The organism is Rhizobium zaerense (assembly GCF_051810725.1).
Taxonomy (GTDB): Bacteria; Pseudomonadota; Alphaproteobacteria; order Rhizobiales; family Rhizobiaceae; genus Rhizobium; species Rhizobium leguminosarum_I.
Window position 1 is genome coordinate 280,985 of record NZ_JBPWQY020000003.1, and the last position, 45,766, is coordinate 326,750.

A 45,766-nucleotide genomic window follows, 5' to 3' on the forward strand; every position below is an offset into this window, starting at 1 on the left:
CGGCAATCACTTTCAGTGAACGGCGTCTGGCCGCCGAAGGCGTTATCGTGAGAATATTGGCAAACGGAGGGAGAAGACATCTACCATTCAGCTCAGTTCATGGGCGAACGGGCCGGCGCGCCGTAAGTCCCAATCTCTTAGCAGCGCAACAATTTCGGCAAATGATTTCGGCAAATGGATTTACGGGTGGAAAAGACCGCCGAGCGCATCTGGCAGGTCGTTGCTACTTCGGAGCGCGGCATGAATTGGCTAAAGGCGAATTTTGCCGAAACGACAAACGCAGATGAGGATGCCTTCACAACAGACCTGATGGGCACAAACAGCTTCATGGGAAAAGCGCATGGCCACGGCTATCGAATTGAATACATTGGTCCAAATCGGGTCGTTCATTTTTGGTCCGCATTCATTGGAGAAGTAAGCACGCTCAGCGGATAGAGTCGGCGAAGGAGTTATCACCCGCCACGCCCGATCCAGAACGGGCGATTGCCGAAGCAGGACGAGATTATTGCCACGCTGGTTTGCAGATCGCGGCTGCCGCTGCAGCAAGTGGTGCCGATCCGGACGATCGCTTCGAAGACATGGTAGAATGTCGATCTCGTCCTTCACACGATCGCTGCTGAGAACCAAGAAGGTTCCCGCATCCTCAAGTAAGCGACGCCATAATTCTCCGCGCGCTCAGAGCCATCTCCGAGAAATGCACACTATATCGGGACCTACTACAGCGCAGTCGAACTTGCCGGGCCGCGACTTTTCCAGCCGCACATCAAACTTCATACGACGCAGAAGGCGGCCTGCGACACGAGCGAGACGGCATGTTCCGACCCGGCCGCAGGCTAGGAGGAAACCTGAACCCCAAGGTCTTCCACCTTTGCATCGAACTCATCCTCGATGTCGTTGATGGTCGGCAGGTGCAGTGCCTTGAGATCTGCATGAACTTTCTCGGCGGCAGGTGAATTAAGGTCGCGCCGAAAGTTGACGACGACCTCCTGCGCAGAACCGTAGCCGCGATAGCGCTCGATCTCCGATCGGGTCGCGTCCTGGACATGTTCCAACGTGCGTTTCTCAGCCTCCGGTCGACCGTCCGGCTTTGCCTTCATGACCGGATCGAGCGCACGCCTGACAACGAAATTCACCAGTTCCTGTTTTGCATTCCTGGCCATCATCATTCTCCCTTTCGGTTCCAACGAGGCCGCTCGTTGGTCGTCTATCGCCGTGCTAGCCCACGTAGGCACCGCGGCACGGCTTCTCACAGGTTATTGTTCGCTGGCTACGGTAGCCTTAGCGCCGCGGCAGCTTAGGTCGAAACTCCGCAAACACGCGACCGTTCCAAAAGCTCAGCAATATGCGTGCTTTCGCCGCCATACGGCGCCCGTTCGGCAAGAGGAAAGCGGAGTTTGACCCTGATGGACGCGCTGTTCAGGCTGGCTTCCGCCGGAGCCGGTCGCATCGGGCAAAAGCGGGCCTGGCGCTCGCCACTACAGATTTGTTTCCTGTGCGGCTGGCTCAATGGCCGCGGCGCTGCGGAAATAATGCTCTGCATGCTGATAGTAGTTTTCGGCTTCGATCCGATCACCGGATAAAGCTTTTTCGCGGGCAAGAGCGAGATAATGCTCATGACGCTGTTTTGCGTTTCCGGCCATACGGGAAGATCTTCGAGAGCCGGTGTTTGCAGATATCTTTTTCAAGCCAATGTTAGGCGATTGCGGTCTGTTCATTGTGTGTTTTCAAGCCAGCGACGTGGCTTGCTCCTTGGTTATGGATATGGGCGAGACAGTAGAAAACGTTGAGAGCGCGGCCGTTGGCTGCGACAATCCCGGGCGACTTTTCGCGGCTGAAACCGATGATGATCAGTTTCCCTAAAAGCTCGAGCCGGAAAGCGCCTGGTTCGGCCGATGATCAGGAAGCATCTTAGTGCAATTACCGTTTCAGTTCAGAAACCTTGCACATGCCCACAAGCGACAAGACCAAACTTGGCTGCTTTGTTTCGGACTGAAATGGTCAGCGGCCCGGAGAATGGCGATGAATAAAAGCCACACAGCAAACATGTGCCTCTTCTGGCACACGACGCCTCAACCCTCGAATGCATGTTATATAAAACTGCATTATAGCCGTTTCAACCTGGAAGGAGCTGATCCCGGACTGACCGCCAAGCTGATCGACGGCCTGCCCGCGCTGCGGTCTTTCTAACCCGGCATCGCAGGCCGCTAGCGGGCAGGCAGGACCCGCGCCCGACTCAGGCGGACAGGTACTTCTCGTTTTCGTTGGGCGGCAGGTTGACGAAGTTTTTGTCATGTCCCGCCACGATCCGCTGCCTGATTCCTTATCAAAGGCTCTTTGAACAAGGCCGTGAGCCCACGGCTAATCTCACTGGTGTCTGCGCAGGCGGCCAAATCGAAAACCGTCTGATACCGCGGCGCGGACCATCATCATTTCTCCGATCGTCTCATGCGTCATGAGGCCGATGAGATGATCAGCACCGTCTACAACGGCGATGGCTGGCACATTTCCCTGCTGCATCAATCGTAGGCTCTCTTCCAGGCTCTTGCGATGATGGATTTTTGGAATATCGACGCGCATCGCGCTTGCGACCGGCATGTTGGGGCCTTTGTCCTTCAAGCCACGGATCATGTCGTCACGCGTCAGGAGACCTTCAAAATGGCCGGCAGAATCAACCACTGGAAATTCGCGTTGCGTTGTCGCAAGCAGCATCTCGATTGCCTCGTCGATACTCGCCGAACGATCGAGCCTTGCGAATTTGGTGACCATGACATCGCTGATCAGAACGCTGCCGGAGATCTCACGGATCTGCGCATTCTGCGCCTCTGCCGCCGCGGCGAGATAGACGAAAATACCGATAAAGATCAGCAGCGGGTTATAATAGAGACCGATGAAACCAAAGACGAACGCAAGCCCCTGGCCGATCACAGCGGCAATCTGCGTCGCACGCGACCAGGTAAGATGCGAAGCGAGAGCGGCACGCAGCACCCGTCCCCCGTCCATCGGAAAGGCGGGGATCATGTTGAAGAATACCAGAAAGATGTTGACGCCGGCGAGCCTCGTGAAGAAGCCGATCTTCGGGTCGTCGACTTCGATGATCTGCTCCACGCCCACCGATGCGCCGAGCACGAGAACGATCAGCCCGGCAATCGCCAGATTGACCAGCGGACCGGCGATGGCAATCAGCAGTTCCTGATGTGGTTCTTCGGGCATGCGCTCAAGACGGGCGACACCTCCTATTGGCAGCAAGGTAATATCCGGCGTTTTGATCCCGAAGTAGCGTGCAGCGACAATATGGCCGAACTCATGTAATACGACGCAGGCAAAGACGGATAGGATAAAGGCAATGCCCTCCCACGCCGCCGGCGCGCCGCCGACCCGATAATGCGCAAGCCATATCCAGACGAGCAGGAGCGCGAAGGTGATATGAACGCGTATCATCGTGCCGCCGACCGTCCCGATCTTGAAGGACCAACCCATCAGGCACTTCCTTCCGTTCTCACCCGCTGCCGGCAGCCTCGCGCGGCCATTCAAAGCCGCGAATACGCGTCCGCAGCGATGCAAGCGCCGAGATATCGCAATGTATACGAAAGTCGTTGTCAGACATCTGCAGGAAACACGCAGCGGCAGTTGAAGTTCCGCATGAAGGACATATACGACAGTCAGGCATGCCCAGTCTGGCCAGCGCAAACAGCCACATGGAGAGATAATGGAAATACTGGCCATCGCTATCTGGCGCCTCGCACATGCGATAGCCGCGTGGCCCCCCTCTCCGGACCTTAATCCCATCGAGATGGCCTTCTCCAAACTCAAGACGCTGCTGCGAAAGAAAAGGCCAGAACTTACGACGACTTGTGGAAAGCCGTCGGAAGTCTGCGGACCTGTTCACACGGAACGACTGCTGGATCTATTTCAAAGAAGCAGGGTGCGTTGCTTGTTAATCGCCCGATGCTCTAGTTGGTGTGTCCGTCCTGGCGGCCAGGAGATGAGCTAGTTCCATCGGGAAGGGGAATATAATCGTTGAGTTCCCTTCTGCGGCAATGACGTTCAATGCGCTTAAATAGCGCAACTGCATGGCCAGAGGCTGCCGGGCCAGGATTTCGGCCGCTTCCACCAGCTTCGCCGCGGCCTGCTGCTCGCCCTCGGCATTTATGACTTTCGCACGCCGCTCGCGTTCGGCCTCTGCCTGGCGGGCAATCGCACGGATCATGGACTCGTTGATGTCGACATGTTTGATCTCGACGTTGGCGACTTTGATACCCCACGCGTCAGTTTGAGTGTCGAGCATTCTCTGGATATCTTCGTTGAGCCTGTCGCGCTCCGCGAGCATCTCATCGAGATCGTGCTTGCCGAGCACCGAGCGCAACGTCGTCTGGGCAAGCTGGCTCGTGGCTGTCATGAAATCCTCGACCTGAATCGCCGACTTTTCAGGATCGATGACCCTGAAATAAATCACCGCACTGACGCGGACAGAGACGTTGTCATGAGAGATGACGTCCTGGCTGGGTACATCGAGCACGCGTGTCCGCAAATCGACCCGCACCATCTGCTGCACGTAGGGAACGAGCAGTATCAATCCGGGGCCCTTTACGCCGGTGAATCGGCCAAGTGTGAAAACAACGGCACGCTCATACTCGCGCAGGATCTTGACCGCACTCGCGATGATAACCAGCAACAGGATGATCCCGACGACATAGAAGATAAAATCTCCAAACATGGTCATGCGCTTTTCTCCCTGCCTTCCAGCGGCCGTTGATCTCCGAGCGGCTTGCGGGCAACCTCCAGCGTTAGCCCCTCTCGAGCGATGACCGTCACATCCACTCCAACTGTGAGCCGTTCGGCGGAGACCGCCCTCCAGCGCTCTCCATGGGCGACGATGTAGCCAGTGGTGTCCGTCCAATCGGAAACTTTGCCGGAAATGCCGATCATCTGCTCCGCACCCGTCACGACGGCGTGCCGGCGGGCGGTGAACGCAAGCCGAGCGACAATGAAGCTGAACGCAAGGCCTGAAATGCCGACGCCAACCAGGACTGGCCAGCTCACTTCCAAATCCGGCGCATCCGTATCGAAGAGAATTGTTGCGCCAAGAACGAGCGCGACCGCACCGCCGAGGCCGAGGATGCCGAACGTCGGCGTATGCGCTTCCGCACCGAACAGCGCGACAGCAAGAACGACGAGGCCGACTCCTGCGTAACTTACCGGCAGCATGGCCAAAGCATAAAGACCGAGTAAAAGACAGATGCCGCCGACTGTTCCAGGGATCACCGCACCGGGCGTAAGAAACTCGAAGATCAGGCCGTAGATACCAATGATCATCAGGATGAGTGCCACGTTCGGATCGGCAATGACCGAGAGCAGGCGCGTCCTCCAATCGGGCTCGACGTTTTGGACGATGAGACCGGTTGTATCGAGCTGTATGTCCGCCTCTCCCACGCGCACCGTATAACCATTGGCTTGCGCCAACAGATCATCAACTGTGGTTGCGGTGAAATCGATGACTTTTGCACGTTGGGCAGCAATCGATGAAAGGCTTGCGGCGTCGCGCACCGCCCGTTCTGCCCAGTCGGCATTGCGATTGCGAAGCTCAGCCAGCCCTCGAAGATAGGCAGCCGCGTCGTTCACTGCTTTTGCCTCTGGGGCGTTGCGCGGCTGTTGCTGCTTGCGGTCACGGTCGTCGTCACCGTCGAACCCGCTCCCACCGAAGGCAATGGGCGTTGCCGCACCCAAATTGGTGCCTGGCGCCATGGCAGCGATATGGCTGGCATATAAAATGTAAGTGCCAGCGCTGGCCGCACGTGCGCCACTCGGGGCTACGAAACTCGCGACAGGCACGGACGAGGCAAGGATTGCGCGAATGATTTCCCGCATTGACGTATCGAGGCCGCCGGGTGTGTCCATTTGCAGAACGACCAGCGTCACTCCGCGTTCGTTGGCAAGCTCAAGGCTGCGTTTCACATAGTCGGCCGACGCCGGGCTGACGGCGCCATTCAACCGCAATAACAGGGCGACGCGCTCCGAACCCGCTGTCGGTGCGGCGGAAAATAGGGATGCCGAACCCAAAATGAGTGCCAGAGCGAAGATTCGAATTGCTTGTCGGCAAAACCTCCAGGATCGCACCATCGCGCGATAACTATTCATAGTTTCAAGTATACGCCAGAATCACCAAAAGATAAGCGGAAGCGTCTTGGCCACCCGCGGCTATCGCAACGCGCGCATGAGACTTTGGAGGCCCGTCGGTCGCCACCAAAGTCTCACGCGCGTCTCGAGACCTCAGCGTGATCTTCATGTCTTCGCAATATTGATTTGAAACATCAATAAGGAGGGCGTAGACTTCGAATATCAGAGCCTGAGTAATAAAAGCGATGGTTGAATCGTGATTACTGCCGCTCAGCTGCGGGCCGCCAGGGCCCTTCTCGGTATCGACCAGCGGCAGTTGGCCGGACTGGCCGGGATTTCGGTGCCGACCATCCAGCGCATGGAGTCAAGCGCCCATGTGGTTCGCGGCAATGTGGACTCGCTCATGCGGCTGCTCGAAGCCTTGGATACCGCTGGCATCGAGGTAATCAACGAGGGCGCGGTCAGCGAAGGTGGTGGGCGCGGGGTCCGGCTGAAGGCAACCGCCAGCGTCGAGCCCATGCAGCGGAAATCCTCCAAAATACCGGGAACCGTGCGCGCACCGAGGCCCCACCCATGACGCCGGCGGTCGTCATGCTGTTATGTGCGACGGCTTTTTTGGGAACGGCGATCCTGGCGATCCTGGCTGCGCGGTCCGGCCGCACGACACAGGTGATCTATGGCGCAAGCCTTGTTGTTTCGAGTATCGCCTTTGCGACCGCGCTCGTCCAACTTGCTGCGGCGATCTCTCCCACCTCGACGTCAACGCTCACCCTCCCCATTGGCTTGCCGTGGCTGGGAGCCCATTTCCGGCTCGACGCGATTGCCGCCTTCTTCCTTGTGGTCGTCAATCTCGGGGGCGCCCTCGCCAGTCTCTACGGGCTCGGCTACGGCCGTCACGAACGTGCGCCGCAACGGGTACTGCCGTTTTTCCCGGCCTTTCTCGCTGGCATGAACCTCGTAGTTCTGGCGGACGACGCCTTTACCTTCCTGCTCTCCTGGGAATTTATGTCGTTGGCCTCCTGGGCACTGGTGATGGCGTACCATCGCGACGCCGGCAACCGGAAGGCAGGTTACCTCTATATCGTCATGGCGAGCTTCGGTACCTTGGCCCTGCTCCTCGCTTTCGGCCTGCTCGCCGGCCCCGAAGGCAGTTACGATTTCGCCGCTATGCGCGCTGCCGAGCACACGTCATCTACAGCCGGCATTGTGCTCATTCTCCTGTTGCTCGGCGCCGGCTCGAAGGCAGGGCTCGTGCCATTGCATGTCTGGCTACCGCTGGCACACCCGGCCGCGCCGAGCCATGTTTCGGCACTCATGAGCGGTGTCATGACCAAGGTCGCAGTCTACGGCTTCATCCGGGTTGTCTTCGACCTGCTCGGCACACCGACGGCGTGGTCAAGCGTTGTCGTGCTGGTTCTCGGCGGCGGGACCGCGGTGCTGGGCATCCTGCACGCACTGATGGAGAAGGACCTCAAGCGCCTTCTTGCCTACAGCACAATCGAGAATATCGGCGTTATCTTTGTCAGCCTCGGGCTTGCACTCGCCTTTGAGGCGAATGGCATGGGATTGGCGGCGGCATTGGCGCTCACCGCCGCCCTGTTTCACGTTCTCAACCACTCGTTCTTCAAGAGCCTACTCTTCTTCGGCGCCGGCGCCGTGCTGGTGGCGACGGCCGAATCGGATATGGAGAAACTGGGCGGGCTCATCCATCGGATGCCGTTTACCAGTTTTGCGTTTCTCGTCGGCTGTATGGCAATCTCAGCGTTGCCGCCATTTAACGGCTTTGTCTCGGAATGGCTGGCCTTCCAGGCCGTTCTTCAAAGCCCCGAGCTGCCGCAATGGGGGCTGAAGATCATCATCCCGGCTATCGGTGGCTTGCTGGCATTTTCGGCAGCACTCGCAGCTGCCTGTTTCGTCAAGGCATTCGGCGTGACCTTCCTTGGACGTCCAAGAACGCTGGTGGCCGGGCAAGCACGGGAGGTCGACCGCTTGTCGCTTGCCGCCATGTTCGTGCCGGCCGCATTGTGCCTTCTCGCCGGCATTCTGCCTGGGGTCGTCATGGACAGTCTCGCCCCCGTGACGCTCGCCCTGATCGGCACCAGCATGCCGGTACAGATGGGGGTCCCATGGTTGTCGATCGTACCGATCACTGAGACCCGCAGTTCCTATAATGGCCTGCTCGTTTTCCTGTTCACCGCGTTCTCGGCGTCGCTTACGGCCTATCTCGTCCACCGCTTCGCCTCGCGGGCTCTGCGGCGGGCACCCGCCTGGGACTGCGGCTTTCCCGAGGCCGATCCTGCAACGCAATATACTGCCGGCAGCTTCGCCCAGCCCATCAGGCGGGTTTTCGGGACGCTCGCCTTCCGGGCGCGCGAACAGGTTGATATGCCAGCGCCGGGCGATCTGCGGCCGGCGCGTCTTACCGTCGTATCGCGTGATCTGATTTGGGATGGGCTTTACGTGCCTATCGTAGGCGCCGTTGCGTCTATCGCAGAAAAGCTCAATCACCTGCAATTCCTCACCATCAGGCGCTATCTGAGCCTGGTCTTCCTGGCGCTCGTCTTCCTGCTCCTTGTGCTGGCGCTATGGTCGTGATCTCCGCCCTCCTCGTCCAGGCAGTCCAGATGGCAGCGGTCGTGTTGCTGGCACCGCTGCTGACCGGCTTCATCCGCAAGGTCAAGGCGCGATTGCTGCGCAGGCAGGGGCCATCCGTTGTCCAGCCCTACCGCGACATCCTGCGGCTTCTGCGCAAGGAAGTGGTACTGGCAGAGAATGCGTCCTGGCTGTTCCGGGTAGCCCCTTATCTGATTTTCGCTGTCACCTGGGTTGCTGCGGCGATCATTCCGACCTTCGCGACAGGGCTCATGTTCAGCTGGACCGCAGACCTGGTCGCCATCATTTCCCTGCTTGGCAGCGGGCGCTTCTTGCTGGCACTTGCCGGCATGGATGTCGGCACCAGCTTCGGCGGCCTCGGATCGAGCCGCGAGGTTATGATCGCGACGCTTGCCGAGCCGGCGATGCTGCTCATCATCTTTACGCTTGCGCTTGTCGCCGGCTCGAGCCAGCTTTCTACCATCGCCGCCTTCATGACCTCTCCACAGGTGGGGTTACGGGTTTCGCTTGGCATCGCGCTGATCGCTCTGATCATGGTGGCGATTGCCGAAAATGCCCGCATCCCAGTCGACAACCCGGCAACACACCTTGAACTCACCATGGTGCATGAGGCCATGGTGCTAGAATACTCCGGCCGTCATCTCGCGATGATCGAACTGGCCGCCTCTCTCAAGCTGCTGCTCTACATCTCCCTGATCGCCTGCATGTTTGTCCCCTGGAAACTCGCGGTCCCAGGGGCGGGCCCCGCCGCATATCCGGTCGGCCTGCTCGCCTACCTCGCCAAGCTTGCGGTCGGCGGCATGCTGCTTGCCCTGTTCGAAACCGCCACCGCCAAGATGAGGATCTTCCGGGTGCCGGAGTTTCTGGGTGCGGCACTCATGCTTGGCCTGCTCGCCACCCTCCTGCTGTTTGTCTCGAGGAGCCTGTGATGAGCGGTCTTGTTTTCGATATTGCCCACATGCTTGCCGGTGGTCTGGTGCTGGTCAGCATGATGATGCTGTATCAGGATCGCCTTTACGCGCTGCTCAACGTCTTTGCGCTGCATTCGCTTGTGCTGACGCTGTCGGTGGCCTGGCAAGCTTTCGTCCAGGATGCTCCACATCTCTACCTGACGGCGGCGATTGCGCTTGTCTTCAAGGCCGTCATCATCCCCGTGGCGCTCCACCGCATGATCCGGCAACTCGGCATCCACCGTGAGATCGAGACCGTCGTCGGCATCGGCCCGACAATGCTGGCCGGTATCGGACTTGTCGCACTGGCGATGGTGGTCATGCTGCGCGTCACGCCTGAAGCCAATCCTTTGGCGCGCGAAGATCTTGCCTTCGCGTTGTCAGTTCTGCTGCTCGGGCTGCTGGTGATGGTCACGCGCCGCAATGCCGTCAGCCAGGTCGTCGGGTTCATGTCGCTCGAGAACGGACTGGTGCTCGCTGCGACCGGCGCAAAGGGCATGCCGCTGGTCGTCGAGATCAGCGTCGCCTTCTCGATCCTGATCGCCTTCATCGTCATCGGCGTCTTCCTGTTTCGCATCCGCGAACGGTTCGACACCGTCGATGTCCGTGCGCTCGATGATTTCAAGGGAAGAAGGCGGAAATGAACGCTTTCTTCCCCGTTCTGGCCTTCGATGCTGTCACGGCCGTTCTTCTGATACCGGTCGTTGCGGCGGCCATGCTGGCGCTCCTGCCCGGCTATCGGCTGACGGCCCGGCTGAACGTCGTCGCGAGCCTGCTGACCCTGCTTGCTGCTCTTTCGCTGCTCGTGACCACAAGGCCGATACCGGGACTGTATCTCCTCGTCGACGATCTCAATATCGTCTTCATCGTCCTCAACGCCTTCGTCGGTTTCACCACCAGTATCTTCAGCGCCAGCTACATCGCACATGAACTGGAAACCGGCCGGCTAACGCCCGCGAACCTTCGCTTCTATCACGCCATGTATCAGACCATGATGTTCGGCATGAACCTCGCCTTCGTGTCGAACAATATCGGTCTGATGTGGGTCGCCGTCGAGCTTGCGACGCTGACGACCGTGCTGATGGTTGGCATCTACCGCACGCACGAAGCGCTTGAGGCCGCATGGAAATATTTCATTCTGGGAAGCGTCGGCATCGCCTTTGCGCTGTTCGGCACCATTCTCGTCTATATGGCGGCACAGCCAGTCGTCGGCGAAGGCTATGACGCCATGGTCTGGACCTTCCTGATCGAGCACGCTGCCGCCTTCGACCCTGCTCTCCTCAATGTCGCCTTCGTGTTTCTGCTGCTCGGCTATGGCACCAAGGTCGGTCTTGCGCCGCTGCATGCCTGGCTGCCCGACGCGCACGCCGAGGGGCCGACGCCGATCTCGGCGGTGCTCTCCGGCCTCCTTCTGAATGTCGCGCTCTATGCCGTTCTGCGCTTCAAGATACTGCTTGCCGCCAGTCCCGAGGCGATCGCCCCCGGGCCGTTGATGATGACGATGGGGCTCATATCGCTCGTCTTCGCCGCGTTCATGCTCTATCGCCGCCGCGACATCAAACGCCTGTTCGCCTATTCCTCCATTGAGCATATGGGCATCATCGTCTTTGCCTTCGGCTTGGGCGGGCCGATCGCCAATTTCGCCGGGCTGCTGCACATGGTCATGCACTCGCTCACCAAATCGGCGATCTTCTTTGCCGTCGGCCACATCGCACAGATCAAGGGAACGCAAAGGCTTTCCGGCATTCGCGGCCTCACCGAAACGCATCCGGGACTCGGCTGGGGGCTGGTGATCGGCGTCGTTGCCATTGCCGGCCTGCCGCCGCTGGGAATTTTCATGAGCGAGTTCCTCGTCGTGAGCTCCACCTTTGCCCGTCAGCCCCTGCTCGCCCTTCCGCTCGTCTTCGGCCTTCTGATCGCCTTCGGTGCTTTGTTGCTGCGGCTCACCGGCGTTGCCTTCGGACAGCCGCGCGGCAGCACCGCGCCGGCCGAGGCTTCCTACATACCGATGTATTCCCATCTGGCGCTGGTGCTGGGCGCAGGCATTTACCTGCCGCCGCCGCTGGTCGCCTGGTTCCAGCATATAGCCAACCTTCTTCGATGATAGGGAGAGCCGTTCGATGCCAGCGCTGACCGATCTCATTCTGGAAGGCCATCCGGTTCAACACCATCGCCCCTGGCAACGCGCGACCGTCGATCCAAAGGTCTGGGCATCGGCAACGGCGGCACTCGCGCAAGGGCGCTGGACCTTGCTTGGGCTTTGGGGCGAAACCGCCGCAGTCCACATGGCGCTGCTGGAAGAGCCAACGGGCATGATCGGCGTCATCACTCTGGAAGGACTGGAAGGCGGCTATCCCTCTGTCGCGCAATACCATCCGCCGGCCCTCCGGCTAGAGCGCGCCATCCACGATTTGGTTGGGTTGGTCCCGCAGGGTTTGCCCGATCCGCGCCCATGGCTCGATCACGGCCGCTGGGGCCTGCAGTTTCCACTGGGCGACCGACTTCCCCCTCCACCCGAAACCGCTCCTTATGCGTTCCTCCGCGCAGAGGGTGACAGCCTGCACCAGATCCCGGTCGGGCCGGTGCATGCCGGCATCATCGAGCCGGGGCATTTCCGCTTCACGGCCAACGGCGAGACGATCGTCCGTCTCGAAGAGCGCCTCGGATATGTCCATAAGGGAATCGAGGCGCTCATGACGGGCGCAAGCCTCGACCGGGCGGTGCAACTTGCTGGACGAACGTCAGGAGACAGCACGGTCGCCTATGCCTACGCGTTTTCGCGGGCGGTCGAGGCCGCCGTGCAGCTTGAGGTGCCACCGCGCGCCATCTGGCTGCGCGCGCTGATGGCCGAGGTCGAACGGCTGGCCAATCATCTCGGCGACATTGGCGCCATCTGCAACGACGCGGCCTTTCCACTCATGCACACGCATTGCGGTGTGCTGCGCGAGCGCTTGCTGCGCGCGGCCGACATCGCGTTTGGCCATCGCCTGATGCGGGACCGCATCACGCCCGGCGGCGTTACCGCCGATCTGGAGCACAAGGGAGCGGCTGCTCTGCGGGCTGTGGCCACCGAGATCGGGCAGACCTTCCCGGCACTGGTCGAACTCTACGACAATACCGCCTCGCTTCAGGACCGAACGGTTGGCACCGGTATCCTCAGTCCGGAACTTGCCCACCAGTACGGTGCCGGCGGCTATATCGGGCGGGCCTCCGGGCGCGGATTCGACGCCCGGCGCGCGCTTGGCTACCCGCCCTATAACAGCCTCCTCTTTGAGGTCCCGGTCCTGGGCGAGGGCGATGTCAATGCCCGGGTCTGGATCCGCATTCGCGAGGTGGAACAGTGCCTGTCGCTGATCGCGCAGATCCTGGATCAACTGCCGGCTGGTCCGGTATGCATCGATATTCCGGACATTGCTGAAACACACGAAGGTCTGGCCCTTGTGGAAGGTTTTCGCGGCGATGTGCTGGTCTGGCTCCGCCTCGCCGAAAACGGCAGGATCGACCGATGCCATCTGCGCGACCCGTCCTGGTTCCAATGGCCGCTTTTGGAAGCTGCGATCGAGGACAATATCGTCGCCGATTTTCCACTCTGCAACAAATCGTTCAACTGTTCCTATTCCGGTCATGATCTCTGAAGGCAGGCACTCATGCGCAGACTCCTCTTCGAAAGCCTGATCCGCGCGCCCCTGACCGAACGCGCTCCTTCCCGCTCGGACGCTGCTATGGAAGAGCTTGCGTCCGCCATCGACAAGGCTGCTCGCCGGCATCTCGGCCGCAGCCTGTCGATCCGCGCCGTCGACGCCGGCTCCTGCAATGGCTGCGAACTGGAGATGCACGCTCTTAGCAATGCTTTCTACGACATCGAGCGCTTCGGGATTCGCTTCGTCGCCTCGCCGCGACATGCCGATGTGCTGCTGGTCACCGGGCCGGTAACCGGGAGCATGCGCGAGGCCTTGGAGCGGACATATAACGCCACGCCTGATCCAAAATGGGTTGTCGCTTTGGGTAGCTGCGCGCGCGACGGCGGCTGCTTTGCCGATAGCTATGCCGTTGTAGGCGGGGTTTCGGCAGTCATACCGGTAGATCTCCATCTTCCAGGCTGCCCGCCATCACCGACAGACATCCTCAAAGGTTTGCTCGCGCTGCTCGAACATGTGACTATGGGAACCCGCGCTTCGTGATGGCAATCTCCATTGGTTCGACTTTTCCAAGCTGGGCTTATCGCAATAGGGGCTCGGTTCGTCGCCGCGACAATAACGGTGCTTGTGGCTGTTCGATACCGGATCAATCCACCAACTTCACGACGTCGGTCGCGCAAGAGCAGGCTCAATACCTCCGAAGAAGATCTGACTACGCGCTGGGGCGTAGACGCCGAACCGACAGTTATATCCTCCAGATTTGGCCATCTGACATCGGCGCCTTCGACTACTGGGACTCCCCTCGCATTCGCCGCGGCCGGCTCCGTCAGCTCTTCGGAGCGGCGATGCTCTCCCTCGGGATAAGGCTGCTGCGGATGACGGTGCGCACCGCCGCCTCATTCTGCGTCTGGCCAATGGCGCCGAGCAGGAGATCCACCGCCGCGCGTCCCATCTCTTCCACCGGCTGCTTGATCGTCGAGAGCGGCGGAGAGCAGAATTCGCAGACCGGGGAGCCATCGAAGGAGACGACGGACAGATCACCGGGAATTCTCACGCCTCTCCGCTGGACACGGCTGACAAATGAAATGGCCATATCGTCGCTAGTCGCGATGACTGCCGTCGGCTTTTCGGTCAATTTGGCGAAATCGTCCGCCGCCTGGACGCCGATGTCGAAGCCGTGCTGATAATCGAGATGACCGCCCGAGCGACGCACCGAGCCCTCGGACAATCCAGCCGCCTTGAGCGCCTCGAGCACACCGCTATAACGCTCGACATCGTGATAATTGCCTTCAGGCCCTGCAAGATAGAAGAACCGTCTATGACCCAATCGGATCAGTTCGGCGGTGACGTCGCGCACAGCCTCGCGGTCGTTCGTGATGACGCTCTGCAGGCCTGCATCGCTCATGTCGAGCAGCATCGACACGATCGGCAGACCGGAATTTGCCAGCGAGCGCCCGTCGACCTCCGGAAGCTTCGATGACAGGATGATGGCCCCCCGCACGCTGCCGCCAAAGGCGAGGTCGAGAATATGCCGTTCGGAAATTTCGTCGCGATCGAGGTTGGCGATCATCAGGTTGTAGCCGCCCTGGATCAGCGACTTGTTGATGCTCTGCAGCACCTGCGGAATGATCTGGGAGGCGCCGTAGTAGAGCGATCCCGGCAGGATGATCATGATGATATTGGATTTGCCGACCCTGAGGCCGCGCGCCATAGCGTTCGGCGTGTAGCCCAGTTGCCTGGCTGCGGCATTGATCTTGGCGCGCGTCTTCTCGTTGACCCGTCCGGGATTGGCGAGCGCTCGGCTGACTGTCGATATCGCAACGCCGGCGAGCCGCGCGACATCGGCCATCAATGCACCCGATGGCTCCTCTCCCACCACATCCTTGTTTTTATTCATGTTTATTTCGGTCTCCCGGATGCTTCGGTTTGCAACTCTAAGGCAGGCGACGATTTATAGCAAACGTTTGCCAAAAACCGCTTGCTTAAACAACCGGCTTGGCTATTATCTAGACATGGCAAACGATTGCCATTCCTTAATGCGATGAAAATCCATGGCTTATTGGATGCGGAACGGCTCTTCCGCACGCGGGTAGGTCATGCCTCGATAAATGGACAGGTTATGGCTACTGACAGGCTGCGCTTCGGCGTCGATCTCGTGACATTCTTCCATCCCGGCTTCTGGGGCGTCGACAGCCATGATGCGATCGTCGGCTATGCCCGCGCCGAACCGCGTGCCTTCTGGGACAAGGTTCTCGACAGCGTCCAGGCCTCCGGCGTTACCGGTGTCGAGCTGACCTTCTCTCCCTTCAACTGGCAGGACGCGATCAAGACCTACGGTTCCGTCGACGCCTTCGCAGCCGAGCTGGCACGACGCGGCCTGACGCTATGCAGCGGCTTCTTCGCGGAACTGGAGGCGGCGGGCGACTTCGCTGAGCCCGAGGCGCAGCGCGCGCTGATCGACAAGGCGGAACGATATGCCGATTTCCTGAAAGCCTGCGGCAGCGACATCATGGTGATCGGCGCCCCCTTGCGCCAGACGCTCGGCGCCCAGCCAGTGCAATTCCACGATTTCGACCGCGCCAAGGTGATAGCCGATTTCCTGAACCGGCTCGGCGCAACCCTCCATGCCAAGGGCGTACGGCTGGCGCTGCACACCGAGGCGCACTCGATCTTTGCCGCCGCACGCGATGTCGATCTGATGATGCTGCTCACCGATCCGGCCTATGTGCACATGTGCCCGGACACGGCCCACATCATCGTTGCCGGCTCCGATCCCATCCAGCTCGTCGATCGTCATCACGAGCGCATGATCATCGCCCATTGGAAGGATGCGATCGGCCCCATGCCCTCGGACACGCCGATCGACAAACACATCCATGAACGCCACCAGCCCTATTTCTGCAGCTTCGGCCTCGGACGGGTCGATTGGCCGGCCTGGATCCGGCTGCTGCGCGACCGGGCCTATGAAGGCTGGGCCATCCTCGAACTCGATGCCGCGCCCGATCCCGTCCGCGACATCGCCAACGGGCTCACGCTCGTCCGGCAGGCGCTCCTGCCGATCTATCGCTGACAGTCATCGCAAAGACAACAAAACGCCCCGCAAAGAGGGCATTTTCAAGAGGTGGAACGATGAAGAATATGATGAAGCTTTTTCTTGCCGGCGCCGCATTCGCCGGCCTCTTCGCCTCGGCCTATGCCGAGGACAAGCCGACGATCGAGATCATGTCGTCCTGGACGTCGGGAGGCGAAGCGGCTGCCCTCAACGTCATCAAAACCGAGTTCGAAAAGCGTGGCGGCGTCTGGAAGGATTCCTCGATCGCCGGCTTCGGCGCGGCCGATGCCGCCTTCCAGAACCGTATCGTCGCCGGTGACGCGCCCGGCGCCAAGCAGGGCGTCATCGGTCTCGCTGCCGCAGATTTCATCAACCAGGGACTGTTCAATCCAATTGACGACGTGGCCGCCGCCGGCAAGTGGGCCGACGCCCTGCCGAAATCGATCCACGATCTGATCTCCTATGACGGTAAGGTCTACCTTGCGCCGACCGGCGCCCATGGTGAAAGTTGGATCTTCTATTCGAAGGAAGCTTTCGAGAAGGCCGGCATTTCGCAAGAGCCGAAGACCTGGGACGAGCTCTTTGCCGATTTCGACAAGATGAAGGCTGCCGGCATCGTTCCGGTTGCCTGGGGCGGCCAGCCCTGGCAGCAAACCAAGGTTTTCAACATGATCCTGCTCTCGCAGGTGGGGATCGACGGCTTCCTGAAGATCTATGTCGATAAGGACAACAGCCCGGCATCCGTCGAAGGCGTGAAGAAGACCCTTGAGATCCTCGGCAAGCTGCGTGGCTATGTCGATGCGGGTGCAGCCGGCCGCAACTGGAACGACGCAACCGCCATGCTGATCACCGCCAAGGCTGGCGTGCAGTTCATGGGCGACTGGGCCAAGGGCGAATTCACCGTTGCCGGCAAGGAGCCGGGCAAAGACTATGGCTGCATGATCGTGCCAGAGTCGAAGGGCATGGTCTACATCGCCGACGCCCTCTGGTTCCCGAAGACCGGCAAGGCCGAGACCGACAAGGCACAGAAACTTCTCGCCGAAGTCGTCATGGACCCGGCTATCCAGGTCGAATTCGCGCTCAAGAAGGGTTCGGTTCCGATGCGCTCCGACGTCGACAAGTCGAAACTGGACGTCTGCGCCCAGAAGGGTGTCGAGCTGATGGCCGCGGGTGCGATCGTGCCGGATCAGGCGATCGTGCTGACGCCCCAGCAGGTTGGCGCGCTCGACGACTACGTCGACGAATACTGGAGTGGCGGCTCGAAAGATACGGCCTCCGCAGCCGAGAATTTCTTCGCCATCTTCGAGTAGGATAGCGCCTGTGGCGTCGGCCTGATGTCGACGCCACAGCTGCCGGCCGCCGCCTCGCGCGGCGGTGCGAGCCCTGCTTTCCACCCGTCAACGAGCTGGCCGATGTCCATCAAACGCAAGCCCAATCTTTCCGCGACCATCGCCCTTTTGCCGACATGGTCCGTCGCGGTCGTGGTCTTCATCGGCACCATGGGCTGGTCGATCCGCCTGTCCTTCACCAATTCGACGCTTTTTCCGTCCTCGACCTATGTCGGCTTGGCGCAGTATTCGAAGCTCTTCTCTTCCGCCAAGTGGCTGGCATCGCTGCAAAACGTGTTGATCTTCGGCGTCCTATACGTCGCAGGCTGTTTGCTGCTCGGCTTCCTGTTGGCCGCGGCGCTGGACCGCAAGATCCGCTTCGAAAGCGCCTTCAGGACCATATTCCTCTATCCCTACGCCATGTCCTTCGTGGTGACCGGGCTGATCTGGCAATGGATGCTCAATCCGACGCTCGGCATCCAGGCAAGCGTGCGCTCGCTCGGCTGGGAAAGCTTCGTCCTCGACTGGGTGGTCAATCGCGACATGGCAATCTATGCGCTGGTGCTTGCCGGCGTGTGGCAGGGCGCGGGGCTCGTCATGGTCATTGCGCTCGCCGGCATGCGTGGCATCGAAGGCGAGCAATGGAAGGCGGCGCGGATCGACGGCATTCCCGTCTGGCGTATCTATATCTCGATTATCCTGCCCCAGCTCGGGCCGGCGCTGGCCGCGGCCGGCATGCTGCTCGCCATGGGCGTGATCAAGACCTACGACATCGTCGTCGCCATGACCAATGGCGGCCCCGGCAATGCGACGGAGGTGCCGGCGAAATTCATCATGGACAATCTGTTCGGGCGCCAGAACCTTGGCCTCGCCACGGCTGGCGCGACGGTGCTTGTCCTCGGCGTGATCATCGCAGTCGTCCCGTTCCGCTATGCAATGCACATGCGTGGCAAAGCAAAGGGGGCCGCGTGATGACCCGTTCTCATCCGAATGGCCCGAAGCCGGCACAGATCACCGCCGGGCGCATCGGCCTCTATGCCTTCCTTGTCGTCGCAGCACTTTTCTTCCTTCTGCCGCTCTACACCATGGTCGTCACCTCGCTGAAGTCCATGGACGAAATCCGGCTCGGGCAGATCTTTGCCCTGCCAGCCACGCTCGATTTCTCCGCCTGGGCTACCGCCTGGTCGGGCGCCTGCATGGGAACGGTATGCGTCGGCATTCGCAGCGGCTTCTGGAATTCGGTGGCGATCACCCTTCCCTCGGTGGCGCTCTCGGTCTTCATCGGCGCCGTCAACGGCTATGCGCTGTCGCTTTGGCGGCCGCGCGGGGCAAACCTGCTTTTTGGCCTGCTGATGGCCGGTGGCCTCATCCCCTACCAGATTTTCCTCTATCCGATGGTCCGAGCGATGGCGAATATCGACCTCTATAATTCGCTCGCCGGTATCATTCTCGTGCATATCATCTTCGGCCTGCCGCTGGTGACGCTGCTCTTCCGCAACTATTTCGTCAGTGTGCCGGAGGAACTGTGCAAAGCGGCGCGCGTCGACGGCGCGGGCTTCTGGCGCATCTTTTTCGAGATCATGCTGCCGATTGCCGTGCCGATGGTCGTCGTGGTCTCCATGCTGCAGTTCACCGGCATCTGGAACGACTTCCTGCTCGGTCTCGTCTTTGCCGGGCGCGACAACCTGCCGATGACCGTGCAGCTCAACAATATCGTCAACACCACCATGGGCGAGCGGACCTACAACGTGAACATGGCGGCGACGATCCTCACCGCCATCGTTCCGCTTGCCATCTATTTCCTGTCCGGCCGCTGGTTCGTGCGCGGCATCGCGGCCGGCGCAGTCAAGGGGTAACGCTTCCATGCAATCTGCCGTCTCCGTCAAGGATCTGAAGATCGCCTATGGCGACCATACGGTGATCGAGAAGATGTCGATCGATATCGCGCCGCGGGAGTTCCTGGTGCTGCTCGGCCCTTCCGGCTGTGGCAAGTCCACGCTTCTGAACGCCATTGCCGGTCTCCAGGACATTACATCAGGCGAGGTCTGGATTTCAGGCAAGAATGTCAGCTGGGAGGAGCCGAAGGACCGCGGCATTGGCATGGTCTTCCAGTCCTACGCGCTCTATCCGCGTATGTCGGTCCGCAAGAACCTCTCCTTCGGACTTCGGGTCGCCGGCCTGCCGAAGGCCGAAATCGAGGCTCGTGTTTCCCGTACCGCAGCGCTTCTTCAGCTCGACAAGCTGCTCGACCGGCGTCCGGCCGAGCTTTCCGGCGGCCAGCGCCAGCGTGTCGCCATCGGACGGGCGCTGGTGCGTGAAGTGGATGTCTTCCTGTTCGACGAACCACTGTCGAACCTCGATGCCAAGCTGCGCAACGAATTGCGCGTCGAGATCAAGAAGCTGCACCAGCGCCTCGGCAACACGATGATCTACGTCACCCACGACCAGGTCGAGGCCCTGACGCTGGCCGACCGCATCGCCATCATGCGCGACGGCGTCATTCAGCAGCTCGCCTCGCCGGCCGAGATCTACCGCCGTCCGGCCAATCTCTTCGTCGCCGGCTTCATCGGCGCTCCGGCAATGAATTTCGCCGAGGGCCGGATCGAGCGCGGCAACGGCGCGCTGGTCTTCCAGAGCAAGGAGCTCACTGTCGATCTCTCCGGTTACTCCTTTCGAGCGGACGCAGCGGAAGGACCCGCTACACTCGGCTTTCGCCCGGAAAACCTTGTGCTCGATGGCGCCACGAGCGGCCTGCCCACCATTCCGGGCCGTGTGTCCGTCGTCGAGCCGATGGGTTCGGACGCCGTCGTCTGGTTCGACTGGGCAGACCAGAGCCTGTCGCTCCGGCTGATGGGCGATATCACCCTTGAGCCCGGCGATGCTCTGGCTCCCGGGCTCGATATCGCCAAGGCATCCCTCTTCGGCGCTGACGGATCGCGGCTGTAACGCGTCATCCCTTTGTTTTCCCGCAATTCCCGACGCCCTTCGCGCCGTTTTGAGGATTGCTCCAGGACAGGATTTGAAAAGACATGTCTGAGATCGTCTATGATGCGCTGGTGATCGGCTCCGGCGCGGCGGGTTCTTTTGCGGTAAAGGAACTGACGGCACAGGGACTGTCGGTGCTGCTGCTCGAGGCCGGCCCGGCTGTCGGGCCGAAGGATTTCGATCCCGCCCGCAAGAAGGCGCCGGCAAGCAGCATCAATATCTGGGAGCGCGCGCGGGCCACCCTCAAGGGCCAGCCGATCCAGGCGCGCGTAGCCTTTTTCACCGAGCGCTTCAGCCACTTCTTCGTCAACGACCGCAAGAACCCCTATACGACGCCGAAGGGCGAACCCTTTCTCTGGATCCGCGGCCGCCAGGGCGGCGGGCGCCTCCACAGTTTCGGCCGGGTGCTGCTGCGCTGGACCGACGACGATTTCAAGATCCGCTCGCGCGCCGGAAAGGGCGTGGACTGGCCGGTCTCCTATGACGAGCTGGCGCCTTTCTACGACGAGGTCGAGGCCTATCTCGGGCTCTACGGCAACAAGGACAACGTGGCTACCCTGCCGGATGGCATCTATGCGAAGCCGGCAAGCCTGACGCCCGCCGAACAGATCTTCAAGGAGGCGGTCGAAAACCGCTGGCCGGAAAGGCACGTCGTCTCCTGGCGCTACATTGCGCCCGACGCCGACCGCATGCCGCGACCGCTGCGAGAAGCAAAGGCGACGGGTGAGCTGACCATCCGCTACGACGCCGTCGTTCGCCGCATCACCACGGATGAGAAGACCGGCCGCGCCACCGGCGCGGAATGCATCGATCGCAACACGGGCGCGGTATCGACGGCGCGCGCCGCGACGGTGGTGCTTTCGGCCTCGCCAATCGAGAGCGTGCGGCTGCTGTTGAATTCGGTTTCGGCGAAACATCCGGATGGGCTCGGCAACAGCTCGGGGGCTCTCGGTCGCTATTTCATGGACCAGCTGCCGTGCCTCGCCTTCGGCTCCTTTTCGAAGGCGAAGGGCTGGGCGCCCGACGACTCCGCGCCGACCGACCCGTTCTACAATCCGTCTGGCGGGATCTTCATTCCCCGCTTCGGCGAGGGCGACGCCGCCCGCGGCGATTTCGACTACCAGGGAAGCGTCGGCCGCGCGCCCGTCTCCGGGGACAGAGATGCACGTCTCGCCTTCTTCGGTTTCGGCCGCATGCTGCCCTATGCCGACAACCGCATCACGCTTGACGTCAGGCGCAGGGATGCCTGGAACATTCCCGTGCCGCATATCCGCTGCGTCATGCAGGAGGAGGAGCATGTACTGCTCAAAAGGCAGGAGGAGACGCTGATCGCCATGATCAGGGAGATTGGCGGCGACCTCGAATTCATCGGCTCGCCCACCGGCCTCAAGGAAATGGGCAAGGGCGCCTTTCCCGAAGCCGATGCCTTCAGCCGCTTCATGTTCCGCAAATGGTTCCGCAAGACCATGTGCATGGGCGCCGCAATCCATGAGACGGGCGGCGCGCGCATGGGCGAAAACCGGCAAGTTTCCGTGCTCAATCCCTACAACCAGGTCTGGGATGCCCCGAACCTCATCGTCACCGACGCCAGCGCCTTCCCCGGCAGCGGCATCGCCGGCACCACGCTCACCGTCATGGCCCTGACGATCCGCGCCTGCCGGAATCTTGTCGACCAGTACCGGACAGGACGGCTGTAGCCTCGCTTGGAACGAGGGACCCGGGTAAACCGTTTCAGTCTTCGATCAGTGGTCGTCATATAAACTTCGCACTGACATGCTCCTGTCAACAAAAGCAGGAAGGGAAACACATGTCGCAAACACATCAGGACCAGCTCAACCGTATAAAGGCCGAGATTGCCGATAGCTTCGATGAAGAGCTGGAAATGCAGATGGAGGAAGACCGGCTGGATGATCTGGTCGCCGAAGGAATGTCGGAATCGGCGGAGCAGACGATCGAGCGAAAGACCTACTTCCGCGAACTCTTCCGGCTGCAGCATGAACTGGTGCGATTGCAGGATTGGGTTCAGCATAAGAAGCTGAAGGTGGTGGTGCTGTTTGAAGGCCGGGATTCGGCTGGCAAGGGAGGCGCGATCAAGCGCGTAACCCAGCGGCTCAATCCGCGCGTTTGCCGGACGGTCGCGCTGCCCGCGCCTACCGAGCGGGAACGTCATCAATGGTATTTCCAGCGTTATGTCCCGCATCTTCCGACCGCCGGCGAAATGGTGCTCTTCGACCGAAGCTGGTACAATCGCGCCGGTGTCGAGCGCGTCATGGGGTTCTGCACCCCTGATGAACTCGAGGAGTTCTTCCGCTCGGTGCCTGAATTCGAACGGATGCTGGTCCGTTCCGGCATCGTGCTGATCAAGTACTGGTTTTCGATCACCGACGAGGAGCAGGAATTCCGCTTCAAGATGCGCATCCACGATCCGCTGAAGCAATGGAAGCTCTCACCGATGGATATGGAAAGCCGTGTCCATTGGGAGGAATACACCAAAGCCAAAGAAGAAATGCTGGTACGGACACACACGGAGGACGCACCCTGGTGGGTGGTACAGGCGGTGGACAAGAAACGCGCGCGTTTGAACTGCATTGCCCATCTTCTCGATCAGATCCCTTACGAGGACGTTCCGAAACCGGAGATCCAGTTGCCGGACCGCATCCGTCACGCTGATTACAACAGGGCGCCGGTTCCGCCTGAAATGCTCGTGCCGGAGCGCTATTGACAGCATAGCCGCCAACGCGGCCCTAAATCGGAATCGATTCAGGGGTTGCTACGCTACGCCATGGAAGAGCGTGGCGTAGCGTTGGAACGCCGGCGGCCTTCAGGCGGCGACATCAGGCATGCGGTTCAATTCCGAGACGGCGTCATCCGGCAGCACGAGCCCGGCGGCGGCGAGGTTCTCCCTGAGATGGCCGACCGACGAAGTGCCGGGGATCAGCAGGATGTTTTCCGCGCGACGCAGCAGCCAGGCGAGTGCCACCTGCATAGGCGTGGCATTAAGGCGTGCGGCGACATCGGACAGGGTGGAAGATTGCAGCGGACTGAACCCGCCGAGCGGGAAGAACGGTACATAGGCAATGCCGTCGCGCGCGAGATCGTCGATCAGGGCATCGTCGGCCCGACGCGCCAGATTGTACTGGTTCTGCACGCAGACGATCTCGGTGATCCCACGCCCTTCGGTGATTTGCTTGGATGTGACGTTGCTCAGTCCGACGTGACGCACCAGGCCTTGCTGCTGGAGATCGGCCAGCACCGTCAGCGGCGCTTCGATCGACCCTTCGGCCGGGCCGTGCACGTCGAACATGATCCTCAGATTGACGACATCAAGCACATCGAGGCCGAGATTGCGGAGGTTGTCGTGTACTGCCTCTGTCAGCTCTTCGCGCGAGAACGCCGGAATCCACGATCCATCCGCGCCACGTCGGGCGCCGATCTTGGTGACGATAACGAGATCGTCGCGATAGGGATGCAGCGCCTCGCGGATGATCTGGTTGGTGACGTGCGGGCCATAGAAGTCGCTGGTATCGATGTGATTTACGCCGCTCGCGACCGCCTCTCGCAGCACAGCCAAGGCCGCGCCATGATCTTTGGGCGGGCCAAACACGCCGGGCCCGGCAAGCTGCATGGCGCCATAGCCGAGCCGCTTCACGCTGCGGCCGCCGAGGTTGAACGTACCGGACTGATCGATGGTGGACATGATCTAACTCCTTTCAAGAGATGACACCAAGATAGGCCCCAAGATAAGCCCAAGATAAGCATTGTCGGCCCGTGTGAAAATTGGCTACAATCCGCACGGGCTGTGCGGAGTGGCGAACAGTGAAAGCAGATCTGGGTGACCTTAATGCCTTCGTTGCCGTGGCGCGTGCCGGGGGTTTTCGCGAGGGCGCGCGCATAAGCGGCAGCAGCGCCTCCTTCCTCAGCGAAGCGGTGCGTCGCCTGGAGGCGCAGCTCGGCGTCAGGCTGCTCAACCGGACGACCCGCAGCGTTGTCCCGACCGAAGCGGGCAAGGGCTTGCTCGCGCGGCTCGGCCCTGCTTTGAGCGAGGTGGAGTCTGCCCTCGACGTCGTCAACGGATTTCGCGACAGGCCGGCCGGTGCGTTGCGCCTCAATGTGCCGGTCAGCGCGGCGCGGCTGGTGCTGCCGGCCATCGTTCCACCGTTCCTCGCCGCCTATCCCGATATTCGGCTGGAGGTGGTCACCGACGAGAGCTTTGTCGACGTGATCGCGGCCGGCTGCGACGCCGGCATCCGCTATGATGAGCGGCTGGAGCAGGACATGATCGCGATACCGATCGGGCCACGCTTCCAACGCTTTGCCATCGCAGCCTCCCCCGATTACCTCGATCGCCGTGGCCGGCCGCAACATCCGAGCGAGCTGCTTGGCCATGCCTGTCTGTTGGGTCGCTTTTCCAGCGGTGCGATGACGGCTCCGTGGGAGTTCGAGCGCGATGGTGAGATCGTGCGGGTCGATCCGACGGGCCCGCTGATCGTGCGGGTCGGCGGAGCGACCGACTTGGCCGTCGATGCAGCGATATCGGGAACAGGGATCGTCTGCCTCTTCGAGGACTGGTTGCGCCCGCATCTCAACAGCGGCGTGCTCGAGCCCATCCTCGAACCGTGGTGGCAGCGCTTCTCCGGGCCATTCCTCTACTATCCCGGACGTCGGCTGGTGCCGGCGCCGCTCCGGGCGTTCATCGATTTCGTCAAGGCATCAGCCAATCAGGCTTGATGTTTGTCGGCCAGAGGGAACGTCGTTGAGCGCTTCTATGCGTTAGAGTGTGACCTCGGCATTGTCGCCCATGTCAGGTTTGCTGTTCGAGACCGCGGCGGCGGCCATCTTGATATAACTGATGATCGTGCCCGGGCTGTCCCAATATTCGGCCGAAGACGGAGTCATCTTGAGGATGCGGATGGAAGGATCGTCGGGATTGTCCCACCACGCCTTTGCGGGCGTGGCCCATAATTCCCTGATCTTTGCCCGGTCGTTCTGCACCTCGGCCGCCCCCGATACGGAAACATATTTCTGTCCCTTGGTGTCGGCAAAGGCCAAGCAGACGTTTGGCCAGCGGGCGATCTCATCGTCCTTGTGACTGCTGACATCCGTCAGAAAATAGATCGCATTCTCGAGCTGGGCGGTATAGGCGGACATCGGGCGGGCTTTGAGATCGTCGCCGCTGCGGGTCGTCAGCATGCAAAAACCGATCTTGTCGATCAACTCCCATACCCGCGTCGCATCGTCATGCTCTGTCATCGTCATCTCCATCTGTGCAAAAGACGAAGGAACCATCTGCCGAGGCCGATGTTCCGAATGGGCGGTCTATTCAGCCAATTCCCTGAAGGTGATAGAATAACGCAGGCGGTCGACGGGCGCGATGGAATGTTCCCAGAGCGTTCTTGAAGCGCCAGCCATGAGATAGGCCGAGCCGGGTTCAAGGACGAGCGATCGCCGCTGCCATTTGGCACCGTCACGCCGCCTGAGCCTGAAGGTGCAAGACGAGAGCAAGGAGACACCGACGACCCGGCCGAAGACGAATTTGTCCTTGTGCCAGCCGATCGGAGCACCCGGGCCATACTCAGTGACCAGCGCCTGCACGAGCGCATCGGGCTCGATGCCGGCGAAGCGCGCCACCACTTCGCGAATGGGAAGCAGCACCGACGGCATCGCATCGGCTCTTCTGACACGCTGGCTGTCGAAGTCGTATTTCCAGCCGGAGGAAACCGTCCTGCGCTTGCCCTCAAACCCATGAAAGTCGAAGGCTTTGAAGGCAAGCGTCGGCATTGCCTCAAGAACCGTGCGCTGAAGATCCGGACGAACGATCTCAGCAGAATATCGGAACCCCTCAGGGAGCGTCCGGTCCGCCGCACGAAAGAGATCCTCCTGCACGATGATTCCCACTGCGCTCGTGCCTCAATGGACGCTTGGGGTTTTCATGACCATCGCGAAGTCTTCGGCGACCAGTTCGCTGACGGCGATGAGGATTTCCTCCCGGGAAAAGCCCGATGTCAGAGCGCGCTGGATCAGATCCTGCAGATCCGGGTCCACCACATCGCGGCAATCCTCGAGGCGTTCCTCGGAAACGGTGAGGCTATTGAGTTCGTCCATTGTCTGTCCTTTCGGGGAATGTACCCACTGAAGTCCGGAAAAGCCGGTTGGGAATGGTTGCTAGCGGGCAGTGGCGACCCGCTTCGGCCCGGCAAGCAGGCCTTCACGCTGCATCTTCTTGCGTGCAGCCTTGCGCTGACGGCTGATCGCCTGCGCCTTTTCCCTGACGCGCCGTTCGGACGGCTTTTCATAAGCGCGCCGTTCCTTCATTTCACGGAACAGTCGTTCGCGCTGCATTTTCTTTTTCAAGACCCTGAGCGCTTGATCGACATTATTGTCTCTGACGAGTACCTGCATTTCAAGTTCTCCTTGTTTGGGTGGTGCGACGATCGCCGCTCAGCCGAGCTGCTCGGCGATCAGAGCCCGCAATTCGCGGCGGGTGAGAAGGCAGGGAAACGGCTTCCAGCTCCCAGCAACGCGGCGGACAGCCTCGTCATTCTCACGCGGTCTCGCCGCCGCAACCGCGGTGGCTGTATTTATGTGGTTCAAAAAGAAATCCTTTGCCGATCTAGGCCGGCGTCATCGATTGTTTGTGGGATTGCCCGTCACGCAGCCATAACGGCGCGTACCGATGTACAAGCGTTTCAATCATGGGCCAGCAACGGCTTAGATTTCCGCTTGATCGGGTATTTCCGCAACATAGGTATCGGCGCGTAAAATTGCAACGGATGGCCCGGGTGGCATGGCGCGGGCATCGCTAATCGCCTTTAGATATACTCAGTGCCGTTTTATTCAAGTTAACCGGGTATAGTTTTTGTCAAATTTTCTTCAATTTGGCTTGAAAGTGACATTGATCCGCCGAAATGGAAGCAACGGGGAGATTGGTTTTGAAATTAACCTTCTGTTAAGTAGGCCATTGACTTGTAGTATTAATGGGTTGTTAAAGGAGCCGCTCGCTGAGGTCAAAATTGACCCGCCAATAAACAATTTGAGGAGAGAGCTATGGCTTCGCCGATACATGCAACTGATGATAGTGCAACATTTAAAGAAACCGACGTTATTTCCGGAAATCTGCTTTCCAACGATTCCTCCGACAACGGCCACCTGTTCCTGCGCGCCTTCGATGGCGCGAGCGTTGGCGCCAAGGCCGGCAATAGCCAGGTCACCGAGATCCAGGGCGACTACGGCACCTTCTTCGTCAAGCCCGATGGCAGCTACACCTATGTCCTGAGCGCCGCTGCCAAGATCGGCTTCACCAATGGTGAATTGATCCAAGAGAAGGTCTCGTACAAGATCTCCGACGGCAGCGGTCATACCGATGTCGGCCTGTTCACTCTGAACATCCAGGGCGTAACCCAGGTAAAGCCGATTGCTGTCGACGACCACTACAGCTTCAACGAAGGCAGCGTCATCGGCGGCAACGTCCTGGACAACGACATTGCCGGCGACAACGGTAAGCTCTTCCTCCGTCAGTTCGATGGCACCAACGTCAGCGCCAAGAGCGGCCTCGACGCTGTTACCGACATCGTCGGGGACCATGGCGTCTTCCACGTCAAGCCGAATGGCGAATTCACCTACACGCTGACGGAAGACCTGGCTGCCGGCCAGAACGTCACGGAAACCGTCCAGTACTACAAGATCTCCGATGGCCAAGGCCACACGGATGCTGGCGTTCTGACGCTCAACATCACGGGCACCGACGCTCATCTTGCTTGATCAGCAGCAATAAATCGGTGAGACACAACGCCCGCCGCGCAATCGGCGGGCGTCTTCGTGTATCCGCTTATCACATCAGCCGGTCCGCAAAGCGGCATAATACTTTTTAGCTAGTTCTTATAAATGCCGGCGTGGCGTAGTCTCGATGTTCGGAGGACACGCCGTGACCGAACACATCGAACCCAGGCAGATCGAAACAGACGATCTGACGAAAGTCTGGTCCGTGACGGAGTTTTGTGGGCGTCACCATATAGATGCCGAGGAACAAGCGCTGCTGCTCAAACTCTTCGGGCCGTTCGCGACCGCCTCCGAGCTGATCCACAATGCCAGGCGCGCCCCAAGATTTAGATAGGGGGCGCCCGACCTGGTGGCCTGCTTGGGGACCGCCCGTGGGCGGTTCGCGACGCTAGGCTTGCTTTCCGGCCACCTCACGTCCGGCACGTATCACTGCGCCTTTGGTGATATCGAACTTCTTGTAAACGTCATCGATTTTGCCGGATGCTCCGAATTCATGCATGCCGACGAATACGCCGTCCAAGCCGAGATAGCGGTCCCAGGAATCCTGCACGCCTGCTTCGACGGCGACCCTGGCTCGGCTGTCGCCCAGCACCGATTTCTTGTAGGCGGCATTCTGCTTCTCGAACAGCAGCCTGCACGGCATCGAAACCACGGCCGTGCGAATACCCTCGCCCTGCAGCACCGAGCGGGCTTCGACCGCCAGATGCAGTTCCGAGCCGGAGGCAAGGATCGTCAGTTGCCGCTCGCCGCCTTCAGCTTCCTGGAGAACGTAGGCTCCCCTTGCTGAGCAGTTCTCGTCGGACGGGTCGCGGCGTAAAAGCGGCATTGGCTGGCGGGACAGAGCAATCAGTGCTGCCTGTCGCGGCGCATCCAAGATCGCCTCCCAGCACTCGGCCGTTTCGATTGGATCGCCCGGGCGATAGACGGCGAGCCGGGGAATGGCGCGCAATGCGCTCAGATGTTCGATCGGCTGATGTGTCGGCCCGTCCTCGCCCAATCCGATCGAGTCATGTGTCATCACGAAGATCGAACGCACTTCCATTATCGCCGCGAGCCGGATCGCCGGGCGGCAATAGTCGGAAAACGTCAGGAACGTGCCGCCATAGGGAATAAGCCCCCCATGCAGCGCCAAGCCGTTCATCGCTGCCGCCATGCCGTGCTCGCGGACACCATAGTGGAGATAGGATCCGCCATATTCGCCGGGCTTGATCTCGACCTGGCTCTTGGCCTTGGTGTTGTTCGAAGGCGTCAGATCCGCCGAGCCGCCAAGAAGCTCGGGGATCGCATCGAAGAGATGGTTGAGCACGATGCCGCTCGCCTGGCGGGTGGCGAGATCCTTTTCGAGCCTGACAGTTCCCGCTTTGCCGCAGCAATGGCGGCGCGCCAGCCGGATGGAAGCTCTCCTTTCATCCGCCGCTCGAAATCGTCTCGCTTACCCGGCGAAGCGGTCTGGACGCGGACCGCCCAGGCCATCCGCGCCGACCGCCCTTTCGCGCCGATCTTTCGCCAGTCGCTCAAGAGCGTTTCCGGTATTTCGAAGGGCGGCGACGTCCAGCCGAGGATCTTGCGGGCGCCGGCGATCTCGTCTTCGCCGGGTGCGTCGCTATGGGCCTTCTGCGTTCCCGCCCTGGTCGGGAAACCGAAGCCGATGATGGTTTTGCAGGCAATCATAGACGGCCGATCGGTCACCTTCTGCGCTTCGATGATTGCGGCGCGGATCGCATCGGTATCGTGACCATCGATTTTCTGGACGTGCCAGTTCGCCGCCCGGAAGCGCGCCGGGTGGTCGTCGGATTCGGCAAGGCTGGTCGCGCCGTCGATCGAGATCGAGTTGTCGTCCCAGAAGGCGATGAGTTTTCCGAGTTTCAGATGTCCGGCAAGCGATATCGCCTCGTGGCTGATGCCTTCCATCAGGCAGCCGTCACCCAGAAAGACGTAGGTGTGGTGATTGACCAGGTTGTCGCCGAACGAGGCGTTCATAATCCGCTCGCCGAGTGCGAGACCGACAGAATTTGCAATCCCCTGCCCCAGCGGACCGGTCGTCGTTTCGATGCCGGCGGCATGGCGATATTCGGGGTGACCCGCGGTGCGGCTGTCGATCTGCCGGAAGCGTTTGATCTCTTCGATGGTCATGTCCTTGTAGCCCGTCAGGTAAAGCAGGCTGTAGAGCAGCATCGAGCCGTGACCGTTGGAAATGACGAAGCGATCGCGATCGAACCAATATGGATCGGCTGCATCGAACTTCAGAAACTCGGAGAAAAGCACCGCAGCGATATCGGCCATGCCCATCGGCATGCCGGGATGACCGCTCTTTGCCTGTTGAACCGCGTCCATGGAGAGGAAACGAATGCAGTCGGCGAGATCCCGGAGGCGCTGATCCTTGGGAGCTGGGAATGTCTTCGGGGCTTGTGAGGTGTCCGGCATTGGGAGAAACTCCTCGCGATACGTGGATTGTGAAGGCAGAGACCGTCTGCCTCGCTATCTCGTTCACCGTAGTGCTGTGAGCTCGCCACGGCGAATTTGATGGGTCCAGTTGAACCTAGTGCGGAGTTTCCGGTTGTGGATACCATCTGCGCCAGGAAAGACCGATTTCCGGGACCTGATCGTGTCGAGCCCCTCAATGACCTCGCAGGTCAAGGCAATATTCCTGAATTGCTCCTCACTCTTTGCACAAAATCTGCAATCCGGTCGGGCATCTCCATGCCATGAGCAAGAACGACATTCCGCCCCGCATCACACCGCCCGCTGTGCCGGACCGCCTCCGCAATGACGGATGGTGGCTGACAGAGACGGGTCGGCCTCGAGGGACTCCTTTCGAGGAGATCTCCGTAAGCATGCTCATCGTGACCGAAGGGCGGCATTTACGAGAGGACCAGCAATGGACACTACCAACATTCTGACAGCACCGATGCCCATCAGGCGCTATCCCGGCCGAATAGCCGTACTGCTTGGCCTCGTGGCGCTGGCAGATTTTCTGATCTTTGGTGAGATGCCCGGGATAAACCTTTTCCTTTTTGCGCTCGCCGTCTGCGCCGGCATTCTGCTCCCGGCCATGAAGGGGCTATCGCCTTCGACGGCGGCTCTCCTGCTGGGCTTGTCGCTCCTGGCTTCGGCACCTCTGCTCGAAACACCGTCAGTAATGGGCTTTGCCCTTTGCCTCAGCGCGCTGATGTCTGTGGCTCTCGTCAGCGGCAAGCTCATGCCTCGCAGCCTCAACGGCCTGCCTTTGGTGTTTTCCCGTTTCGCGCTCGTCATTCCCTTGCGGCTTGCCGAGGATGTCGGGAAATATCTTGCGACACCGGCGAATCGTTCCTCCCTCACCGAAGTCCGGCGGAGCGCCGGCCTCTGGGTCATGCCGCTCATTCTCGCATCGGTGTTCTTGCTCCTCTTTGCAGCGGCAAATCCCGTCATCGAGGTCACGCTGCGCAGCATCCGTTTTGACGTTCTGCTGCAGTTCCTCGATCCCTGGCGGATCGGCTTCTGGATAATGACAGCCGCTGTGGTCTGGGCTTTGCTGCGGCCACGCCTGAAGCGTCGATTTGCGAGGCTGCAAGCCGAAAGGGCGTTCATGATCGTGCCGACCAAAAATTCACCGCTCGGCCATGCCTCGCTGTTGCGCTCGCTGCTTCTCTTCAATGCGCTCTTTGCCGTGCAGACGGTTCTCGATCTCGTCTATCTCTGGGGCGGCGCGGATTTGCCCGATCACATGAGCCACGCCGAATATGCTCATCGCGGCGCGTATCCGCTGATTGCGACAGCGCTTCTTGCTGCCGGTTTCGTGCTGCTTGCCATGCGACCCAACGGCCCCGGTGATAAAAGCTCGCTGATCCGCCGCTTCGTCTATGCCTGGATCGGCCAGAACATCCTTCTCTGCCTGTCTTCGATGCTGCGGCTCGAGCTTTACGTCGAGGCCTATTCGCTGACCGAATTGCGTGTCGCCGCCGGTCTCTGGATGGGCATCGTCGCCATCGGCCTTGCCTTGATCCTGCTGCGTATCGTGCTCAACCGATCCAACGAGTGGCTGATGGCCACCAACCTCGCCTCCCTGATCGCGGTCCTCTACATCAGCGCCTTCATCGATTTCCCAGCTGTGATCGCCCGCTTCAATGTCGCCCACAGCCAGGAAATTAGCCAGGAAGGTCTGCCGCTCGACCTCAATTATCTCTCCTCGCTCGGTCCTTCCGTCATTCCGGCCCTCGATCTCTATCTCCTCAAGCTTCCGGATCAGCTGATCGACCAGAGAAGCCAAGCGGTGACAGTTCGGTACTACCTCGCCAGGAATTTTGAGATGCGCCGGCGGGACTGGCGGAACTGGACCTTCCGGGCGGCGCGGCTGGAGAGTTATCTTCTGTCTCCCATTGCAAGATAGAACGAGAACGATAACAACAGGCACGACAACCAAACGCAGGACTGGTGGATGGCGCCGCGCATTCTCGTCGTCGATGACGAACCTCACATCCGCGACGTGATCTGCTTCGCGCTCGAGCGCGCCGGCCTGGCCTGGATGGCAGCCCGCAACGGCACTGAAGCGATGACCGCCTTCCGCCGCGGCGGCATCGATCTCATCATCCTCGATATCGGCATGCCCGACATGGATGGTCTGGAAGTCTGCCGCCAGATCCGCAAGACGTCGGCATTGCCGATCCTGTTCCTTTCGGCGCGTGACGAGGAGATCGACAGGGTACTGGGTCTCGAAATCGGCGGAGACGATTATGTCACCAAACCGTTCAGCCCGCGCGAACTCGTGGCGAGGGTCAAGGCGATTTTGAAGCGTAGCGGCAATGAAGCGGGGCCTGAAAGACGCCACGCCACCCTTGTCGCCGGTGAGCTCAGCCTGGATCGGCGCGGCAGGACGGTCATGTTTGGCGAGAGCACCATCGCAATGACAGCGCTCGAATTCGCAATCCTGGACGCATTGTTGTCACGCCCTGATATGGTTTTCAGTCGCGAGCAACTGATGGAAGCGGCCTATGGCGCCGGTACCTGTGTTGCTGACCGGACGATCGACAGCCATATCCGCAACATCCGGGCCAAGTTCCTGGCGGCCGGCGGTCAGGGGATCATCGCAACCGTTCACGGTATCGGCTTCAAGCTCGGCATCAAAAGCGGGAGGAAGGCCTGATGCCGGCACCGAAAGTCAGGACGAAATGGCGACCGACGCTGGCGCTGATCGTCTACGTCGTGCTTCTAGCGGTTATGGCATTGCCGATCCTGATCGTCATCTGGTTTCGTGCCGTGGAGGCGAGTTCGAACCGGATGGCACCGGCGGAAATCGGCGCCCTCGCCGTCGTCTTCATCCTGACGCTTGGCGTTGCCTATGTGCTGACGCGCACCATCACTGGGCCTATCGACGCTTTGATCGCCCGGACGGAAGAGATCGCCCGCGGCGGCAAGGGAGCAATCCGGCCGCTGGAAAGCTATGGAACGCGCGAGATCGCCGTCCTGTCGCAAAGCTTCCTCGATCTCGCCGGAAAACTGGTCGATCGTACCGAATATGTCCGCTCCTTTGCCGCCCATGTCTCCCACGAGCTGAAATCGCCGCTGACGGCCATCCGGGGTGCCGCCGAACTTTTGCGTGACGATGACGTAGAGAGGCCCATGACGAAAGTGCAGCGTTTGCACTTTCTCGACAACATCGTCGCTGACGCAGACCGGCTCGATGCATTGTTGCAGCGGTTGAGAGAGCTTGCGCAGGCGGAAACGCCGGTGGCCGAGGGCAAAAGCAGCGTCACGGACATCATATCCTCGCTGCGCGGGCGATTTCCCGCTCTGGATATTTCCAGCGCAGGCGACACCGAAATATCGGTTGCTCTTCCACAGGAGGCAGCCGGCATCGTCTTTGCCAATCTTGCCGAAAACGCTCTTCAGCACGGCGCCACGCTCTTGGAACTCAGAGTATCGGCCGACGCCCGAACAGCCGTCATTCTCGTCCGTGACGACGGCACCGGTATTTCCGAGGCAAATCGCCAACGGATCTTTCAGCCGTTCTTCTCAACCCGCCGCGAGCAGGGCGGTACCGGCATGGGCCTCGGTATCGTCCGCGCCATGCTGAGCTCCCATGGCGGTACGATCCGCCTGCTGCAGATGACCGGCGCCGGTGCCGAGTTCGAAATCACCATCCCGGGACCGAGCTGACGTTCCAGAGACTGATCGGAGCTCTGCGCCGAAAGGCGATCCCCGGAGCAAGGCAATATCTCCAAGCGAGTGGATCAGTTTCCAGGCTCTATCGCCGTCAATGCAGCCTGCGCGATGACATCTGCAATGCGTTTGGATAGCGCCGGGTCGGAAGCCGCGCGGGCGAGGGTCACACCGCCACTGAGCATGGCGAGCAGCAAGATCGCCTGATCTTCCCGGCGCCTTTTGGATTGACCCGGTATCTCACCCTCCGGCAAGCCGACAGCAACTTCATCGATGAGACGTTTGAGCTCTGTCGTATAGGCGCTTCGTGTTTCATCGTCTGCGCGCATGACGTCGGGGGAAAGGCTCGGCAGAGCGCAGCTCTCGCCCAGATCGCAGGTTCTTTTATAGCCGAGATAGTAGCCGACGAATGTCGTCAGCCAGTCTTTCGGTTCACTGGCCTTTAGCGCCGCAATTCCTTGCCGCAGCTCTTCGAGGCCCGTCAGCACGGCGGTGCGAAAGGCTTCGCCCTTGGACTTGAAATGTCCATAGAAGGCACCGTTGGTCACGCCAGCCGCCTTGGTCAATGCATCGATGCCCGCACCGCCATAGCCTTCCTTTCTGAAAACCTGTCCAGCCGCCGCAATGACGCGCGTTCGGGTCTCCTGCTTGTGTTCGGCACTGTATCGCATGAATATCCTTTGTAAGAGTGATCACTCTTTATGCCTTGCTAAGAGAGCGATCGATGTGTACGTATAAAGAGTGATCGGTATATATCAAAAGCGGTCACGGTTCAAACAGGGAGATATACGATGCCTATCACACTCACCGTGCCTGAAGGCCTGCTTTCGCAGGAGGCTCAGGCCCAAGCCTTTGCCGGATTGACGGAGGCAGTGCTCGATGCCGCCGGCTTGACCGGCAATGACTTCATGACAGCCAATATTATCGGTACGATCAACGTGCTGCCGCGGAAGCATGTGCTTGCGGCTGGAGAGCCGGTCGCTGCAGCCTTCGTCGAGCTCAAGCTGCCCGAGATAGCGCTGGTGAGCGCTGAAGCAAGACAGTCCTTCTTCGAAAAAGCGGCCGATGTCATCGAACGGGCCGCCGAGGGCCGGCTCAAGCGCGAACACATATGGTCGAACATCGTCTACGCACCTGAAGGGGCCTGGGGTATCGCTGGCCGCAGCTACAACAACGCCGATCTCGTCGGCGCCATCCAGGGTGCGGTTGCCGCCTCGTAACGATCGCGGCGTACGCTCGGAAATCTCAGACTTGACGCAATGCCGGGCCGGCGACACCAAGGCGTCGCGGTCCGGCGCCTTGACGGAGCCAAGCCATGCAGCTTGCCAACTATCTGTTCTTTTCCACCGGTTGCGAAGAGGCGCTCGCCTTCTATGCCGAATGCGGGCTTGGCCGGATCACGCAATTGAAGCGCCACGGCGCTGACGGGATGTCCGTTGCGAGCGAAGCCATGCGGGGCAAGGTGATGCACGCTCGTTTCGAAGGACCTGGTATTCTGTTCTTCGCCTCGGACAATCACGATGCCGAGCCGATGCGAGGCTCCGCCCATATCGTGATCACGGACGACCGCGACAGTACCGACAGGCTCTTCGCTCGGCTAGTCGAAGGCGGCAAAATCACGACGCCACTGGCCGTCCAGCCATGGGGGAGCTACTACGGCAAGTTCACCGATCGTTTTGGCGTCCAGTGGATGCTCGATTGCCTATAGCATGATGCCGGAAAGTGTGAGCGGTTTTCGGACGACATCATGCTCTAAGCCTCGCCCCGACCAAGCGGCCGCGAGCACCCTCCCCAATCTCGCGTTCGCGTCTCAGCGCGTCGTATAACCGCCGTCGATAACCAGCACTTCGCCGGTGACATAACTTGCCGCCGCCGAGCAGAGGAACAATGCGGCACCCGCCACCTCCTCCGGCTGCCCGACGCGTCCCATCGGGGTCATATTGCGCCAGGTCGGAAACCAGTCGGGATTGTCGATGCCGCCGCGCGACAAATCGGTCTCGATATAGCCGGGGGCGATGGCGTTGACGCGGATGTTTTCAGCGGCAACCTCGCTAGCGAGGCTCTTGGTCATCATGTGGACCGCTGCCTTGGAGGTGTTATAGGCGACCTGGTTCTGCGGAATATTGGACACGATGCCCGACATCGAACCGATATTGAGGATGACGCCGCCGCCCTGGCGCCGCATGGGTGCGAGTGCGGCGCGGCAGGCGCGGAAGACGGCGTCGACATTGACGGTCATGATCTCGCGCCAGATGGCATCGGAAAACTCGCCGCTGTCGCCATGAATGGCGATGCCGGCATTGTTGACGAGGATGTCGAGCCGTCCTGTTCGTGAAAGGGTTTCACCGACGAGTTCGTCGGCAGCACTTTCCTTCATGAGGTCAGCGGCGATGAAATCGCAATCGACGCCGGCCTTGGAGAGCCGGCCTTCTGCCGCGGTATTGCGAGTTCGTCCCGTGATGAGGACTTTGGCGCCCGCCTCGCCGAGCGCCTCGGCGATCGCAAGCCCGATGCCGCGCGTGCCGCCGGTCACCAATGCCACCTGTCCGTTCAGGCGAAATCTGTCGAAGATCATGGCCGTTTCCTCTTGAGTAGGCGTTCCGCGATTGTTGAAGGCGATAGCACTTTCGTCAGATGTCGGCGCTTTGCGGCAGAATGACAAGATCGCGGATCGTGATGTTGCGTGGGCGCGTCAGCATGAAGAGCACCGCTTCGGCCACTTCGTTCGCCTCCATCAGGCCGCCCGCGGCGAGCGCCTCATCCAGCTTCTCCTGCGGCCAGTCGCTGAGAAGGGCGGTGACCACGGGGCCTGGAGCGACGGCGCCGACGCGCAAGCCATGCTTGGCTACCTGCCGCCTCAGCGTATGGACGAATGCCTGGACCGCATGTTTCGAGGCCGTGTAGATCGGCTCCCAGACGACTGGGATCATGCCGGCAACCGAACTTGTCAGGATGATATCCCCGGTCTTGCGCTCGACCATGTGCGGCAGAACGGCATGCACCGAACGGAATGCGGCGTTGATGTTCAGATTGAGCATCCGGTCCCAGGCATCCGGATCGCCGTCCAGCACCTCGCCGCCGATATAGGAGCCGGCATTGGCGTGGAAGATGTCCAGCTGGCCGGCTTTCTCCAGAATCTCAGGCATCATCCGTGCGACGCTTTTTGGATCGGTGAGATCGATGACCAAGGGGATGGCGTTGGCGTCGAGTTTCGAGCAGATTTCCCGCAACGCTTCCTCGTTACGGTCGACCAGCACCACCCGAACGCCGGCGGCAAGCAAAGCCTTGGCGCATTCCAGGCCGATACCCGACGCCGCTCCGGTGACGGCCGCGACTTTTCCAGACAGATCCTGTCCCATTTTCTTCCTCTGTTTTCTCGGTTGCTTTAGGCTCGGCCGTGCGAAATTCGCGATCGGCGTGCCAGCGAGTCGACGATGACGGCGACGGCAAGGACAGCGCCGGTGATCATGTATCGAAGTGACGATGACAGATCGAGAAGCGTCAGCCCGCTTGCGATCGACTGAATGACGATGATGCCGAGAAGGGCTGAATAGGCACTGCCGCGCCCGCCAAACAGGCTCGTGCCGCCGATAACTGCTGCGGCGATGGCATTGAGATTGACGTCGCCCGTGCCGGCCTGCTGACTTGCCGTCGCCAGCCGTGCGGCGGAGAGCACGCCGCCGGTTGCCGCAAGCAGGGCGCACATGACGAAAGCGCTCGTATAGATGCGAGAGACGTTGATGCCGGAACGACGGGCGGCCTCCCTGTTGCCGCCGACGGCATGCATCGAGCGTCCCCATTTGGTGCGCGTCAGCGCATAATTCATCGCGGCGGTGAGCCCGACGAAAAGCCCAAACATCCACGGAATGCCGCGCGACTGGTTGAGATAAAACGCGACAGCTTCAAGAGCCAGTGTGATGATGACGGCGCGCAGAAGCAGCCCGCGAGCCGATTTCGCCGACAGGCCGGCGGCCCGCCGGCGCGCCGACGTGCGGTAGCTGGCGAAGAAGTAGGCAATTCCGGCAAGTGCCACCAGCAGATAGGCGACCGGGTCCGGCATGACCATGATCTGGCCGAAACTCACCAGCCAGGAACCATAGGGAAGATTGATCGAACCGGTCGCTCCGAGGATATAGAGCTGCAGGCCGAGAACCGCGAGCAGCCCCGACAGCGTCGACACGAAACTCGGCATGCCGAAGCGGTTGAAGACAAACGCGTAGAGCGAGCCGATCAGGGCGCCGACTACCATGGCGGCGAGGACTGCCAGGACCACTGGCCAACCCTGGTTGACCCAGAAGACGCCGACCAGTGCCGAGGCGAAGCCGCTGACGGAGCCGACGGAAAGGTCGATCTCACCCACCATCAGGATGCAGACGATACCCAGCGAGATGACGCCGACCGTCGAGCAATCGAACAGCATGTTGACGAGGTTGCTGCTCGAGAGAAACACCGGATTGAGTGCCTGGAACACCGTCCAGATGATCGCCAGGCCGACAATGACCGGAAGCGAACCGAGATCGCCGGAGCGGATGCGATCCCTAAAGGCGCGGATCGAGCCGGCAAGGCTATCGTCATGGTGCACTCTTTCGTCACTTCGGTCGAGGAGTGCCGGTGCTGCCGATTCATTCTGGATCGTCTTCATCATGGCCTGCCCTCCTCGTTCTGTTGGCTTTGCGCCTTGCGGCGCATCGCGCGGCGGGAGACGGAATTGTTGGATGCGCCGGTGATGGCGCTGACAAGCTGTTCGTTGGATGCGTCAGGCGGCATGGTGCCGTTGTTGCGGCCGAGCCGAAGGACGACAATACGGTCCGCGACGGCACGAACGTCCTCCATATTGTGGCTGATCATGATGACGGCGAGGCCGCGCTCCCGAACGCGCTCGATGAGGTCAAGCACCTCGGCGGTCTGGGCAACGCCAAGTGCAGCTGTGGGTTCGTCGAGCATGATCAGTTTCGGCTCGAGCAGCAGCGATCGGGCGATCGCGACCGTCTGGCGCTGTCCGCCGGAGAGTGAGGCGACGGGTTCGCGCACGCTCGGAATGCGGGCGGAAAGCTCGTTCAAGAGCTTCCAGGCGGCGATCTCCATCGCGACCTCATCGAGCTGAAACGGACTGAGCTCCTTGCCGAGAAAGATATTCGCGACGACGTCAAGATTTTCGCAAAGCGCCAAATCCTGGAAGACGGTGGCGATGCCGAGGTCGAGAGCCGCGCTCGGGCTCGACAGGTTGACCGGTTTGTCTTCGAAGAAGATCGCACCCGAGCTTGGCTGGTGCACGCCGGCCAGGATCTTGACCAGCGTCGATTTGCCGGCGCCGTTGTCACCCACCAGCGCCACGACCTCGCCGGCATACACGTCGAGTTCGATATCGGTGAGCGCCGACACTGCCCCGAAGTTCTTCGATATTCCCCGCAGACTGAGGACAGGCCGACGGGAAGGGTCAGGAGTATGAGAGGTTTCAGACATTGCCTGGCCTTTTGAAAAAGCGAAAATCGGAAGCGCGACCGGCGGCCCAGCCGCGCTTTCCCTTGGCTCGACTACTTGGTGATGCCGAGCTTCTTGCAACCGTCGGCATAGCGGCCGGTGCACAGCTCCTCGGCAGTGTTGATCTTCTTGTCGATGATCTCCGCCTTTAAGTTTTCGGCGGTCACGACAGCCGGTACGAAGAGCTGTGCGGGCGTGTCGTAAAGCGTCATTTCTGCCTTCGGCGTTTCTCCGGCCAGGAGCTTCACGGCGACGTCGGCAGCGGCGGCGGCGACGATTTCGCTCGGCTTGGAGATCGTATTGTACTGATCCCCTGCTATGATCAGCTGCAGCGCGGCGATGGTCGCATCATTGCCGGTCACCGGCGGCACGGGATCGACACCCGCGGCCTTGAAGGCTGCGATGGCGCCGCCACCGGTGCCGTCATTGGCGGCGACCACGCCGACGATCTGTTTGCCGAAACGGGTGATCTGGCCGCCGGCCCATTGCTGGGCGTTGGCGGGCTGCCAGTTGGGCGTGTCGAATTCGGCAAGCGTCTTGTATCCACCGCTCGCCAGACCCTCGTGAATACCGTCCTTGATCAACCCGGCAGCCGCATCGGTCGGCGAGCCGTTGATCTGCAGGATGCCGCCGCCGTCGGTCGGCACGTTCTCAGCCTTCAGATGCTGGACGAGCGATTCCGCGATTGCCTTGCCGATCGCCTTGTTGTCGAAGGACACGTAGAAATCGGCCTTCCCCTTCGGGATAGGACGGTCATAGGCAATGACCTTGACGCCCTGGCTCTGTGCGAGCTGGACGAGCGATGCGGCGGCCGCCGAATCCACCGGGTCCAGCACGATGACCTTGGCGCCTTGCGTGATGGCCGAATTGAACTGTTGCTGCTGTTTCGCAATATCGGCATCGGCGTTTTGATAGAGAACCTTGCACGACGCGCAAAGCTTCTTCATTTCCGCGACGAAGCCCGGGTGATCGTGCTCCTCGTAGCGGGTCGAGCCCTGGTCGGGCATGAGGAATGCCACTGTCGCATCCGAAACGGCCGTTTGCGCAAAGGCGGAAGTACCGCCCAGCAAAGACAGGACAAATACCGCGGCGCCTGCCGCCTGTGTTGAGAATTTCATCATTTCCATCTCCTCCCGTTGAAATAATTGTGTAGGTTCGTGATTGCACTGTTTTGCTGTGGCCGTTCGGCTGGATGAACGGTCGCGCCTGTCCCGGTGGTTTGACGTTTTTGAGGACAAGCATCTCCGGTCGCGAGCCGCTCATCGCGTGCCCGCGTTCAAGTCAGTGTCAGTTTTCGTTCCTCCTCCTCGTCCTCCCTCGTCCTTTGGACGTGCTCGTTCGGCTCCTCTAGGCCGCCTTTGCCACGTTGATATTGTCACCCAACAACCGCCGGAAACGGGAAGGCGTCATGCCTTTTTCCGCGAGAAACTGCCGGTTGAAGTTGGACAGATTGTTGAAGCCGACCTCGAAGCAGATATCGGTGATCGATGCGTGGTCATCGCTCATCAGGATCTGGCAGGCGAGATTGATGCGCAGGCGTTTCACATACTGTACCAGCGACATGCCGGTATGGCGGCGAAACGCGCGCGAAAAGGCGCCGGTCGACTGTTCGGCGATCGCCGCGAGATCGGCTTCGTCGAAGGATTTCGTCAGGTTCTCCCTGATATAGGCGAGCGCCTTGTTGATGCCGGCCGACATGTAGCCCGATGGATCCGGCAGATAGTTCGGGCTGGCGAGAAGCTGGGAATCCTGCGCCCGGCTGAGCAGGCCGACGATCATCATGAAGAGCTCGATGCGACGCACACCATGGGCCTGCTGCACCTCGTTCATCAGAGGCGCAACCTGCCGGCTCGTGTCGGCGCCGAAGAGCACGCCGCGGCGGCAGGCTTCAAGAACTGGATCGAACGGGCCAAGTTCGGCCAGCACCTTCATCGTGTCGCTGATAAAATTCTCGCTGAACTGGATGAGCTGACATCGAAGCGGAATGCTCGATCCTTTCGGGACATCGCTGATCCAGTTATGGGGAAGATTAGGCCCGGCAAGCACAAGGTTGCCAGGCTCGAACTCGCCGATGAAGTCGCCGACGAAATAGCGTCCCGTTGTCGCCACGACGAGATGCAGTTCGTATTCCGGGTGAAAATGCCAACGAACCGTATGATAGGGATAGCCATGCGCCTTCGTTGCGAAAGATTCGCCTGGCCTGATCTGAATGACTTCCAAGTCAGGTTCCATTGTTTCCTCCTCCGAGGACGGTTCGAAGCCCGCCAGCCAAATTCCCTTTTTGGCTTTATTGTTGAAGCGGAGTGTAATGGGCTCGTGTCACGCCCGCCACCACGATTCCCGGTCAAAACCGATACTTTTTTGACAATTGACGCTGCGCAGCCGTCGTAAAGACGACAGCAATCCGCATTGCACATTGCCCGGGGCCGGCCTCAAGCGGCCAAGGCTGCAATGACGTTTCTGACCAGCGCAGAAGAGGACAGCCGGCTGGTGGCGCAGCTCGGGGCACCGATTGCGCCAACACGCACGGAAACGCCGCCACGCGCATTGGCGATCGCAAACATCGACTCGTCGGTCAGATCATCGCCGATAGTAATCGGGGAGCGGTTCTTGAACGGGTCGGACTGAAAAAACCGCTCCAGCGCATCGCCCTTGCTTGATCGTGCCGGACGCAGCTCGAATACCATCTTACCGAGTTGCAATGCCCAGTTCGGGCCGGCGAGCTCCGCATAATGATGCATCCGGTCTTCGAGCACCTTTTCATATTCAGGCGCGAGCCGGTAATGGGCGGCAACGGCCGCGCCCTTGTCCTCGATCAAGACGCCAGGATAGTGCTCGGCTTCCGCGGTCAGGGCACGCTTCAGCGCCTGAAACTCAGCTGTCGCCTCGATCGTCTGCATGCCGGCGGCGTTCCTGATTTCTGCGCCGTGCAGGCCTGCTGTCGGAAATGCAAAGGGTTTGAACAGCGCGTCTGCATAGGCAAGCGATCGTCCGGTGACCAATGCCAAGGCACCGCCGAGCTTGTTCGACAGCCGATGAAGTTGTCCAGGAAGCTCCTCCGGCACCTCGATCGCATCCGGTGTAGGCGCAAGGTTGAGCAGCGTCCCGTCGATATCGAGAAACATCGCCCAGTGGTCCGGTTCCTCCAAGACCATTGAAAGCATTTCCTGAGTAGCGGTGTCGTCCTGCACGGCATTCTCCAAACTCTGCAATTATTGAAGCTAGGTCGCTAGTCGACGGGGACAAGGTGGCCTTTCAGACTCCGGAACATACAGAGGCTGGTCCGCGTTGTATCTCGCCGCCCGTTCGAGCACTCGCGCCGTAGAAGGTACATTGATGGCCAAAAGCAGTTCCGATCCCCGTGATCAGGTCAATGCCCCGCTGGCACATGGCGCTTTAAATCTGCCATTGGTGACGATCGACGACTACAACAACGAACTGCGTGACAAGGATGGTTTCGTTGGCGACAACGCAAATAAAAAGACGTTCCAACAGAAGCTCGACGATTGGAGAAAACGCATCCGCAAGGTCGGAGACGACCCAATAGGCAAGACCGCGACGGAGAAACTCTCCAAGAAAAAAATCGACGCCCTTTTGAAGGGCGATGATTTGGCGGCGGCGGCGTTGGTCATGGGAGCAGTGGAGGATTTTGCGCAAGACTTTGCCGATGTGATCGGCAAGTTTCTGAAGGATAAACGTTGGGGAAAGACAGAACGCATCGTCGTTGGCGGCGGCTTCCGTCGGAGCCACTTTGGCGAACTAACTATCGCCAGGACGATGGTCATTCTCAAAGCGGCCGGGGTCGACGTCGAAGTCGTGCCGATCGTTCACCACCCCGATGAGGCCGGACTGATCGGCGCGGTCCACCTGATGCCGCGCTGGATGTTCAAAGGTCACGAGGCGATCCTCGCCGTCGATATCGGCGGCACGAATGTTCGCGCTGGCGTTGTTAAATTCGGAAAGGACGACGTGCCAAATTTTGGGGATGCAAGCGTCTGGGAATCCGCCATCTGGCGTCATGCCGACGACGAGCCGAGCCGCACCGCGACCGTCGAGAAGCTGGCCGCAATGTTAGAGGATCAAATCGGCAAGGCCGAGAAAGCCAATCTGAAGCCTGCGCCAATCATCGGCATAGCATGTCCCGGCATCATCAAAGCCGACGGCTCGATCGAACGCGGCGGACAGAACCTGCCCGGCGGAAACTGGGAGAGCGACAGCTTCAACCTTCCCGCCGCACTGATGAAGGCTATTCCTGAGATCGGCGACGACAGCACATTCGTGATGATGCACAACGACGCCGTCGTGCAGGGATTGTCGCAGATCCCTTTTATGAACGACGTGTCGAGATGGGCAGTGCTTACCATCGGCACGGGATTGGGCAACGCGCATTTTACCAATCGCGAGGGAACGAAGGCGCGTTAGTGGAATCCTTGCGCCGCGCAACCCTGCTGTCAAGGAACGCACGAGCGACCGCGATGCGGGCTCGGCCGGCGCCGTGGAGGATTATGGTAAATAGCAGGTAAACAAGAAGGAATTCCCTAGGCGGAAGCGAACTGGTCGATAAGTTCCGTTAGGAAAGATTGCCGCTTTGCGAGACATGGAGTGGGATCTGATCAATCGGGCTAGCGGCAGAACGTGTGCGACAACGGCACCTGCCGATCATACCCGCCGAGACCTGATTCGCCTAGCATGCGCTGTTGTGATCTTTGCGGTTGATGACGCATCGGGATGTCGTCAACCCTGGTTCGTGCTCAACTGCCGGCATGTGATTGGACCGGTGGCAGCGGCTTGGCCTGACGATTGATCGGATCTCGGACATACGACCCCCAACTTCCTTAACGGCACCTGCCCCCTCAGCATTCCGCCGACTAGATCGGCAAGAACATTCAGGCTGCACGCCCCCTCCCCCGATGGCGCGCAGCAACAGCGCTGTCCTGGAGTAACACCCACACCGGCAGCTCGGAACTCCGGCGATGCCGCATGATCGGAGACAGCGCCGGTTCGCCGGTGTCGGCAAAGATGTGGCCTTTCGCATGGCAGGCGGCACCTGCGCGGCGCTCTTCGATCTTTGCGCGCAGAAGAGATCCGAGACGGCGAGCGCCGCCGCCGAAGACTGCATTTCAGAGCGGCGCTTGAAAGATGGAGGTCTCCTCCCCTTTCTCGCCTCGCATCGGAAAAGATGGTGATAACGTCGACGGATGGTTCTCGGCAGATCCAAATTGCGCTTAACCTTTGCGCCTTCACGCAATCGATGCGCAGACGAAAGATGGATCATGAACTTCAAGGGAATAAGCGCTCCGCTCAATGCTGGTCGTCTCGAACAGATGCTCGGCCTTGCCCAGTCACGCCGCGATCCTGAAACACAGGACGGAAATGACAAGTCTTCCGGCAATGAACCCGTCCATGGGCTGGAAACCGAAAACTTGCACCATTCGTCCGCTTATAAATGATGATCCGGTAACGACGCTGAGTCGCATCGAAGATGTGCTGCGATACTTTATTATTGGCTTTGATGGATTCGGACACGACCGCCATTGTCAGCTGACAACTCAGCTAAGATTCCGAAATTCTAGATGATTTTTTTGTCGAATCCGGTTTGTTATCCATTGGCTAACCAAGAAATCGCTTGACGGAATCGGCAGACTCACGATCATTTGCGCAAAATGACCCGATTTATCAGGATTTGCGTGA

Annotated in this window: 44 protein-coding genes and 2 pseudogenes; 26 read left to right on the top strand and 20 right to left on the bottom strand. The window is 60.3% G+C overall.

All coding sequences use genetic code 11. The annotated features are described in order from the left end of the window. The first annotated feature begins 186 nt into the window (after nt 1–186). Nucleotides 187–435, top strand: a complete 249-nt coding sequence (locus ACS4RR_RS27755) for a hypothetical protein (RefSeq protein ID WP_170259939.1) — start codon at nt 187–189, stop codon at nt 433–435. A gap of 398 nt (nt 436–833) precedes the next feature. On the opposite strand, the gene ACS4RR_RS27760 is transcribed toward ACS4RR_RS27755, so the two are convergent. From ACS4RR_RS27760 to ACS4RR_RS27770, 3 genes are all read right to left on the bottom strand, one after another. After that, nucleotides 834–1,160: a hypothetical protein gene (locus tag ACS4RR_RS27760; protein ID WP_246730999.1), complete on the bottom strand. Its 327-nt coding sequence runs from the start codon at nt 1,158–1,160 to the stop codon at nt 834–836. A gap of 315 nt (nt 1,161–1,475) precedes the next feature. Then, a complete protein-coding gene (locus ACS4RR_RS27765) occupies nt 1,476–1,715 on the bottom strand; it encodes a DUF4167 domain-containing protein (RefSeq protein WP_170277474.1) in 240 nt (79 codons plus the stop codon). 649 nt (nt 1,716–2,364) lie between these two features. Further along, nucleotides 2,365–3,477, bottom strand: coding sequence for a site-2 protease family protein (locus ACS4RR_RS27770; RefSeq protein ID WP_170277552.1), 1,113 nt, complete (start codon nt 3,475–3,477; stop codon nt 2,365–2,367). 283 nt (nt 3,478–3,760) lie between these two features. On the opposite strand from ACS4RR_RS27770, the pseudogene ACS4RR_RS27775 reads away from it, so the two are divergent. Further along, a pseudogene (locus ACS4RR_RS27775) lies at nt 3,761–3,938 on the top strand (IS630 family transposase); the annotation flags it as partial. Here the strand turns inward: ACS4RR_RS27775 and ACS4RR_RS27780 are convergent. Together ACS4RR_RS27780 and ACS4RR_RS27785 are read right to left on the bottom strand one after the other, a co-directional pair. Continuing rightward, the gene (locus tag ACS4RR_RS27780; RefSeq protein WP_170277473.1) at nt 3,935–4,720 is read right to left on the bottom strand and encodes a slipin family protein; all 786 of its coding nucleotides are present in this window, start codon (nt 4,718–4,720) and stop codon (nt 3,935–3,937) included. The pseudogene ACS4RR_RS27775 and the gene ACS4RR_RS27780 overlap by 4 nt on opposite strands. Next, nucleotides 4,717–6,117: an NfeD family protein gene (locus ACS4RR_RS27785; protein WP_456190412.1), complete on the bottom strand. Its 1,401-nt coding sequence runs from the start codon at nt 6,115–6,117 to the stop codon at nt 4,717–4,719. Before ACS4RR_RS27785 ends, ACS4RR_RS27780 begins: the two co-directional genes overlap by 4 nt. A 253-nt stretch (nt 6,118–6,370) precedes the next feature. Here ACS4RR_RS27785 and ACS4RR_RS27790 point away from each other — a divergent pair, with 253 nt between their 5' ends. From ACS4RR_RS27790 to ACS4RR_RS27820, 7 genes are read left to right on the top strand one after another with little or no spacing between them, the layout of a single operon-like run. Beyond that, nucleotides 6,371–6,691, top strand: a complete 321-nt coding sequence (locus ACS4RR_RS27790; RefSeq protein WP_170277471.1) for a helix-turn-helix domain-containing protein — start codon at nt 6,371–6,373, stop codon at nt 6,689–6,691. Further along, nucleotides 6,688–8,709 carry a hydrogenase 4 subunit B gene (hyfB, locus tag ACS4RR_RS27795; protein WP_222384923.1) on the top strand — a complete coding sequence of 674 codons (2,022 nt, stop codon included), beginning with the start codon at nt 6,688–6,690 and terminating at the stop codon, nt 8,707–8,709. Before ACS4RR_RS27790 ends, hyfB begins: the two co-directional genes overlap by 4 nt. After that, on the top strand, nt 8,700–9,656 hold the full coding sequence (locus tag ACS4RR_RS27800; RefSeq protein WP_017968801.1) for a respiratory chain complex I subunit 1 family protein: 957 nt from the start codon (nt 8,700–8,702) through the stop codon (nt 9,654–9,656). Before hyfB ends, ACS4RR_RS27800 begins: the two co-directional genes overlap by 10 nt. Continuing rightward, entirely contained in the window at nt 9,656–10,321 is a 666-nt protein-coding gene (locus ACS4RR_RS27805) for a hydrogenase-4 component E (protein ID WP_026154626.1), read from the top strand. Before ACS4RR_RS27800 ends, ACS4RR_RS27805 begins: the two co-directional genes overlap by 1 nt. Continuing rightward, nucleotides 10,318–11,781, top strand: coding sequence for a hydrogenase 4 subunit F (locus ACS4RR_RS27810; RefSeq protein ID WP_222384924.1), 1,464 nt, complete (start codon nt 10,318–10,320; stop codon nt 11,779–11,781). The genes ACS4RR_RS27805 and ACS4RR_RS27810 overlap by 4 nt, the downstream gene beginning before the upstream one ends. A gap of 16 nt (nt 11,782–11,797) precedes the next feature. Next, nucleotides 11,798–13,312 carry a hydrogenase large subunit gene (locus ACS4RR_RS27815; RefSeq protein WP_222384925.1) on the top strand — a complete coding sequence of 505 codons (1,515 nt, stop codon included), beginning with the start codon at nt 11,798–11,800 and terminating at the stop codon, nt 13,310–13,312. Nucleotides 13,313–13,324: 12 nt separating this feature from the next. Beyond that, nucleotides 13,325–13,858, top strand: coding sequence for an NADH-quinone oxidoreductase subunit B family protein (locus tag ACS4RR_RS27820; protein WP_017968805.1), 534 nt, complete (start codon nt 13,325–13,327; stop codon nt 13,856–13,858). A gap of 283 nt (nt 13,859–14,141) precedes the next feature. Here ACS4RR_RS27820 and ACS4RR_RS27825 read toward each other — a convergent pair whose 3' ends face one another. Continuing rightward, nucleotides 14,142–15,212 (bottom strand): LacI family DNA-binding transcriptional regulator, encoded by a 1,071-nt coding sequence (locus tag ACS4RR_RS27825; protein ID WP_222384926.1) that lies wholly within the window; start codon nt 15,210–15,212, stop codon nt 14,142–14,144. A gap of 222 nt (nt 15,213–15,434) precedes the next feature. On the opposite strand from ACS4RR_RS27825, the gene ACS4RR_RS27830 reads away from it, so the two are divergent. The 7 genes from ACS4RR_RS27830 to ppk2 all read left to right on the top strand — a co-directional run bounded on the left by ACS4RR_RS27830 (nt 15,435) and on the right by ppk2 (nt 23,402). Next, entirely contained in the window at nt 15,435–16,385 is a 951-nt protein-coding gene (locus ACS4RR_RS27830; protein ID WP_260112072.1) for a sugar phosphate isomerase/epimerase family protein, read from the top strand. A gap of 59 nt (nt 16,386–16,444) precedes the next feature. Beyond that, nucleotides 16,445–17,677 (top strand): ABC transporter substrate-binding protein, encoded by a 1,233-nt coding sequence (locus ACS4RR_RS27835; protein ID WP_260112073.1) that lies wholly within the window; start codon nt 16,445–16,447, stop codon nt 17,675–17,677. Between the two features lie 102 nt (nt 17,678–17,779). Then, the gene (locus ACS4RR_RS27840; protein WP_260112178.1) at nt 17,780–18,667 is read left to right on the top strand and encodes a carbohydrate ABC transporter permease; all 888 of its coding nucleotides are present in this window, start codon (nt 17,780–17,782) and stop codon (nt 18,665–18,667) included. Further along, nucleotides 18,667–19,551, top strand: a complete 885-nt coding sequence (locus ACS4RR_RS27845) for a carbohydrate ABC transporter permease (protein ID WP_260112074.1) — start codon at nt 18,667–18,669, stop codon at nt 19,549–19,551. The genes ACS4RR_RS27840 and ACS4RR_RS27845 overlap by 1 nt, the downstream gene beginning before the upstream one ends. A gap of 7 nt (nt 19,552–19,558) precedes the next feature. After that, a complete protein-coding gene (locus ACS4RR_RS27850; RefSeq protein WP_170281401.1) occupies nt 19,559–20,641 on the top strand; it encodes an ABC transporter ATP-binding protein in 1,083 nt (360 codons plus the stop codon). Nucleotides 20,642–20,724: 83 nt separating this feature from the next. Beyond that, nucleotides 20,725–22,377, top strand: coding sequence for a GMC oxidoreductase (locus tag ACS4RR_RS27855; RefSeq protein ID WP_456190413.1), 1,653 nt, complete (start codon nt 20,725–20,727; stop codon nt 22,375–22,377). A gap of 110 nt (nt 22,378–22,487) precedes the next feature. Continuing rightward, nucleotides 22,488–23,402, top strand: a complete 915-nt coding sequence (gene ppk2, locus ACS4RR_RS27860) for a polyphosphate kinase 2 (protein ID WP_260112076.1) — start codon at nt 22,488–22,490, stop codon at nt 23,400–23,402. A gap of 99 nt (nt 23,403–23,501) precedes the next feature. Here ppk2 and ACS4RR_RS27865 read toward each other — a convergent pair whose 3' ends face one another. Next, entirely contained in the window at nt 23,502–24,377 is an 876-nt protein-coding gene (locus ACS4RR_RS27865; RefSeq protein WP_017968816.1) for an aldo/keto reductase family oxidoreductase, read from the bottom strand. Between the two features lie 119 nt (nt 24,378–24,496). Between ACS4RR_RS27865 and ACS4RR_RS27870 the strand changes: the two genes are divergently transcribed. Further along, on the top strand, nt 24,497–25,408 hold the full coding sequence (locus ACS4RR_RS27870) for a LysR family transcriptional regulator (RefSeq protein ID WP_260112077.1): 912 nt from the start codon (nt 24,497–24,499) through the stop codon (nt 25,406–25,408). 42 nt (nt 25,409–25,450) lie between these two features. Here the strand turns inward: ACS4RR_RS27870 and ACS4RR_RS27875 are convergent, their stop codons facing one another. The 4 genes from ACS4RR_RS27875 to rpsU all read right to left on the bottom strand — a co-directional run bounded on the left by ACS4RR_RS27875 (nt 25,451) and on the right by rpsU (nt 27,079). Further along, a complete protein-coding gene (locus ACS4RR_RS27875) occupies nt 25,451–25,930 on the bottom strand; it encodes a pyridoxamine 5'-phosphate oxidase family protein (RefSeq protein WP_260112078.1) in 480 nt (159 codons plus the stop codon). Nucleotides 25,931–25,996: 66 nt separating this feature from the next. Continuing rightward, entirely contained in the window at nt 25,997–26,563 is a 567-nt protein-coding gene (locus tag ACS4RR_RS27880; protein ID WP_456190414.1) for an alpha-ketoglutarate-dependent dioxygenase AlkB, read from the bottom strand. Between the two features lie 24 nt (nt 26,564–26,587). Next, nucleotides 26,588–26,782 (bottom strand): hypothetical protein, encoded by a 195-nt coding sequence (locus ACS4RR_RS27885; RefSeq protein ID WP_017968820.1) that lies wholly within the window; start codon nt 26,780–26,782, stop codon nt 26,588–26,590. Nucleotides 26,783–26,842: 60 nt separating this feature from the next. Continuing rightward, complete coding sequence (rpsU, locus tag ACS4RR_RS27890) at nt 26,843–27,079, bottom strand: 30S ribosomal protein S21 (RefSeq protein ID WP_456190415.1); 237 nt, start codon at nt 27,077–27,079, stop codon at nt 26,843–26,845. A 645-nt stretch (nt 27,080–27,724) separates the two neighbouring features. Between rpsU and rapA2 the strand changes: the two genes are divergently transcribed. Both rapA2 and ACS4RR_RS27900 read left to right on the top strand, forming a co-directional pair. Beyond that, nucleotides 27,725–28,438, top strand: coding sequence for a calcium-binding lectin RapA2 (rapA2, locus tag ACS4RR_RS27895; protein ID WP_017968823.1), 714 nt, complete (start codon nt 27,725–27,727; stop codon nt 28,436–28,438). A 163-nt stretch (nt 28,439–28,601) separates the two neighbouring features. Continuing rightward, nucleotides 28,602–28,790, top strand: coding sequence for a hypothetical protein (locus tag ACS4RR_RS27900; protein ID WP_260112080.1), 189 nt, complete (start codon nt 28,602–28,604; stop codon nt 28,788–28,790). 54 nt (nt 28,791–28,844) lie between these two features. On the opposite strand, the pseudogene tkt reads toward ACS4RR_RS27900, so the two are convergent. Then, nucleotides 28,845–30,880, bottom strand: a pseudogene (gene tkt / locus ACS4RR_RS27905) (transketolase). Nucleotides 30,881–31,334: 454 nt separating this feature from the next. Here tkt and ACS4RR_RS27910 point away from each other — a divergent pair. The 3 genes from ACS4RR_RS27910 to ACS4RR_RS27920 are packed head-to-tail and all read left to right on the top strand — an operon-like array spanning nt 31,335 to nt 34,591. After that, a complete protein-coding gene (locus tag ACS4RR_RS27910; RefSeq protein ID WP_456190416.1) occupies nt 31,335–32,825 on the top strand; it encodes a DUF4153 domain-containing protein in 1,491 nt (496 codons plus the stop codon). A gap of 48 nt (nt 32,826–32,873) precedes the next feature. After that, nucleotides 32,874–33,578, top strand: coding sequence for a response regulator (locus ACS4RR_RS27915; protein WP_017968902.1), 705 nt, complete (start codon nt 32,874–32,876; stop codon nt 33,576–33,578). Beyond that, nucleotides 33,578–34,591: a sensor histidine kinase gene (locus tag ACS4RR_RS27920; protein WP_170277454.1), complete on the top strand. Its 1,014-nt coding sequence runs from the start codon at nt 33,578–33,580 to the stop codon at nt 34,589–34,591. The genes ACS4RR_RS27915 and ACS4RR_RS27920 overlap by 1 nt, the downstream gene beginning before the upstream one ends. 74 nt (nt 34,592–34,665) lie before the next feature. On the opposite strand, the gene ACS4RR_RS27925 is transcribed toward ACS4RR_RS27920, so the two are convergent. Continuing rightward, on the bottom strand, nt 34,666–35,265 hold the full coding sequence (locus tag ACS4RR_RS27925; RefSeq protein WP_170259957.1) for a TetR/AcrR family transcriptional regulator: 600 nt from the start codon (nt 35,263–35,265) through the stop codon (nt 34,666–34,668). Nucleotides 35,266–35,385: 120 nt separating this feature from the next. On the opposite strand from ACS4RR_RS27925, the gene ACS4RR_RS27930 reads away from it, so the two are divergent. Together ACS4RR_RS27930 and ACS4RR_RS27935 are read left to right on the top strand one after the other, a co-directional pair. Next, a complete protein-coding gene (locus ACS4RR_RS27930) occupies nt 35,386–35,814 on the top strand; it encodes a Tautomerase enzyme (RefSeq protein WP_260112083.1) in 429 nt (142 codons plus the stop codon). 95 nt (nt 35,815–35,909) lie between these two features. Next, entirely contained in the window at nt 35,910–36,302 is a 393-nt protein-coding gene (locus ACS4RR_RS27935; protein ID WP_026154633.1) for a VOC family protein, read from the top strand. Nucleotides 36,303–36,404: 102 nt separating this feature from the next. On the opposite strand, the gene ACS4RR_RS27940 is transcribed toward ACS4RR_RS27935, so the two are convergent. The 7 genes from ACS4RR_RS27940 to otsB form a co-directional block, all read right to left on the bottom strand. Then, the gene (locus ACS4RR_RS27940; RefSeq protein ID WP_017968829.1) at nt 36,405–37,169 is read right to left on the bottom strand and encodes an SDR family NAD(P)-dependent oxidoreductase; all 765 of its coding nucleotides are present in this window, start codon (nt 37,167–37,169) and stop codon (nt 36,405–36,407) included. Nucleotides 37,170–37,224: 55 nt separating this feature from the next. Beyond that, nucleotides 37,225–37,953 carry an SDR family oxidoreductase gene (locus ACS4RR_RS27945; RefSeq protein ID WP_017968830.1) on the bottom strand — a complete coding sequence of 243 codons (729 nt, stop codon included), beginning with the start codon at nt 37,951–37,953 and terminating at the stop codon, nt 37,225–37,227. 26 nt (nt 37,954–37,979) lie between these two features. Beyond that, nucleotides 37,980–39,239 carry a sugar ABC transporter permease gene (locus tag ACS4RR_RS27950; RefSeq protein ID WP_456190417.1) on the bottom strand — a complete coding sequence of 420 codons (1,260 nt, stop codon included), beginning with the start codon at nt 39,237–39,239 and terminating at the stop codon, nt 37,980–37,982. Further along, nucleotides 39,236–40,057 (bottom strand): ATP-binding cassette domain-containing protein, encoded by an 822-nt coding sequence (locus ACS4RR_RS27955; protein WP_170277449.1) that lies wholly within the window; start codon nt 40,055–40,057, stop codon nt 39,236–39,238. The genes ACS4RR_RS27950 and ACS4RR_RS27955 overlap by 4 nt, the downstream gene beginning before the upstream one ends. 71 nt (nt 40,058–40,128) lie before the next feature. Continuing rightward, the gene (locus tag ACS4RR_RS27960; protein ID WP_222384941.1) at nt 40,129–41,202 is read right to left on the bottom strand and encodes an ABC transporter substrate-binding protein; all 1,074 of its coding nucleotides are present in this window, start codon (nt 41,200–41,202) and stop codon (nt 40,129–40,131) included. Nucleotides 41,203–41,422: 220 nt separating this feature from the next. Further along, nucleotides 41,423–42,307, bottom strand: a complete 885-nt coding sequence (locus tag ACS4RR_RS27965) for a helix-turn-helix domain-containing protein (RefSeq protein ID WP_170277447.1) — start codon at nt 42,305–42,307, stop codon at nt 41,423–41,425. A gap of 200 nt (nt 42,308–42,507) precedes the next feature. Beyond that, the gene (gene otsB / locus ACS4RR_RS27970) at nt 42,508–43,287 is read right to left on the bottom strand and encodes a trehalose-phosphatase (protein ID WP_170255378.1); all 780 of its coding nucleotides are present in this window, start codon (nt 43,285–43,287) and stop codon (nt 42,508–42,510) included. Between the two features lie 124 nt (nt 43,288–43,411). Here otsB and ACS4RR_RS27975 point away from each other — a divergent pair, with 124 nt between their 5' ends. Next, complete coding sequence (locus ACS4RR_RS27975) at nt 43,412–44,497, top strand: ROK family protein (RefSeq protein ID WP_260299760.1); 1,086 nt, start codon at nt 43,412–43,414, stop codon at nt 44,495–44,497. A gap of 851 nt (nt 44,498–45,348) precedes the next feature. Continuing rightward, the gene (locus ACS4RR_RS27980) at nt 45,349–45,525 is read left to right on the top strand and encodes a hypothetical protein (RefSeq protein ID WP_260112086.1); all 177 of its coding nucleotides are present in this window, start codon (nt 45,349–45,351) and stop codon (nt 45,523–45,525) included. Nucleotides 45,526–45,766 lie beyond the last annotated feature (241 nt).

Excerpts from the sequence above, each read along its gene's own strand:
- ACS4RR_RS27760 (WP_246730999.1), bottom strand. The coding sequence starts at position 1,160 with ATGGCCAGGAATGCAAAACAGGAACTGGTGAATTTCGTTGTCAGGCGT.
- ACS4RR_RS27765 (WP_170277474.1), bottom strand. The coding sequence starts at position 1,715 with ATGAACAGACCGCAATCGCCTAACATTGGCTTGAAAAAGATATCTGCA.
- ACS4RR_RS27770 (WP_170277552.1), bottom strand. The coding sequence starts at position 3,477 with ATGGGTTGGTCCTTCAAGATCGGGACGGTCGGCGGCACGATGATACGC.
- ACS4RR_RS27780 (WP_170277473.1), bottom strand. The coding sequence starts at position 4,720 with ATGACCATGTTTGGAGATTTTATCTTCTATGTCGTCGGGATCATCCTG.
- ACS4RR_RS27785 (WP_456190412.1), bottom strand. The coding sequence starts at position 6,117 with ATGGTGCGATCCTGGAGGTTTTGCCGACAAGCAATTCGAATCTTCGCT.
- hyfB (WP_222384923.1), top strand. The coding sequence starts at position 6,688 with ATGACGCCGGCGGTCGTCATGCTGTTATGTGCGACGGCTTTTTTGGGA.
- ACS4RR_RS27800 (WP_017968801.1), top strand. The coding sequence starts at position 8,700 with ATGGTCGTGATCTCCGCCCTCCTCGTCCAGGCAGTCCAGATGGCAGCG.
- ACS4RR_RS27805 (WP_026154626.1), top strand. The coding sequence starts at position 9,656 with ATGAGCGGTCTTGTTTTCGATATTGCCCACATGCTTGCCGGTGGTCTG.
- ACS4RR_RS27810 (WP_222384924.1), top strand. The coding sequence starts at position 10,318 with ATGAACGCTTTCTTCCCCGTTCTGGCCTTCGATGCTGTCACGGCCGTT.
- ACS4RR_RS27815 (WP_222384925.1), top strand. The coding sequence starts at position 11,798 with ATGCCAGCGCTGACCGATCTCATTCTGGAAGGCCATCCGGTTCAACAC.
- ACS4RR_RS27820 (WP_017968805.1), top strand. The coding sequence starts at position 13,325 with ATGCGCAGACTCCTCTTCGAAAGCCTGATCCGCGCGCCCCTGACCGAA.
- ACS4RR_RS27825 (WP_222384926.1), bottom strand. The coding sequence starts at position 15,212 with ATGAATAAAAACAAGGATGTGGTGGGAGAGGAGCCATCGGGTGCATTG.
- ACS4RR_RS27830 (WP_260112072.1), top strand. The coding sequence starts at position 15,435 with ATGGCTACTGACAGGCTGCGCTTCGGCGTCGATCTCGTGACATTCTTC.
- ACS4RR_RS27835 (WP_260112073.1), top strand. The coding sequence starts at position 16,445 with ATGAAGAATATGATGAAGCTTTTTCTTGCCGGCGCCGCATTCGCCGGC.
- ACS4RR_RS27840 (WP_260112178.1), top strand. The coding sequence starts at position 17,780 with ATGTCCATCAAACGCAAGCCCAATCTTTCCGCGACCATCGCCCTTTTG.
- ACS4RR_RS27845 (WP_260112074.1), top strand. The coding sequence starts at position 18,667 with ATGACCCGTTCTCATCCGAATGGCCCGAAGCCGGCACAGATCACCGCC.
- ACS4RR_RS27850 (WP_170281401.1), top strand. The coding sequence starts at position 19,559 with ATGCAATCTGCCGTCTCCGTCAAGGATCTGAAGATCGCCTATGGCGAC.
- ACS4RR_RS27855 (WP_456190413.1), top strand. The coding sequence starts at position 20,725 with ATGTCTGAGATCGTCTATGATGCGCTGGTGATCGGCTCCGGCGCGGCG.
- ppk2 (WP_260112076.1), top strand. The coding sequence starts at position 22,488 with ATGTCGCAAACACATCAGGACCAGCTCAACCGTATAAAGGCCGAGATT.
- ACS4RR_RS27865 (WP_017968816.1), bottom strand. The coding sequence starts at position 24,377 with ATGTCCACCATCGATCAGTCCGGTACGTTCAACCTCGGCGGCCGCAGC.
- ACS4RR_RS27875 (WP_260112078.1), bottom strand. The coding sequence starts at position 25,930 with ATGACAGAGCATGACGATGCGACGCGGGTATGGGAGTTGATCGACAAG.
- ACS4RR_RS27885 (WP_017968820.1), bottom strand. The coding sequence starts at position 26,782 with ATGGACGAACTCAATAGCCTCACCGTTTCCGAGGAACGCCTCGAGGAT.
- rpsU (WP_456190415.1), bottom strand. The coding sequence starts at position 27,079 with ATGCAGGTACTCGTCAGAGACAATAATGTCGATCAAGCGCTCAGGGTC.
- rapA2 (WP_017968823.1), top strand. The coding sequence starts at position 27,725 with ATGGCTTCGCCGATACATGCAACTGATGATAGTGCAACATTTAAAGAA.
- ACS4RR_RS27910 (WP_456190416.1), top strand. The coding sequence starts at position 31,335 with ATGGACACTACCAACATTCTGACAGCACCGATGCCCATCAGGCGCTAT.
- ACS4RR_RS27915 (WP_017968902.1), top strand. The coding sequence starts at position 32,874 with ATGGCGCCGCGCATTCTCGTCGTCGATGACGAACCTCACATCCGCGAC.
- ACS4RR_RS27920 (WP_170277454.1), top strand. The coding sequence starts at position 33,578 with ATGCCGGCACCGAAAGTCAGGACGAAATGGCGACCGACGCTGGCGCTG.
- ACS4RR_RS27925 (WP_170259957.1), bottom strand. The coding sequence starts at position 35,265 with ATGCGATACAGTGCCGAACACAAGCAGGAGACCCGAACGCGCGTCATT.
- ACS4RR_RS27930 (WP_260112083.1), top strand. The coding sequence starts at position 35,386 with ATGCCTATCACACTCACCGTGCCTGAAGGCCTGCTTTCGCAGGAGGCT.
- ACS4RR_RS27935 (WP_026154633.1), top strand. The coding sequence starts at position 35,910 with ATGCAGCTTGCCAACTATCTGTTCTTTTCCACCGGTTGCGAAGAGGCG.
- ACS4RR_RS27940 (WP_017968829.1), bottom strand. The coding sequence starts at position 37,169 with ATGATCTTCGACAGATTTCGCCTGAACGGACAGGTGGCATTGGTGACC.
- ACS4RR_RS27945 (WP_017968830.1), bottom strand. The coding sequence starts at position 37,953 with ATGGGACAGGATCTGTCTGGAAAAGTCGCGGCCGTCACCGGAGCGGCG.
- ACS4RR_RS27950 (WP_456190417.1), bottom strand. The coding sequence starts at position 39,239 with ATGATGAAGACGATCCAGAATGAATCGGCAGCACCGGCACTCCTCGAC.
- ACS4RR_RS27955 (WP_170277449.1), bottom strand. The coding sequence starts at position 40,057 with ATGTCTGAAACCTCTCATACTCCTGACCCTTCCCGTCGGCCTGTCCTC.
- ACS4RR_RS27960 (WP_222384941.1), bottom strand. The coding sequence starts at position 41,202 with ATGGAAATGATGAAATTCTCAACACAGGCGGCAGGCGCCGCGGTATTT.
- ACS4RR_RS27965 (WP_170277447.1), bottom strand. The coding sequence starts at position 42,307 with ATGGAACCTGACTTGGAAGTCATTCAGATCAGGCCAGGCGAATCTTTC.
- ACS4RR_RS27975 (WP_260299760.1), top strand. The coding sequence starts at position 43,412 with ATGGCCAAAAGCAGTTCCGATCCCCGTGATCAGGTCAATGCCCCGCTG.
- ACS4RR_RS27980 (WP_260112086.1), top strand. The coding sequence starts at position 45,349 with ATGAACTTCAAGGGAATAAGCGCTCCGCTCAATGCTGGTCGTCTCGAA.